This is a genomic window from Ruegeria aquimaris (genome assembly GCF_025751555.1).
Classification (GTDB): Bacteria; Pseudomonadota; Alphaproteobacteria; order Rhodobacterales; family Rhodobacteraceae; genus Ruegeria_B; species Ruegeria_B aquimaris.
The window spans coordinates 1-56,121 of the sequence record NZ_JAOWLB010000026.1; the positions used below are offsets into that span (position 1 = coordinate 1).

At 63.0% G+C, this 56,121-nt stretch carries 46 protein-coding genes, 2 tRNA genes and 1 pseudogene; 17 read left to right on the forward strand and 32 right to left on the reverse strand.

Annotated elements, in window-relative coordinates:
• Window positions 1-137: 137 nt before the first annotated feature.
• From OE747_RS24690 to OE747_RS22010, 3 genes and pseudogenes are all read left to right on the forward strand, one after another.
• Window positions 138-194: pseudogene (locus tag OE747_RS24690) on the forward strand (hypothetical protein); the annotation flags it as partial.
• Window positions 195-773, forward strand: a complete 579-nt coding sequence (locus OE747_RS22005) for a calcium-binding protein (protein ID WP_404818351.1) — start codon at window positions 195-197, stop codon at window positions 771-773.
• A gap of 849 nt (window positions 774-1,622) precedes the next feature.
• Window positions 1,623-2,297, forward strand: a complete 675-nt coding sequence (locus tag OE747_RS22010; protein WP_263830615.1) for an ankyrin repeat domain-containing protein — start codon at window positions 1,623-1,625, stop codon at window positions 2,295-2,297.
• A gap of 16 nt (window positions 2,298-2,313) precedes the next feature.
• Here the strand turns inward: OE747_RS22010 and OE747_RS22015 are convergent, their stop codons facing one another.
• The 8 genes from OE747_RS22015 to pdxR form a co-directional block, all read right to left on the reverse strand.
• Window positions 2,314-3,951, reverse strand: a complete 1,638-nt coding sequence (locus OE747_RS22015) for a GMC family oxidoreductase (RefSeq protein WP_263830616.1) — start codon at window positions 3,949-3,951, stop codon at window positions 2,314-2,316.
• A gap of 7 nt (window positions 3,952-3,958) precedes the next feature.
• Complete coding sequence (locus tag OE747_RS22020) at window positions 3,959-5,251, reverse strand: NAD(P)/FAD-dependent oxidoreductase (RefSeq protein WP_263830617.1); 1,293 nt, start codon at window positions 5,249-5,251, stop codon at window positions 3,959-3,961.
• 107 nt (window positions 5,252-5,358) lie between these two features.
• Complete coding sequence (locus OE747_RS22025; protein ID WP_263830618.1) at window positions 5,359-6,186, reverse strand: ABC transporter permease; 828 nt, start codon at window positions 6,184-6,186, stop codon at window positions 5,359-5,361.
• Window positions 6,186-7,070, reverse strand: a complete 885-nt coding sequence (locus OE747_RS22030) for an ABC transporter permease (RefSeq protein WP_263830619.1) — start codon at window positions 7,068-7,070, stop codon at window positions 6,186-6,188. The genes OE747_RS22025 and OE747_RS22030 overlap by 1 nt, the downstream gene beginning before the upstream one ends.
• A 1-nt stretch (window position 7,071) precedes the next feature.
• Complete coding sequence (locus OE747_RS22035; RefSeq protein WP_263830620.1) at window positions 7,072-8,160, reverse strand: ABC transporter ATP-binding protein; 1,089 nt, start codon at window positions 8,158-8,160, stop codon at window positions 7,072-7,074.
• Between the two features lie 76 nt (window positions 8,161-8,236).
• Entirely contained in the window at window positions 8,237-9,277 is a 1,041-nt protein-coding gene (locus OE747_RS22040; protein WP_263830621.1) for an ABC transporter substrate-binding protein, read from the reverse strand.
• Window positions 9,278-9,476: 199 nt separating this feature from the next.
• Window positions 9,477-10,784, reverse strand: a complete 1,308-nt coding sequence (locus OE747_RS22045) for an NAD(P)/FAD-dependent oxidoreductase (protein ID WP_263830622.1) — start codon at window positions 10,782-10,784, stop codon at window positions 9,477-9,479.
• Window positions 10,785-10,909: 125 nt separating this feature from the next.
• Window positions 10,910-12,385, reverse strand: coding sequence for a MocR-like pyridoxine biosynthesis transcription factor PdxR (gene pdxR, locus OE747_RS22050; protein ID WP_263830623.1), 1,476 nt, complete (start codon window positions 12,383-12,385; stop codon window positions 10,910-10,912).
• 119 nt (window positions 12,386-12,504) lie between these two features.
• On the opposite strand from pdxR, the gene OE747_RS22055 reads away from it, so the two are divergent.
• The gene (locus OE747_RS22055) at window positions 12,505-13,608 is read left to right on the forward strand and encodes a mandelate racemase/muconate lactonizing enzyme family protein (protein ID WP_263830624.1); all 1,104 of its coding nucleotides are present in this window, start codon (window positions 12,505-12,507) and stop codon (window positions 13,606-13,608) included.
• Window positions 13,609-13,614: 6 nt separating this feature from the next.
• Here OE747_RS22055 and OE747_RS22060 read toward each other — a convergent pair whose 3' ends face one another.
• From OE747_RS22060 to OE747_RS22090, 7 genes are all read right to left on the reverse strand, one after another.
• Window positions 13,615-15,045 carry a C69 family dipeptidase gene (locus OE747_RS22060; RefSeq protein ID WP_263830625.1) on the reverse strand — a complete coding sequence of 477 codons (1,431 nt, stop codon included), beginning with the start codon at window positions 15,043-15,045 and terminating at the stop codon, window positions 13,615-13,617.
• Window positions 15,042-16,652: an amidohydrolase gene (locus OE747_RS22065; RefSeq protein ID WP_263830626.1), complete on the reverse strand. Its 1,611-nt coding sequence runs from the start codon at window positions 16,650-16,652 to the stop codon at window positions 15,042-15,044. The genes OE747_RS22060 and OE747_RS22065 overlap by 4 nt, the downstream gene beginning before the upstream one ends.
• The gene (locus tag OE747_RS22070; protein WP_263830627.1) at window positions 16,649-17,632 is read right to left on the reverse strand and encodes an oligopeptide/dipeptide ABC transporter ATP-binding protein; all 984 of its coding nucleotides are present in this window, start codon (window positions 17,630-17,632) and stop codon (window positions 16,649-16,651) included. The genes OE747_RS22065 and OE747_RS22070 overlap by 4 nt, the downstream gene beginning before the upstream one ends.
• Complete coding sequence (locus OE747_RS22075) at window positions 17,629-18,600, reverse strand: ABC transporter ATP-binding protein (RefSeq protein WP_263830628.1); 972 nt, start codon at window positions 18,598-18,600, stop codon at window positions 17,629-17,631. The genes OE747_RS22070 and OE747_RS22075 overlap by 4 nt, the downstream gene beginning before the upstream one ends.
• On the reverse strand, window positions 18,600-19,478 hold the full coding sequence (locus OE747_RS22080; protein WP_263830629.1) for an ABC transporter permease: 879 nt from the start codon (window positions 19,476-19,478) through the stop codon (window positions 18,600-18,602). Before OE747_RS22080 ends, OE747_RS22075 begins: the two co-directional genes overlap by 1 nt.
• Before the next feature lie 10 nt (window positions 19,479-19,488).
• Complete coding sequence (locus OE747_RS22085; RefSeq protein WP_263830630.1) at window positions 19,489-20,433, reverse strand: ABC transporter permease; 945 nt, start codon at window positions 20,431-20,433, stop codon at window positions 19,489-19,491.
• 75 nt (window positions 20,434-20,508) lie between these two features.
• Window positions 20,509-22,077, reverse strand: a complete 1,569-nt coding sequence (locus OE747_RS22090; protein WP_263830631.1) for an ABC transporter substrate-binding protein — start codon at window positions 22,075-22,077, stop codon at window positions 20,509-20,511.
• Between the two features lie 177 nt (window positions 22,078-22,254).
• On the opposite strand from OE747_RS22090, the gene OE747_RS22095 reads away from it, so the two are divergent.
• Window positions 22,255-23,034: a helix-turn-helix domain-containing protein gene (locus OE747_RS22095; protein ID WP_263830632.1), complete on the forward strand. Its 780-nt coding sequence runs from the start codon at window positions 22,255-22,257 to the stop codon at window positions 23,032-23,034.
• Window positions 23,035-23,138: 104 nt separating this feature from the next.
• On the opposite strand, the gene ribD is transcribed toward OE747_RS22095, so the two are convergent.
• From ribD to OE747_RS22160, 13 genes are all read right to left on the reverse strand, one after another.
• The gene (gene ribD / locus OE747_RS22100; RefSeq protein WP_263830633.1) at window positions 23,139-24,233 is read right to left on the reverse strand and encodes a bifunctional diaminohydroxyphosphoribosylaminopyrimidine deaminase/5-amino-6-(5-phosphoribosylamino)uracil reductase RibD; all 1,095 of its coding nucleotides are present in this window, start codon (window positions 24,231-24,233) and stop codon (window positions 23,139-23,141) included.
• On the reverse strand, window positions 24,230-24,700 hold the full coding sequence (gene nrdR / locus OE747_RS22105) for a transcriptional regulator NrdR (RefSeq protein ID WP_263388054.1): 471 nt from the start codon (window positions 24,698-24,700) through the stop codon (window positions 24,230-24,232). The genes ribD and nrdR overlap by 4 nt, the downstream gene beginning before the upstream one ends.
• Before the next feature lie 163 nt (window positions 24,701-24,863).
• A complete protein-coding gene (locus tag OE747_RS22110) occupies window positions 24,864-25,274 on the reverse strand; it encodes a secondary thiamine-phosphate synthase enzyme YjbQ (RefSeq protein ID WP_263830634.1) in 411 nt (136 codons plus the stop codon).
• Window positions 25,275-25,289: 15 nt separating this feature from the next.
• A complete protein-coding gene (locus tag OE747_RS22115) occupies window positions 25,290-25,703 on the reverse strand; it encodes a hypothetical protein (protein WP_263830635.1) in 414 nt (137 codons plus the stop codon).
• Window positions 25,704-25,868: 165 nt separating this feature from the next.
• Window positions 25,869-27,854: an RNA polymerase sigma factor RpoD gene (rpoD, locus tag OE747_RS22120; protein WP_263830636.1), complete on the reverse strand. Its 1,986-nt coding sequence runs from the start codon at window positions 27,852-27,854 to the stop codon at window positions 25,869-25,871.
• Between the two features lie 110 nt (window positions 27,855-27,964).
• On the reverse strand, window positions 27,965-29,914 hold the full coding sequence (gene dnaG, locus OE747_RS22125; RefSeq protein WP_263830637.1) for a DNA primase: 1,950 nt from the start codon (window positions 29,912-29,914) through the stop codon (window positions 27,965-27,967).
• A gap of 82 nt (window positions 29,915-29,996) precedes the next feature.
• The gene (locus OE747_RS22130; protein ID WP_263830638.1) at window positions 29,997-30,293 is read right to left on the reverse strand and encodes a hypothetical protein; all 297 of its coding nucleotides are present in this window, start codon (window positions 30,291-30,293) and stop codon (window positions 29,997-29,999) included.
• A 35-nt stretch (window positions 30,294-30,328) separates the two neighbouring features.
• A complete protein-coding gene (locus OE747_RS22135) occupies window positions 30,329-30,874 on the reverse strand; it encodes a sarcosine oxidase subunit gamma (RefSeq protein ID WP_263830639.1) in 546 nt (181 codons plus the stop codon).
• Window positions 30,867-33,800, reverse strand: coding sequence for a sarcosine oxidase subunit alpha family protein (locus OE747_RS22140; protein ID WP_263830640.1), 2,934 nt, complete (start codon window positions 33,798-33,800; stop codon window positions 30,867-30,869). The genes OE747_RS22135 and OE747_RS22140 overlap by 8 nt, the downstream gene beginning before the upstream one ends.
• The gene (locus OE747_RS22145; RefSeq protein ID WP_263830641.1) at window positions 33,797-34,060 is read right to left on the reverse strand and encodes a sarcosine oxidase subunit delta; all 264 of its coding nucleotides are present in this window, start codon (window positions 34,058-34,060) and stop codon (window positions 33,797-33,799) included. The genes OE747_RS22140 and OE747_RS22145 overlap by 4 nt, the downstream gene beginning before the upstream one ends.
• Window positions 34,061-34,114: 54 nt before the next feature.
• Window positions 34,115-35,368: a sarcosine oxidase subunit beta family protein gene (locus tag OE747_RS22150; protein ID WP_263830642.1), complete on the reverse strand. Its 1,254-nt coding sequence runs from the start codon at window positions 35,366-35,368 to the stop codon at window positions 34,115-34,117.
• A gap of 246 nt (window positions 35,369-35,614) precedes the next feature.
• Entirely contained in the window at window positions 35,615-36,514 is a 900-nt protein-coding gene (locus OE747_RS22155) for a hypothetical protein (protein WP_263830643.1), read from the reverse strand.
• A 121-nt stretch (window positions 36,515-36,635) separates the two neighbouring features.
• Window positions 36,636-38,066 (reverse strand): Glu/Leu/Phe/Val family dehydrogenase, encoded by a 1,431-nt coding sequence (locus OE747_RS22160; RefSeq protein WP_263830644.1) that lies wholly within the window; start codon window positions 38,064-38,066, stop codon window positions 36,636-36,638.
• Window positions 38,067-38,408: 342 nt separating this feature from the next.
• On the opposite strand from OE747_RS22160, the gene OE747_RS22165 reads away from it, so the two are divergent.
• From OE747_RS22165 to OE747_RS22175, 3 genes are read left to right on the forward strand one after another with little or no spacing between them, the layout of a single operon-like run.
• On the forward strand, window positions 38,409-40,052 hold the full coding sequence (locus tag OE747_RS22165) for a TadE/TadG family type IV pilus assembly protein (RefSeq protein ID WP_263830645.1): 1,644 nt from the start codon (window positions 38,409-38,411) through the stop codon (window positions 40,050-40,052).
• Window positions 40,049-40,582 (forward strand): TadE/TadG family type IV pilus assembly protein, encoded by a 534-nt coding sequence (locus OE747_RS22170; RefSeq protein WP_263830646.1) that lies wholly within the window; start codon window positions 40,049-40,051, stop codon window positions 40,580-40,582. Before OE747_RS22165 ends, OE747_RS22170 begins: the two co-directional genes overlap by 4 nt.
• A gap of 4 nt (window positions 40,583-40,586) precedes the next feature.
• Entirely contained in the window at window positions 40,587-41,138 is a 552-nt protein-coding gene (locus OE747_RS22175; protein WP_263830647.1) for a TadE/TadG family type IV pilus assembly protein, read from the forward strand.
• Between the two features lie 3 nt (window positions 41,139-41,141).
• Here the strand turns inward: OE747_RS22175 and OE747_RS22180 are convergent, their stop codons facing one another.
• A complete protein-coding gene (locus tag OE747_RS22180) occupies window positions 41,142-41,627 on the reverse strand; it encodes a hypothetical protein (RefSeq protein WP_263830648.1) in 486 nt (161 codons plus the stop codon).
• 97 nt (window positions 41,628-41,724) lie between these two features.
• Here OE747_RS22180 and OE747_RS22185 point away from each other — a divergent pair, with 97 nt between their 5' ends.
• Window positions 41,725-42,900, forward strand: coding sequence for a 4Fe-4S double cluster binding domain-containing protein (locus OE747_RS22185; RefSeq protein WP_263830649.1), 1,176 nt, complete (start codon window positions 41,725-41,727; stop codon window positions 42,898-42,900).
• Here the strand turns inward: OE747_RS22185 and OE747_RS22190 are convergent.
• Both OE747_RS22190 and OE747_RS22195 read right to left on the reverse strand, forming a co-directional pair.
• A complete protein-coding gene (locus tag OE747_RS22190; RefSeq protein ID WP_263830650.1) occupies window positions 42,897-44,318 on the reverse strand; it encodes a GMC oxidoreductase in 1,422 nt (473 codons plus the stop codon). The two genes, OE747_RS22185 and OE747_RS22190, sit on opposite strands and share 4 nt — an antisense overlap.
• Window positions 44,318-44,443, reverse strand: a complete 126-nt coding sequence (locus OE747_RS22195; protein WP_263830651.1) for a hypothetical protein — start codon at window positions 44,441-44,443, stop codon at window positions 44,318-44,320. The genes OE747_RS22190 and OE747_RS22195 overlap by 1 nt, the downstream gene beginning before the upstream one ends.
• 250 nt (window positions 44,444-44,693) lie before the next feature.
• Here OE747_RS22195 and OE747_RS22200 point away from each other — a divergent pair, with 250 nt between their 5' ends.
• Complete coding sequence (locus tag OE747_RS22200; protein ID WP_263830652.1) at window positions 44,694-45,605, forward strand: pirin family protein; 912 nt, start codon at window positions 44,694-44,696, stop codon at window positions 45,603-45,605.
• Window positions 45,606-45,629: 24 nt separating this feature from the next.
• Here the strand turns inward: OE747_RS22200 and OE747_RS22205 are convergent, their stop codons facing one another.
• Entirely contained in the window at window positions 45,630-46,214 is a 585-nt protein-coding gene (locus OE747_RS22205) for a TetR/AcrR family transcriptional regulator (protein ID WP_263830653.1), read from the reverse strand.
• 102 nt (window positions 46,215-46,316) lie between these two features.
• Here OE747_RS22205 and OE747_RS22210 point away from each other — a divergent pair, with 102 nt between their 5' ends.
• The 7 genes from OE747_RS22210 to OE747_RS22240 form a co-directional block, all read left to right on the forward strand.
• On the forward strand, window positions 46,317-46,580 hold the full coding sequence (locus tag OE747_RS22210; RefSeq protein WP_263830654.1) for a hypothetical protein: 264 nt from the start codon (window positions 46,317-46,319) through the stop codon (window positions 46,578-46,580).
• A 123-nt stretch (window positions 46,581-46,703) separates the two neighbouring features.
• A complete protein-coding gene (locus OE747_RS22215) occupies window positions 46,704-47,990 on the forward strand; it encodes a homoserine dehydrogenase (RefSeq protein WP_263830655.1) in 1,287 nt (428 codons plus the stop codon).
• A gap of 90 nt (window positions 47,991-48,080) precedes the next feature.
• On the forward strand, window positions 48,081-49,043 hold the full coding sequence (gene glpX, locus OE747_RS22220) for a class II fructose-bisphosphatase (protein ID WP_263830656.1): 963 nt from the start codon (window positions 48,081-48,083) through the stop codon (window positions 49,041-49,043).
• Window positions 49,044-49,151: 108 nt separating this feature from the next.
• A complete protein-coding gene (recJ, locus tag OE747_RS22225; protein ID WP_263830657.1) occupies window positions 49,152-50,891 on the forward strand; it encodes a single-stranded-DNA-specific exonuclease RecJ in 1,740 nt (579 codons plus the stop codon).
• A 111-nt stretch (window positions 50,892-51,002) separates the two neighbouring features.
• Window positions 51,003-51,077 (forward strand) — tRNA-Glu (locus tag OE747_RS22230).
• Window positions 51,078-51,222: 145 nt separating this feature from the next.
• Window positions 51,223-51,297 (forward strand) — tRNA-Glu (locus OE747_RS22235).
• Between the two features lie 1,737 nt (window positions 51,298-53,034).
• On the forward strand, window positions 53,035-56,121 hold a 3,087-nt coding region (locus OE747_RS22240; RefSeq protein WP_263830658.1), incomplete at its 3' end, for a DUF11 domain-containing protein.

The following is a 56,121-nucleotide window of genomic DNA, read 5'->3' on the forward strand; positions in this document are numbered from 1 at the left end:
AGGCGGATGTCGGCGCACAGATTTCGGTGGTGTTCACCTACACCGACAATTTCGGCACCAGTGAAAGCGTCACCAGCGCAGCCACCAGGCCGGTCACCGGCGGGTCGCTGACCTTGGTCGGGGGCATCTGACCCGACACGCTGGAAGGGGGCGAAGGCGATGATGACCTCTCGGGCCTGGGCGACAATGACGTTCTGCGCGGCTTTGGCGGCAACGACACGCTGCGCGGCGGTGATGGCGCCGACACGCTCAATGGCGGCGACGGTGACGACCTCATCCTCGGTGGCGACACGGCCTCGGATCTACGTGACGTGATCTTTGGCGGCGAAGGAAACGACAGCGTCGACGCAGGCTCTGGCAATGACCTGATCTTCGGTCAGGGCGGCAATGACACCATCGCCGGTGGCTTCGGCGTGGACGAAATCCAGGGCCAGGACGGCGATGACGTGATCACCGGCTCGGCCTTCTCTGACCTGGTGTTCGGCGGTGCGGGCAATGACTTCGTCAATGGTGGCTTCGGTCATGACCGGATAAATGGCGGCAGTGGTGCGGACAAGTTCTATCACCTGGGCATCTTCGATCATGGTTCTGACTGGGTGCAGGACTATAACGCCGCCGAGGGCGACGTGCTTTTCTTCGGCATCACCACTGCCTTCAGAGACGACTTCCTGGTTCAATTTGCCCACACCGCGAACGCCGAGGGCGAACGCTCCGGTGACGATGCGGTCGAGGAAGCCTTCATAACCTACCGGCCCACCGGACAGATCATGTGAGCGCTGGTCGATGGCGCCGGGCAATCCTCGGTCAACCTGCAAATCGGTTTAGAGGTGTTTAACCTTCTGGGCTTGTTGAGCCCGGACGACGTGGGCCTCTGATCCGCGCTACCAAACAGGCGTTTCGGCATTCGTGTCAAAACGCTCGCGCTGAAAACTGAGATCGTTTCAATATGATCGCGGCGGCTTACCCGGCGCCGCCGCGATCATAGCCAGTCGGATTAAAGGAGAAAGACGGCAGGCTTTTCAGATGTGGTAACCGGCGGGTCAGGCAGCTGCTTCGTCAACGGCGGCAGCGAGAGGATTTCTCGCAACTTGCGATACACCCACGATATCCGTTGATGGGCATCAGGTAACTTGTCCCTTTCGCTTCTCGACCGACCGTGGATGCAAGGTTTTTGACTCAGCGGCGGTCAATGTCTTTAGGCGGTGAGCGCGACTACACACTGACTGCACATGATTCTCACTAATATATTGTTATATATAGTTAATCTCAATCATCCATCATCGGGGCCACGCTCAAACGCGCTGCATCTTGTGCTTTATGTTTCAAAGCGTTAGCCTCGTTCTGCTTGCAAACCGACCGGGCGTGTTGTCCCCGAATTCCCGATGAATAAGCCGCACCTGCGACGGTTTGCGATTCTGGTTTCGCCCCATGTAGCACAACCGCACCGACAGAACACCGCCCCGGCCGTCCCGGCAATTCATGGCCGGGACAGCACGTGCTGCGAGGATCAACGGGCAACCTGTGTTATTCTCGGGGTCCGGATGCGACTGCAATGAACCCCGGAGGCATACGCGCCTCAACCGATCCGGCCAACCGCAAAGCAAAGACGAAAGGTCTCCATCATGTGCCGCCTTACCCTGATCGCCCTTCTTGCCTGCCTTGCCGGATCGCTATCGGCCCAAACTGCGCCTTCGGCGACCGAGGTGGCGGCCTATGACGGCTTGTTCCGCGCCGCACACAGGGGCGATGTTGCCGAGGTCAGGCGGTTGATCGCGGCTGGCGCCGATGTCGGCGCGCGCGACGGCAAAGGCCGGACACCGGCGCATGTGGCGGCGTTTGCGTCCCAAGACGACGCCCTCCGCGCCCTGGCCGAAGCGGGGGCGGACATGAACGCGCTGGAATATCAGGCCTATGACGTCGTGACCATCGCTGCGGTCGCCGACGACCCCGAGCTGATGTCGCTTGCGATAAGGCTTGGCAATGATCCGGGGCTGACGACCAGCCCCTATGACGGCACCGCCCTGATCGCGGCCGCGCATCTGGGGCATGTCGAGGTGGTGCAACGCCTGATCGCAGCGGGTGCGCCGCTTGACCATGTCAACAACCTGCACTGGACCGCCGTGATCGAAGCGGTGATCCTGGGCGATGGTGGCCCCGATCACCAGGCCGTGCTCGATGCGCTCTTGTCCGCTGGCGCCGACCGCACTCTGGCCGATCGCGACGGGGTCACACCTCTGGAACATGCCCGCGCACGCGGCATCGCCGAGATGGTTGAGCGTCTGCAACAGGAAGACTGAACGCACCCCGGCCCAATCAGGCAGGGGTCACACGCCCTGCCCCGCAATCCTCCAGGATCATGTCGGCGCCCTTTTCGCCGACCATGATCGCCGGGGCGTTAGTGTTGCCCGAGGTCAGCGTGGGAAAGATCGAGGCATCGACCACCCGCAGACCGCCGATACCGTGCACCCGCAACCGCGCATCCACCACGTCACGCGCCGCATCCGGCCCCATCCGGCAGGTGCTGACCGGGTGGAACACGGTTCCGGCCCGGTTACGGCAATCGGCGATCAGCTCCTCGTCCGAGCGGACATCCGGGCCGGGCAGCATCTCGGCCTCGATCAGGCGGGCCAGCGCCAGGGTCTCGGCCAGCCTCCGCAACAAATGCGCGCCCTCCAGCATCTCCTGGACGTCGATCTCGGTCGACAGGTAATTGGGATGGATCGCGGGATGTTCGGAAGGATCAGCCGAGCGGATTTCCAGATGCCCCCGGCTGGTGGGTCGGGTCGGCTGGGCGCTGAGCAGGAAGCCGGGGAACGGGTCGGGGTTCATCAGCGGCCGCTTGCCCGGCGGCGCCTTGGTATAGCTGACCGGGGAGAAGAACAGCTGCATGTTCGGACGATCCAGACCGGGACGCGAGCGCACAAAGCCACCCGCCTGGTTGACGCCCAGCGACAGTGGCCCGCGCCGGGTCAGAACATAGCGCAGCCCGTGCCACAGCTTGCCATACCACGGATGCAACTGGGTGTTCAGCGTCGGCACGCGGGAGCGGTAGAGATGGTCGATACACAGATGGTCCTGCAAGTTCCGCCCCACCCCGTCCAGCGCATGCACAACCTCGACCCCCTTGTCCTGCAACAGGCGGGCGGGGCCGACGCCCGACAGTTGCAGCAATTGCGGCGAGTTGATCGCGCCCCCGGACAGGATCACCTCGCGCCGGGCCCGCACGGTCTTGACCTGCCCATTCTGGCGATAGGATACACCCACCGCCTGCCTGCCCTCGAACAGCACCCGTTCGGCCAGCGCCCCCGTCTCGACACGCAGGTTCGCGCGTCGCAATACGGGGCGCAGATAGGCCCGCGCCGCCGACATCCGCATGCCCCCCTTGGCGGTGTTCTGATAGGTGCCGACCCCCTCTTGCGTGGCGCCGTTGAAATCGGGGTTGTGCGGAAATTGAAGCTCCCCGCCCGCCGCGATGAAATCCCGGCAGAGTGGGTGCAGATCCCGGTCCATGCTCGCCACATGCAGCGGGCCATTGTCGCCGCGAAAGGCGTCTCCACCCCGGTCATTGGTCTCGGACCGCCGGAAATAGGGTAGCACATCGTCCCAGCCCCAGCCCGGATTGCCCATCGCCTGCCACGCGTCGAAATCCTGCGCCTGTCCCCGGACATAGACCATCGCGTTGATCGAGCTTGACCCGCCCAGCACCTTGCCGCGCGGCCAATAGCTGACCCGCCCGTTCAGCGCCGGATCGGGTTCGGTATGGTACATCCAGTTGACGCTGGGCCGGTAAAAGGTCTTGCCATAGCCGATCGGCATCCAGATCCAGAAGTTCAGATCGCTGCCCCCCGCCTCGAGCAACAGCACCGTGAACCGGCCGTTCTCGCTCAGGCGGTTGGCCAGCACGCAGCCAGCCGACCCCGCACCCACGATGATGAAATCATAGTCCGACATGTTGCCCCTACCGGTTGACCCTGTCCAACAGGCGATAGGCCCCAATGGTCAGTGCCACGCCTGCGCTTCTGAGTGAATGAAACGGAATGGGCCGCACCGGCGTGACCGGGAAATCCAGCGCATCCTCGGGCACGCCCAGCACCCAATCCGCCAGAATGGTGCCCATCACCGTGGCATTGGCCACGCCCCGGCCATTAAAGCCCAGCCCCGCCATCACGTTCGGGCTCAACCGGTGCAGCCCGGGCAGGCTGTCGATCGTCATCGCCACGTCACCGCCCCAGGCATGCACCCAATCCGCCGCGCGCAGCTGGGGAAATAGCGCCTCCGCCGCCAGCCTCAACTCTTGCTGCCTGCGCCGCGTGCCCGCCTCGCCCCGCGCGCCGCGCCCGCCCATGACAAACCGCCCATCCGCCGTCTTGCGGTAATACTGGATCAGCCGCCGCGTATCGGTCGGCGCGTGGTCTTCGGGCAGGATCCCCCGGATCACATTGTCCGACAATGGCGCCGTGGCAACCTGGACCGAGGTTACCGGCACCACCGACCGGCCCAGCGCTCCACCTAAGGGGCCGGTATAGGCATTGGTGCAGACCAGCGCGCGGCGCGCCTTTACCTGGCCCCGTGCGGTGCGCACCGTCACCCCCGCACCTTCGTCCTCGAACCCGATGGCCCGGCTATGACCATGGAGCACCGCGCCGGCGCGGATTGCCGCATGCGCCAGTCCCAGCGCATAGTTTAAAGGATGGATATTGCCGCCGCGCCGGTCGATCACCCCGCCCAGATAAGCCTTGGCCCCGATCAGCCGCGCGGTTTCAGCCGCATCCAGATCGTCATAGTCGGCTCCGTGCGCCCGCCACTGGCGCGCGATCTCACGCAGCATGGCCAGTCCGCGCGTGTTGGTCGCCGTGCGCAGAAACCCGACCGGCCGCGCATCGCAGTGGATCCCGTGCCGCGCGATCAGGTCGAAGACCAGCCGCCCGCCATCGCCCCAGCGTGCCACCATGCGCCGCCCAAGGTCATCACCAAACCGCGCGACAAGGTCGTCCGGGTCGGGCTTCAGCGCTGGGTTCACCTGACCGCCATTGCGCCCCGATGCGCCCCAGCCCGGCGTCTCGGCCTCCAGTAGGACAACCTGCTGCCCCGCCTCGGCCAGATGCAACGCCGCCGACAGCCCGGTGAACCCGCCGCCGACAATCACCACATCCGCCTCCGTCTCGCTCGCCAGTGGCGGACAGTCCGGCGCGGCATCCGCGGTTGCGGTCCACAGACTGTCGGCCAGCGCCGCGCGTTCATTTTCGATCATTGCGTCATCCTGCACGAAGAGTGGCCACATCCGCCCTGACAAATCGACTCGCCAGCCGGGACCGGATCATGGATCGACCTTGCCACGAACCATCACCAACTGACCCATCATTTCGATTTCGTCTTCTGCTGTCCAAACACCTGCGCCAGCACCATCATCCCCGTCGTCACCAGGATCATGATGGTCGAGATCGACGCGATGGTCGGGTCGATCTGGTCGCGCAACGCGTTGAACATGTTGCGCGTCAGTGTCGGGTTGTCGCCGCCCGAGACGAACATCGCCACCACCACCTCGTCGAACGAAGTGAGAAAGGACAAGAGCGCACTCGTCACCACGGCAAAGCGGATCTGCGGCAGGGTCACGGTCAGAAACGCCTTCCACCGCGGCGCGCCCAGGCTGCGGGCGGCCGCCTCCTGGCTCATGTCGAAACTCTTCAGCGCCGAACCGGTGACGATCACCACCAGCGGCAGTGCCAGCACCGTATGCGCCAGCACCAGCCCGGTGATCGTATAGAGGATCTGAAGCTGCACATAGGCGTAGAAGGCCCCGATCGCGACCAGCACCACCGGCACCATCATCGGCGTGATCATCAGAACAAAGGCCGCGCGGACAAACCGGATTTTCGAGCAATGCAGGCCATAAGCCGCCAGAACGCCAATCGGTGTCGCCACCAGCATCGTCAGGAACGCCGCCTTGAACGAGGTCCGCGTTGCCAACATCCATTCCGGCGAGCCGAAGTAATGGTCGTACCAGCGCGTCGACCAGGTCTCGGGCGGAAACTCCAGATACTGGCTGTCCGAGAATGACATCGGCACGACGATCAGCGTGGGTGTCACCAGCAGCACCATGGTGATCACCGCAATGACGTAGAGCCACAGGCGCTGGCCGTGGGTGATCTGGGTTTCGGTCGCGGGGTTTCGGAACCAGCGCAGCATCAGTGCCCTCCCCCGGTCATCTTCTCGAGGTTCAGAAAACGCGATGCGATCCACAGGATCACCATCGTCGATACCAGGAGCACAACTCCCAACGCGCTGGCGGCCCCCCAGTTCACGAAAAGCTCGATGTTGGACACGATCTTCATCGACACCATGATCACCTTGCCGCCGCCCAGCACCGCCGGGGTGACAAAGAAGCCAAGGCAGAGGATGAACACCATCAGCGACCCGGCAAACAGACCCGGCAGGGTCAGCGGAAAGAACACCGTCCAGAAGGCCCGGCGCGGGCTGGCACCCAGGTTCGAGGCCGCCTTCATCAGGTCGCGGTCAATCGCCTTCATCGCGCCATAGACCGGCAGGATCAGGAAGGGCAGCATGATATGCACCATGCCAATCAGGGTACCGGTCATGTTGTGCACCATCTTGATCGGCTCGTCCCACAGACCCAGCGAGATCGCCCATTCGTTAACCAGCCCGCGTTTTTGCAGCAGCACCAGCCAGGCATAGGTGCGCACCAGAAGCGAGGTCCAGAACGGCAGCAGCACCGTGATCAGGCACAGGTTGGCGATCCGGTTCGGCAGGCCCGCGATGAAATAGGCCAGCGGATAGCCGATCAGGATACACAGGCCGGTGGTCAGGAAACTGACCTCGAACGTGGTCTGAAAGATGCGGGCATAAGATTTCCGCTTCAGCATCCGCTCGTAGTTTTCCAGCGAGAACGTGCCATCCGCCCCGATGAACGAGACATAGAACAGCCAGCCCACCGGAATGACCAGAATGACAAGGATGAGCAGGATCGCGGGCGAGCCGAGGCCAAAGAGCTTGAGCCGCTCCAGCCACTCGTCCCGCCTCAGCCCGGCCTCGTTGGTGCGTACCGCCTCCATCCTAGGCCTCGCCTCCGTCGATCAGCACCGTATCTTCGGGTGCCAGGCACAGGGTCAGCGCCTCGCCCACCGCTGGCAGGGCTGTGACGTTGGCGCCCCGCATGGCGCCCCGCAGCACAATCTGTGCGCCATCGGCCAGCGCCGCATGCAGCAGGAAACTGTCGCCCTGATAGACCACCTCGGTCGCGGTGGCGGCAAAGTTGTTGACCCCCTCGCGCGGCCCCTCGCGCGACAGCACCACCCGCTCGGGGCGGATCATCAACAGCAGGCTGGCGGCCTCGGGCGGCGGGCTGTCATGCATCAGAGGCGTGCCGTCGAACACTACCGTGTCGCCCTGGCGCGACACCGGAAGAAAGGTGGATTCACCGATAAAATCGGCCACGAAGCGGTTGGCGGGCCGCTCGTACAGGTCGCGCGGCGTGGCCAGCTGCATGATGCGGCCATGGTTCACCACGGCAATTCGGTCGGACATGGTCAGCGCTTCGCGCTGGTCATGGGTGACATAGACCGTGGTCATGCCCAGTTTCTCATGCAGGTGGCGCAGCTCGATCTGCATCTGGTCGCGCAGCTTCTTGTCCAACGCCGACAGCGGCTCGTCCATCAGCAGGATGCGCGGTTCGAACACGATGGCGCGGGCAACAGCCACGCGCTGGCGCTGGCCGCCCGACAACTGGTCGATACGGCGGGCTCCAAAGCCCCCCAATTGCACGGTATCCAGCGCCGCCTCGACGCGGGCGGCGATCTCGGCCTTGGGCACCTTGCGCAGCTTCAGCGGATAGCCCACATTGCCCGCCACCGTCATATGCGGAAACAGCGCATAGCTCTGAAACGTCATCCCCACATCACGTAAATGCGGCGGCGTGCGGATCACCTCGCGGTCGCCGAATTTCAGACTGCCGCAATCGGGCCGGGTGAACCCCGCCAGCACCATCAACAGTGTCGTCTTGCCCGATCCCGACGGGCCCAGCAGCGTCAGGAACTCGCCGCTGCGCACCTCGAGCGAGACGTCGTTCAGCGCATGCACCGGACCATAGGTCTTGGTCACGTTGCGGACCGAGATCGGCAGGGCTTCGTTGGTTCTGGAGGTCAAGACAAACCCTCGCAATCTTCGTTCGAGAAACAAGCGGGCGCCGCAGCGCCCGCCCTTGAATGGCAGGAAACCCGCCTCACTCGGTCAGCATTTCCTGATACATCTCGGCCGCGATGGTCTCCCACTTGGCGTACCAGTCCAGCGAGACCGGCAGCTGCATCGCCGCGTTATCCGGCGACGAGGGTAGACCCGCCGCCACATCCGCAGTTATCTCACCGGTTTCATAAGCCGCCTTGTTGGTCGGCCCATAGGTGATGTATTTCGGCAGATCGTCCTGGTACTCGGGTTTTGAGATCTCGTTGAGGAACATCATCGCCGTATCCCGGTTCGGCGCGCCCTTGGGCACCGCGAAACAGTCATAGTCGAGCAGCGCCTGGTTAAAGCTATAGGCCACCTTGGCGCCGTCCTTGGCAGCATTGTCGAACCGCCCGTTCCAGCCGGTGGTCATATCGACCTCGCCATCCTTCATCAGCTGCGCATGCTGTGCGCCAGAGGTCCAGAACACCGAGATATGCGGCTTCAGCTCGCGGATCTTGTCGATCGCGCGTTCGATCCCCTCTTCACTGTCAAGCACCGAATAGACATCGGCAGGCGCCACGCCATCGGCCATCAGCGCGCCCTCCAGTGCGCCCGCCACCTTGCCACGATAGGCGCGGCTGCCGGGGAATTTCTCGACATCCCAGAAATCGGCCCAGCTCTGTGGTCCGTTCTCGCCATAGGTATTGGTGTTCCAGGCATAGACGGTCGAGAACACGTCACCGCCGATGCAATAATCGGTGTAAAGACCGGGATAGAAGGTCGAGACGTCGATCACGTTGTAGTCGAGCTTCTCCAGCAGCCCTTCGGCCGCCGCCCGCGCCGCAGAACCCGAACCGCTGGCCACGATATCCAGCGTCACCTGCCCCGAGCTGACCTGAAGCCGCACATCGGACATGCCGCCATAGGTCTCCTGCTTGACCTCGATACCGGTATTGGCGGCGGCGGGTTCGAACAGGGCCTTGCTCTGCGCCTCCTGATACGAGCCGCCCCAGGACGCGATGGTCACGCTCTTGTCCTGCGCAAACGCGCCCGTCGCCATGACTGCGGCAGAGATCGTCAGAATTGTTCTCGTTTTCATTGGTTTCCTCCCTTTGGTGGTTTTCCGGGTCCTGCCCCGTCCAGATCGGCAGGCAGCGGGCAAGGCGCCCAAGTCGTCTTCCACCTGTCGCGATAGTGCGGGCACCAGCGGGACAAATGAAATTTCGAATCCTAAACCTTGGTTTCGATCCGTTAATACCGGGGCCAGTGCGGCACAGGCGCCGCCCTGCCCGGCCCGTTCAGGTCATGCGCAAAGCCTTTCGAAACTGTCGTTGATCCTTCCAGCGATACCAGGCCACCGCCGCAGGCAGGAACCAGGGCTTGCCGCGATAGAGGGGCCGGGTGGGAAAGGGCAGACCGTCGAGCGCGGTTTGTCCCTCGGCCAGGCCCAACACCTTTTGCCCCGCGCGCATGCCCAGATAGGGCGCCATCGACACGCCCGATCCGCAATAGCCCATGGCGAAATGAATACCGTCCTGCACCCCGGTATGGGCCAATTCGTCGAAGCTGTAGGCGACCGTACCGCTCCAGGCATGGCTCAGCGCGACGTTTTCCAACTGGGGAAAGATACGGCACATGTCCTGCCGCAGCCGGGCCGCCCCGGCCAGCGCCGTGGTTTCCGAGGCCGAGACACGCCCCCCGAACAGCACCCGCCGCCGGTCGGGCGAGGCGCGATAATAATAGACCACCTTGCAGGTGTCGCTGGCGATCCGGTCGCCGGGGAACAGTTCGTCAATGGTCGCTTCGGGCAGCTCCTCGGTGGCGATGATATAGCTGCCGATCGGGATCACCCGGCGCTGCAACCATGGCGTCAGCGCGGTGGTGTAACCATTGGTGGCGACGATCACATCGCGCGCCTCGACCACACCCTTGACGGTCTCGACCCGGAACCCTGTTCCGGAACGGGTGATCGCGCCAACCCGACACTGGCCCACCACCTCCACCCCGGCCCCGATAGCAAGGCGCAGCAATTCGCGGTGAAACTTGCCCGGATGCAGCGAGCAATGCGCAGAAAACACCACGCCGCCGAAATAGGCATCGGTGCCCAATTGGCGGCGCTGCTCGGATCGCGGCACGGCAAAGCTTTCGATGCCTTCCTGCTGGCGCAGCTTCTCGGCATCGCGCGCCAAATCCTCGTAATGGCCCGGCGTATGCGCCGCATGAAACCGCCCGACCCGGCGGAAATCGCAGTCGAGTCCCTCGCGGGAAACAAACTCGCCGATCCAGCGCAGCGCATTGGCACCCTCGGCCCGGATGCCCCGCGCCCGCTCCAACCCGAATTTCGCGGTCAGCTTTTCCAGCGAAGGTTTCACGCTTGTGCTGATCTGGCCGCCATTGCGGCTGCTGCACCCATAGCCCGGATCCTCGGCATCCACGACCAGCGTCGAGCGACCGCCGCGCGCCGTGGTCAGCGCCGCGCTCAGCCCGGTATAGCCCGCGCCGACGATCAGCACATCGACCTTGGCCGATGGCCGGTCCGGCAAGGTCGGCATGGCGCCGACCTGATCGTGCCAGAATGGCGTCTGCCTGATGCTCGAAAGTGGCATTTGCTCGACCGCGATGCTCCCTTCAGCCGCGGCAGGACATGCCCCACCCGCTGGCCTCGACGGAAACGCTAGGGCAGTATTGGCACACAATTCATATCCAATATCACAAAAACGTCATACCAATTCTAACGCAGGGCCGGCAACTCGCGCAGGATGCTCATGCCGCGCACGATATCCTCGGGCGCAGCACAGCCAAAGCCAAAGACAAGACCGGATTGCAAAATTGGCGACAGACAATAGCGCCCCAGCGGCGCCAGGGTCACCCCCTGCTCGGCCGCCTGCGCAACCACCTCTGCCTCGTCCACGCCTGCGCTCAGAAAAGCGGGCGTGTGAAACCCGCTGGTCGTTTCTTGCAGGCGGATGCTGTCGGGCAGGTCGCGCGCGGCCTCCAGCAAGGCCTCGTAACGCGCCTTGTAAAGCTGCCGCATCAGCCGGATATGGGTGGCGAAATGCCCCTCGTCCATGAACTCGGCCACGATCGCCTGTGTCGCAGTCGACGGCCCGCTGGCCCAGGTATTGAAAATGCCATCAAAGGCCGCGACCATCCGCTCGGGCACCAGCACAAACCCCAGCCGCAGCGACGGGAATAGCGATTTCGAGAAGGTGCCGACATAGAGAACCCGCCCATTGGCGTCGATACTGTGCAGCGCCGGGCGCGGCGCGTTACCAAAGTAGAACTCGCCGTCATAGTCATCCTCGATGATCAGCGCCTGCGCCTGTTCGGCGGCCTGCAACAGCTCCAGCCGCCGGGGCAGCGACATGACATGACCCAGCGGCTGCTGGTGCGAGGGCGTGACAAAGGCCAGCCGGAAATGCGGCGCCTTGGCCAACCCGTCAGACACCACCATGCCCTGCGCATCCACATCCACAGGCACCAGTTCGGCCCCTTCGGACAACAGCGCATTGCGCGCGCCCGAGGCGCCGGGGTTCTCCATCCAGACCCGGTCACCCGGATTGAGCAAGAGCCGCCCGATCAGCGAAAACGCATGTTGCGCGCCCGAGGTGATGAACACCTGCTCGGGGTCACAGCGGATGCCCTTGAGCGCGCTCAGATGGGTGGCAATCGCCCGGCGCAGTGCGGCCAGTCCCTTGGGCTGACCATAGCCCATGACGTCGCCGCGCCCGCCCCGCAGGTGCCGCGCCGACAGCCGTGCCCAATGCGCCATCGGAAAGGCATCGAGCGCCGGCAGCGCGGTGACAAAGGCGCGCGGCTTGTGCGGCAACCACGCGCGCTGGGCATAGGCGCCCTGCGCGTGGCTGATGACATAAGACAGCCTGGGCTCGCGACCGGCACTGACCGCCCCCTGACTGGGGGCGGTTACGCTCTGGTCCTCCAGTGTTTCGCTGACATATGTCCCCGCCCCGATGCGCGACACCAGCATGCCTTCGGCCACCAGCCGGTCGATGGCGTCGATCACCGTTGTGCGCGACACGCCCACCTCCTTGGCCAGCGTCCGGGTCGCCGGCAGCCGCTCACCCGCGCGCAGGGCGCCCGACAGGATCATGTCGCGCAGCGCCATGTAGAGCTGAACGCTGACACTGCGCCTGAGCGTCCGGTCCAGCCGGATCGAGGACAGCAAGGCGCCTGCGGCATGTTTCACGGGCAGCCCCCTTAATTGGTCTGGCGAAAATGTCGAAATGGATATACCTGCCAGCCCGATTTTTCTCCAGCCTTTTTACAACACCCGTCCGCCCCGGTCGGCCAAACCCGGAAAATCACATGAAGCTTGCCAAACTCGAAACCTTCTCCACCCCATATGTCTGCTTCGTCCGGGCCACCGCCGAGGACGGCGCGCAGGGCTGGGGGCAAGTGGCGCCCTACTACGCCGACATCACCGCGCAGGTGCTGCACCGGCAGGTCGCGCCCTACGCGCTGGGGATGGACTGCACAGAGATCGACGCCATGCTCGACATCGTGCGCGACCGCGAGCACAAGTTCCCGGGCTCGTACCTGCGCCGGGCGATGGGCGGGGTCGACACCGCGCTCTGGGACATGCACGGGCGGCGCGCGGGCAAACCGGTCTGCGAACTGATCGGCGGCACGCCCGGACCGGTGCGCGCCTATGGCTCGTCGATGAAACGCGACATCACGCCGGTGGACGAGGCCGCGCGGCTTGCGCGCCTCCGCGACGAACTGGGCTTTGACGCCTTCAAATTCCGTATCGGCGCCGAGGTCGGCCGCGACCAGGATGAATGGCCCGGCCGCACCGAAGAGATCGTGCCGACCATGCGCCGCGCCATGGGCGACGATGTGGCGCTGCTCGTCGATGCCAATTCCTGCTACTCCCCCCCCCGCGCCATCGAGGTCGGGCGGATGCTGGAACAGCACGGCATCTCGCATTACGAGGAACCCTGCCCCTATTGGGAGTTTGAGCAGACCCGCGAAGTGACCGAGGCGCTCGACATCGACGTCACCGGCGGCGAGCAGGACTGCATGATGGAGCGCTGGCAGACGATGATCCGCGACCGTGTGGTCGACGTACTCCAGCCCGACATCTGCTACATCGGCGGCATTGCGCGCACCCTGCGCGTGGCCCGCATGGCCGAGGCTTCCGGGATGCCGATTACGCCGCACGCGGCCAACCTGTCGATGGTGACGCTTTTCACCATGCACCTCTTGCGCGCGATCCCCAATGCCGGGAAATACCTGGAGTTTTCGATCGAGGGACTGGATTACTATCCCTGGCAACAGGGGCTGTTCCTGTCCGATCCCTATGTCATCACCGATGGTCAGGCCACGGTCACCAACGCCCCCGGCTGGGGGGTCGAGATCAACCCCGACTGGCTGGACCGTTCTGCCTATCAGGTCAGCGAAATGCCCTGACCGCGGTCACCAGATCTGCCCGAACCCCGCCGGACGGTCGGGCGCCGGGTGCGGCCCCACGTCCGTCAGTTGTGCCGCCAGCCCCGCCGCCAGATCGCGCACCAGCGCCAGCGCGGCGCTCAGTTCATTGTTGGCAAAGCTCTCAAGGACCTTCATAACCTCTGCCGCGCAACCGCCCTCCACAGCCAGTTCCGCCACCTTCAGATGCGCCGCGACCAACGCGTCTAGACGCGCCTCGCGGCGGGCAAAGGCGCCGTGCACCGGCGCCAGCGCACCTTCACCTGTCAACTGCATCAGGTACATCAACCGCTTGCAGTCCTGGAACGCCCCGACCGTGGTCTCATGCCGCTGCGGCACCAGCGATACCGTGTCCCTGCCGCCGCTCACCGCCTTGCGCAGGTCCATGAACCGATGCGACTCGCCCGTGGTCAGATAGCGGTGCGGCCCGAATTCCGCCGGGATACTTTCCTGCCCCAGGAACACCGGCGAAAACGGCGCCGCCAGCGCGCCGCAGGCAGCGTGCCACATAGGCACCAGCCCGGGGTTTGCTGTACGCACCAGCGGCACCACCTGGCCGTATCCCGCCGTGTCCCCGGTCAATCTCTCGGTGCGGACGGCCCAGATCATATCCTCCAGCCCGATCTTCTCGGGCCGGACGGCGCGTGCCTGCATCTCCGCCTCGATCCAGCGGATACCCTCCCAACGCCCCTTGCCGTCGCCATAGATCGCATTTGCATCAAACGGCCCCTGGTCGTACCAACCCTGCTCACGCGCAAAGCTGACAAAATTCGGCGACCACAGGAAATCTGGGTGAGCGGGTTCATGCACCGGCACCTCCAACACATAACCCGGGCGCGAGGCGCGTATGCTGTCGGGCCCCAGCCGCTCGGCCACCCACAGCCCCTGCCCGCCCGCGAACTGGATCATCACCCAGGCCTCGTCGGCATCGGCAAAGAGATGCGAGTTGCCGCCATAGCTGGCCTCGCCATGTTCCGCGATCAGCGCCGCACAGAGTTCTACCGCCCCACGCGCGCTGGTGGCGCGCTCCAGCACCGTGCGCGCCAGATCGCTATAGGTGAACCCGCGCTGGTCCCGGGGCGTCATCTCGCGCAGTTCGGCCCGCGAGGTCGACCAGACATCGCGCACCGCAACGCCCGCTGCGTTAACCCCGCCATTGGTGATTGGCGCCGGAACGCCCAGGTAATAGGAATAGCTCACCCGCATATGGCGCAGCGTTTGCGCCGCCTGCGGCACCGCGATGCGCTGCCCCGGCATGTCGGCGCCCGGCCCGACGCCCACCTCGATGGTCGCGCCCTCCGGGTGATCGGCGGCCGGCACGATCTCCAGCCAGTGCGACGATGGTTCATCGCCATAGCCTGCCAGCCAGGCATGCCCCGTCCGGCTGTGGTTCCGTCCCACATAGATTGCATAGCTCACGCCGGTTCTCCAACCTTTGGCCGGTGGCACAGGTACACCCGCTCCCCCCGCCGCCATGTTTCGCTGACCCCGATCGCACCAATGGTTTCGGGCCGTTCCAACGGGTTATCGTCCAGAATGACCAGATCCGCCAGCTTGCCCACCTCGATCGAGCCGCGCTCGTGCTCGCGGAACACCTGCCAGGCGGCGTCGATCGTGTGGGCCCGCAGCGCGGTCATCACATCCACCCGCTGTTCCGGCCCCAGCACCCGGCCCGACCGGCTGCGCCGATTGACCGTCGTCTCGACCAGCCGCAAGGGCCGCGTCGGCGTCACCGAAGCGTCGTTATGGATGGTGAACCGCACCCCTTCCGCCTTGGCCCACCCGGTGGGAGAGATATGCACTGCCCGCGCGGGCCCTAGGATCTCGTCGTGATGCTGGTCGCCCCAGACCTCGACATGCGCCGGAAAGAAGCTCACCGTCACACCCAGCGCGACACAGCGCGCCAGCTGGTCGCGCCGCATCACCTGGCCGTGGATGATCGTGTGCCGGTGATCGGCGCGCGGATGCTCGGCCAGCGCCGCCGCCACCGCATCCAGGAACATGTCCGAGGCCGCATCGCCATTGCAATGGGTATGGATCTGGAACCCCAGCCGGTGCAGCCTGCACACCTCGGCCATCAGGGCATCGCGGTCGATATAGGCCAGCCCGTACTCGTCGCTGCCCAGATACGGCTCGGTCAAAAGCGCGGTGCGCATCAGGAAAGACCCATCCGCCAGCAGCTTGCGCGGCCCCAGCGCAATCGCCCCGTTGCCCGGCCACTGCGCGCCCAGCCCTTCACGCGAAAACGCGGGCTCGATCTCGGCCACCGGCAGCAGGATCAGGTCGATCCCCGGATCGCCGCCCGCAGCCACACCGGCAAAAAGCTCCAAGAGCGGTAAAGCCGTCCAGGCATTCTGCGCCAGCGTCACCCCCTGCGCCAGGTACTCCGCCCGCGCCGCCGCGAAACTGCGCGCGAAGGCATCCGCATCCAGCAGGAAATGCGTATCCCCCATCTCGCCCATCGCCGACAGGCCCTCGATCCCGCCGGTCAGACGCCCGGACCCGTCGCGCAGGTACCGCCCGCCCTCGGGGTCGGGTGTGCCCTCGCCGATCCCCTGCCGCATCAGCGCCGCCGAATTGGCCGCCCCGCAATGGCCCGAGGCATGGATGACCCAGATCGGGTGGTCGCGCGACACCGTGTCCAGCTCGTCGCGCGTCGGCAACCGCCGCTCGGCCAGCCGGCTTTCGTCCAGCGCCGCGCCCATCACCCAGTCGCCCACCGGTGTCCGCGCCACCCGGGCCGCGAGCCGGTGAAACACCTCCGCCAGATCGACGCTTTCGGACAAATCGGCCCGCAACAGGCGCACCATCGCCGAATCCGGGAAATGCCCGTGCGGATCGATGAACGCCGGCAGCAACGTGCGCCCGGCCAGATCGTGTTGCACCGCCTCGGGCAGGCTGCGGCGCAGCGCCTCCAGCGACCCGGTGGCAACGATCCGGTCGCCCCGGATCGCCACCGCTTCGGGCCGGGTATCGCTGGCATCCATGCTCAGGATCGGGCCACCGGCAAAGATCACCCCGGTCATGACGCGGCCGCCGCTGTGTCCCAGCCCGCCGGGAAATGGCACCGATGCGCCCCGCCCTTCGCCGCCTGCCAGCGCGGCACCTCGGTCGCGCAGCGCGGCTGCGCAAACGGGCAACGGGTGTGAAACTCGCAGCCCTTCGGCCGCCGCAGGATGCTCGGCGGCTCGCCCTGCAACTCGACCCGCATCAGCTGCGCGTCGGGGTCCGGTTCCGGGTTCGCCGCCAACAACGCGAGCGTATAGGGGTGCTGCGGCTTGGCGAATACCGCCTCGGTCTCGCCCTCCTCAACCAGCTTGCCCAGGTACATGATCCCCACCCGGTCGGTGATATGGCGCACCACGTTCAGGTTGTGGGTGATGATCATGATCGCCAGCCCCAGCTCGTCCTGAAGCCGGGCCAGCAGGTTCAGCATCTCGCCCTGGATCGACACATCGAGTCCCGCCGTCGGCTCGTCCGCGATCAGCAGTTTCGGGCTCAGCGCCAGCGCCCGCGCCACGCCCACGCGACGTGCCTGCCCGCCCGAGATCTGATAGGGATAGCGCGCCGCAAACTCCGGCGGCAGGCCGACCATGGCCAACAATCGCCGCGCCTCCGCATCCAGATCGCGCTCGCGCATCCCCTGGATACGGAACGGCTCGGTGATCAGAGACTTGACCGACAATCGCGGCGACAGCGAGCCGATCGGATCCTGGAACATCATCACGATCTCGCGCCGCAGCGGCCGGAACGCGCCCTCGGCCAGCCCGCGCAACTCCTGCCCGCGATAGAGGATCGAGCCTTCGCTGGCATGGTGCAGCCCCGCCACCGCGCGCGCCAGCGTGGTCTTACCCGAGCCGCTCTCGCCAACGATGCCATAGGTCTTGCCCTCCTCGACATTCAGGCTGACGCCCGACACAGCATCAATGCTCCCGGCCGAGGAGAACACAGCGCCCCTGACCCGGAACCGCACCACGACATCGCGGATCTCAAGCAGCGCGTTCATGCGGTTTCCCTTTCCGTGATCAGGTGACAGGCGGCGCGGTGGCCGTCTCCAGCCAGGGCCATCGTCGGGCGCGCGGCACAGGCCGCATGGCGCCTCTCGCAGCGGTCGGCAAAGATGCAGCCGCCCGGCAGGTTGACCAGATCGGGGATGTTGCCGGGAATGGTCGGCAACGCCCGGGTCTTCACCTTGATATGGCCCGGATCGCACTCCAGCAGCGCCCGCGTATAGGGATGCGCCGGGGCATGGAACACATCGCGCACCGAACCGGTCTCCACCACCTCGCCCGCATACATCACCACCACCTCGTCACAAAGCTCGGCAATCACCCCCAGATGGTGCGAGATGAACAGAACGCCGCATCCGATCTCGTCCTGCAACTCCCGCAGCCGCTTGATGATTTGCACCTCCAGCGTCGCATCCAGTGCCGTGGTCGGCTCATCCGCGATCAACAGTGCCGGTTTCGCCATCAGCGCCATAGCAATGGCGATCCGCTGCCGCATCCCGCCCGAAAACTCGAACGGATACTGGTTCAGCCGCGCCTCAGGGTCAGGAATGCCCACCAGCGCCAGCATCCGTTCGGCGCGCTGCCGCTTCTCGGCCCGGCTCAGCCGCTCGCGGTACTGGATGTCCATCATCTGCCGCCCCACGGTCAGAACAGGGTTGTGGGTCTGCATCGGATCCTGAAACACCATCGAGATCTGCGTCCCCCGCAGCGCGCGCATCTGCGCCTCGGTCTCGGCCAGCAGGTCACGCCCCTGAAACCGCACCTCGCCCGCACCGACCCGCGCATTGGGTGCCATCAGCCGGATGATCGCCGAGATCAGCGTGGACTTGCCACAGCCCGACTCCCCCACGATCCCCACGATCTTGCCCTCGGGCACCATCATCGACACGTCGCGCAAGGCCCGCAACTCGCCGCGCGGCGTGCTGTATCCAACCGACAGGCCACGAATGTCCAGAACCGCCATCACTTGCCCCCCTTGCCGCGCAGTTTCGGATCGACCACATCCCGCAACGCCTCGCCCAGAAAGGTGAAGCCGACCGTGGTCAGAATGAGCGGGATGCCCCCCGCGATGATCAGCCAGGGTGTGTTGCGGATCAGGTTGTAGCCATCGTTCAAGAGCGAACCCCAGGACGGCGTCGGCGGCTTCACCCCCATGCCGAGAAAGGACAGACCCGCCTCCAGCCCCACCACCGTGGGGATATCCATCGCCGCCAGCACCGCCAGCGGGCCCAGCACGTTGGGCAGCAGATGCACGCCCATGATCCGCGCGGTCGAGGCGCCCAGCGCCCGCTCGGCGGTGATGAACTCGGCCTCGCGCAGCGATTGCGTCAGCGTCCGTACCACCCGGCCATAGGTCGGGATCGAGGTCACCATGATCACCAGAATGACGGTATTCAGGCTCGGCCCCACCAGCGCCACCACCGCCAGCGCGAACATCACGGTTGGAAATGACCGGATGGTGTCGAACAAAAGCACGATCAGGTTGTCCAGCCATCGCGGCCCATAGCCCGCGATCATCCCCAGGAGCAGTCCAAAGAATATCGCCCCGCCGATGGTCGGCAGCGCCACCTGCAAGGCCACGCGTCCGCCCCAGATTACTCGCGAGAACGTATCGCGCCCCAGCTGGTCGGTGCCCATCAGATGCGCCGCACTCGGCCCCTGCAACCGGTCGGGTACGTTGAGCGCGACAGGGTCATAAGGCGCGATCCAGGGCGCCAGCACCGCCGAGGCCAGGATCGCCAGCACGATGATCAACCCGGCCAGCCCCAGCGGATCGCGCACCAGATGATACAGGATCTCTCCCAATTCGGACCGGGGTTTGGGCAAACTTGCGTCGGTCATGTCCGTTCCCTCATTTCCCGGCCCGGATCCGCGGATCCAGGATTGCGTTGACGATATCGGCCAGCGTGGTCGAGGCGACAAAGATCAGGGTCGAGAACAGGACCGATCCCATCACCACCGGGTAGTTGCGGGTTGTGATGCTGTCGATCACCAGCTTGCCCAGCCCGGGGCGCGAGAACACGATCTCGGTGAACACCGCCGCCGACAGCAGAAACCCCATGCCGACCCCGATCACCGTGACCGTGGGCAGGATCGCCAGCCGCAGCGCATAGCCAAAGACGATCTGCCGCTCGGGCAGGCCAAAGGCGCGCGCGGTGCGAATATGCCCCTCGCCCATCACTTCCAGCATCGAGGCCCGCACCAGACGCGCGATATAGCCGACCCAGCTCAGCCCGATGGCAAGGCTCGGCAGCACCAGGTGATGCAACTGGTCGCCCCAATTCCCCGCATCCCCCGCACCGATGGCCGGAAACCATTGCAGCTTCACCGCGAAGATCAGCAGCGAGTAGAGCGACACCACAAAGGCGGGCACCGCGATCACCGAGACCGACAGGATCCCGGTCAACCGGTCGCCCAGCGAATTCCGATGGATGGCCGAGTAAGAGCCCAGCGCGATCCCCAACACCGCCGACCAGGTGATCGAAACGAGGATCAGCACCAGCGTATAAGGCACCTGCCCCAGCACGATTTCGCTCACCGGCCGGTTGGAAAACACATCCATCCCCAGATCGCCGCGCAGCATGTTTGCAAAGAACAGCCCGATCTGCGCGATCAGCGGCTTGTCCAGCCCCATCCGCGCCTCAAGTGCCGCGCGCATCTCGGGCGTGGCGCGCGGCCCTAGCATGGTGGACACCGGATCGCCCGGGATCATGTGCACGATCAGGAACAGCGAGGACACGGCCAGAATCGTGATCACCGCCGCCAGCCCGATCCGTTTGAAGATGAAGGACAGCATGGGGTACCCCGTCTTTCAGGGAAAAGGAGGGGGCACAGATCAGACCTGCGCCCCCAAAGGCCTCAGGGAGAGGTCTCAGGCCGTACCGAAATAGCGGTAAAGCGGCAGCCCATCGGGACGCAGCGCCGGGGTGACACTGTTGCGATAGATCACCGGCGTTGCCTCGTGGGTCAGGAACTTGTAGGCGCCGCTTTCCTCCATCAGGTCCTGGGCGCGGGCATACATCGCCGCGCGCGCGGCCGGGTCGCCCTCGGACTGCGCCGCCAGATGCAGCTTGTCGAACTCTTCCGAGCGGAACCGCTCCCAGTTCCACACACCCGCCTGCTCGGTGATGAACCACGAGGTCGCGTAATACGGGTCCGGGGTCATCGAATAGCGGTTCAGCACCAGCTCCAGATCCTCGTTCGAGCCCAGCTCCCAGAAGGTCGCGCCCTCGTGCAGGCGGATTTCCAGCGTGATGCCGATGGCCGCCAGATTGGCCTGGATGATCTGCGCCGCCGTCACGTTGGCCGATTTGTTCAGCACGTCGATGGCCAGCGAAACCCCGGCCTCGCCGGACTCGGCCATCAGCGCCTGCGCCTTGTCCAGATCCGCTGCCACACCGGTCAGCGGCGCATCGCGATGCCCCGCCAGACCCGGCGCGATGATCCCTGTCGACGGTTCCGCCGCCCCGAAATAGGCCGCCGCCATGATCGTCGGCACGTCGATCGCATGCTGGATCGCCTGACGCAGTTTCAGGTTGCCCAGTTTGGGATTATCGAGGTTCATGCCGACCCAGACATAGTAGAGCGATGGAAACTCCTCCAACGTCGCCCCCGCGATCGGGTTCGATTTCAGCCGCTCGACACTGTCCAGGCTGACGCGGGTAAAGTCGATCTCGCCCGCCTCGAACGCGATCTCGGCGGCCTTCTCATCGTCGATGTGATAGATCTGGATTTCGTCAAAGGCTGCCGCCTCACCTTTCCAGTCCGGGTTGCGGCGCAGTGTGGTCTTTTGCTTCGGCTCCCAGCCCGCATGCAGATAGGGACCCGAGGTCGCCACCGGCTGGGTGTCGATCTTGCCGCCGACACTGTCAAACGCGGCCTTGGACACGATATTTCCCGCGATATAGGGCAGCGTGATCGACCACAGCGGCTGGAACGCGTTCTTCAGCACGATGGTGCCGGTCCGCTCGCCCGTCACCTCGACATGGCTGAGCGGCCCCCAGTCGGGCTTGTTGGTCGATTCCAGCGCGTCGTCGATGATCCGCTCGAACGAGAATTTCACGTCCTCGGCGGTCATCGCGCCAAACCCATTGGTGAACCCGATATCGTCGCGCAGGGCAAAGTTGATATGGGTGTCGTCCGCCTGTTCGATCATCGCGGCGGCATCCAGCTGCCAGCCCCATTCGCGGCCCGGCTTGTACTGGATCAGCTTATTGTAGATCGCGGCGTGGATCTCTTCGTCCACCACCCCCTGGCTAAATGCCGGGTCCATCGAACGGATATCGGCATAGGTGCGGGTTCTGAGCGTCCCGCCCGCCGCCTGCGCCCAACGCGCGGGCAACAGCCCCGCCGCCGCCAGGCCACCCAGCGCGCTTGCGCCCCTCAGAAAGGACCGGCGGGGCAAACCCACACGTGTCCACGAAATATTGGCTCCGTTCATTTCTCGTCTCCCTGTCAAGAAATCGCGCCGGACAGGCGCCCCTATTGACAGAAAGCAAAGGCCATGCCGGCCGCCCGCGCAATTGAGCAGACTGGCGCGACATGAAGCAATTTTAAGCTACCTGAACTCAATACAGCGCCATAATCTGGCGCAAACTTCATGTTGGAGACTCCCTTTATGGACACGGGCGACTTTTCGGCGAATCTCAAACTCTTGTGTTCGACCCAGGCTTCGGTCTCGGCACTCTGCCGCCAGATCGGCGTGAACCGGCAACAGTTCAACAAATACCTCAGCGGCGTGGCCCACCCCTCGCCCGCAAACATGCGAAAGATCGCGGTGCATTTCGGCGTCCGTCCCGCCGAGTTCCTGTTGCCCGCAACCGAGTTCGAAGCCCACCCTTCGGTCGCGGGCAAGCTGGCCGGGGTTCGGCAGCTGCAACCGGGCCGGCCCAGTTTCGAATCCGCCTTTCGCGGCCAGACCCTGACACTGCGCCGCTACCTCGGGTTCTATCTCAGCTACTTCCTGACCGAGAGCTGGGAGAATTCCATCATCTGCGCGCTGGTCCGGCTGGACGAGTTCGATGGCATGGTCCGCAGCCGTTCGCTGGAGCGGTCGGTCGACCCCGAGGACGGCACCATCTACCTGTCGAAATACGATGGCCGGGCCGCGACCCTCGGCAACCGGATCTTTGTGATGGAATACCAGACGCTGGCGCGCGACGCGCTGGTCGAAACGGTTCTCTACCCGGTCGGGCGCGGCCAGCTGCAATATCTGCGCGGCACCACCTTTGGCATCACCAGCCGCCAGCGCACCCCCTTCACCTCACCGGTCGTCTGGCGTTACCTCAGCGAGACGCCGCCACTGATGGAGGCGATGCGCAAGGTCGGCCGCTACGACATCAACTCGCCAAAGCTGGACCAGCGCGCCAGGTCCATCCTGATGGGCAGCCGGGCCTAGCCGCAGGCCGCGCGGGCCCTGAAAACGGGCCGGAATACCCTGTACAAAACGGTCAATCGCCCCTTTCGGGGCGGTACAAAACGGTCAAAACAAAGGACAAACCGTCAGGCGCGGCCCCACCGGTGCAGAACGTCGCCGCCGACATTTTCCATCTCTATCAGCCGGAACCGGGGCGCCTCCGCCAGGCGTTCAAGCCCCATGGCGCCAATCGCAGGCAGGCCCTCGGCACCAATCGCCACCCCGGCGGTGAACCCGACCAGCTCATCCACCAGATCCTCGGCCAGAAGCGACGCGGCCAGCGCCGATCCACCCTCGCAGAACACCCGCGTCAAACCGCGCGCACCCAGTTGCTGAACAAGATCTAACCCACTGATTTGCATACCGGAAACTGCACATGGGATCAGCTCGGCGCCGGTGCTCTCCCAGGCTTTGCCGCGGTCGGGATCGACCCCCGGACCATGGCACAGCCAGACCGGCACCTGCCTCGCGGTGCGGGCAAGCTGACTCATCAATGGCAGGTCCAGATAGCGCGATACGACGATCCGCACCGGCTGCCGCGCGATACCCAGGTCGCGTACCGTCAGCGAGGGATCATCCGCCCGCGCGGTTCCCGCGCCCACCATAACCGCGTCGTGCCGCGCCCGCATAGCATGCACGAGCTTTCGCGCATAAGACCCTGTTATCCATTTACTTTCTCCGGTCGCAGTGGCGCTGCGCCCATCGAAACTCGACGCCATTTTCAGGGTGATCCAGGGCCGTCCCTGTTCGGTTTTCAGAAAGAACCCGGCCAGATCCCGCGCCGCCGCATCGGCCAGAACGCCAGTCGTGACCTCGATACCGGCCTCGCGCAACAGCGCAAAGCCCTTGCCAGCAACCCGCGGGTCGCTGTCCTCGATGGCCGAGACCACCCGCGCCACCCCCGCCGCGATCAGCGCCTCGGCACAAGGCGGCGTCTTGCCATGATGGGCGCAAGGCTCCAGCGTCACAAATGCCGTCGCCCCCCGCGCCGCCGCCCCCGCCTGCGCCAGCGCTACGGTCTCCGCATGGGGTCTGCCGCCCTGTTGAGTCCAGCCGCGCCCCACGATCCGGCCGTCGGACACGATGACACAGCCCACCGCCGGGTTCGGCCAGCAAGCGCCTTGCTCTCGCCGTCCAAGAGACAGGGCGAGAGCCATGTAGCGTTCGTCAGATCCTGTCACTCTTCGGCGGGCGGGTTTGGCGGACGCAGTTCGTGGACAAATTCCTCGAAATCATCTGCGGCCTGGAAGTTCTTGTAAACGCTGGCAAAACGCACATAGGCCACGGTGTCGATCCGGGCCAGGGCCTCCATCACGATCTCGCCGATCTTCTTCGACGGGATGTCGGTTTCGCCCATGCTCTCCAGCCGCCGCACGATGCCCGAGATCATCTGGTCGATCCGCTCGGGGTCGATCGGACGCTTCTGCATCGAGATGCGGATCGAGCGTTCCAGCTTGTCGCGGTCGAAATCCTCGCGTTTGCCGCTGGTCTTGATCACCACCAGATCGCGCAACTGCACCCGCTCATAAGTGGTGAAGCGTCCGCCGCATGCCGGGCAAAACCGCCGCCTGCGAATGGAAACGTGATCTTCCGCCGGACGCGAGTCCTTGACCTGTGTGTCGATATTTCCGCAAAACGGGCAGCGCATCCGCCGTCTCCTCGTCCCTTGTTCCGCCTCTCGCATGAGCGCTTCGGCTCACTTATCCACAACTATAGGGCCAATGCTAGGATTTGGGTAGCACTGATTTTGGAACGCTAGATGCTGGTTGGATAACGATATCTAGCTCGCGCTGGATCTGGCAGCCTCAGGCTCAGGCGAAATGCGCCGCGATCTTGCGGTCATGCGGCGCGCGCCGATGTTCAACCAGGTAGATGCCCTGCCAGGTGCCCAGCATCGGCGCCCCGGCCCGCACCGGAATACTCAATGAAACCGGCATGATAGCGGACTTGATATGGGCCGGCATGTCGTCCGGCCCCTCATAGGTATGGCGCAGATAGGACATCGAGGGATGATCGGAGGGTGGCACCAGCCGGTCAAAAAACGCGGTCAGATCGGTCTGTACCTCGGGGTCGGCATTCTCCTGAATCAGCAAAGAGCAGGAGGTATGCCGCACCATCAGCGTCAGCAAACCATCACCCTGTCCGGTGAGCCAGCGCCTTACCTCCCGAGTGACCTCGTAAAGGCCCGGCCCCCGGGTCGGCACAGAGAATTCGGTCAGCATGCCATGCCCAACGCGTCAGGGCCGCACCGGACCGAACTCGCAATAACTGTTGCCCTGGTTGACGGTCATGTTGTCGCCGACCTTGAGCCCAGTGCGGATAGTGGTCAGCTCGTTTTCCAGCGGCGTCACGCCCACCGCCTCAGGCGTCAACGAAAATTGTACAGCCGTCTTGCGCCCGGTGGTCACACTCGGCCCCCGCCCCCGCACCAGATAAATCCGGTCGTTCCAGCCCGCCCCCAGCGCGCGCCGCGCGTATTCCGAGGCCGCGCACCAGAAGTCGCCCACCCGCTGCTTTCCGCGCGGGATCACCTCGAACACCGCGTCGTTGACCGGCAGCACCCGGTCCCCCATGCGCGTGGTCAAGGCATCCGCCTGGGTAGAAAGGCCGGTCAGAGTCAGGGCAGTCAGAAAGCAGGCGTGGCGGAGCATCTGGGAAATCCTTGTCTTACCAGAGAGAACTTAGTGCGCCCAAGCGGCGATCAACAGGGCAATTCACGGATTTCTGGCAGCTTTGGCGGTTCGTCGCTCAACCCGGAGCCATTCGCGGGACAATCACGCACCAAGAAAAAAGACGCCCCGAAGGGCGTCTTTCGATCATTCGTCCAGAAAACTGCGCAGCTTGCGCGAGCGACTGGGATGTTTCAGCTTTCTCAGCGCCTTGGCCTCGATCTGGCGGATCCGTTCGCGGGTGACGCTGAACTGTTGCCCCACCTCTTCCAGCGTGTGATCCGTGTTCATGCCGATGCCAAAGCGCATCCGCAGCACGCGTTCCTCGCGCGGGGTGAGGCTGGCCAGAACCCGCGTCGTGGTCTCCTTCAGGTTTTCCTGAATGGCGCTGTCGAGCGGCAGGATGGCGTTCTTGTCCTCGATGAAATCGCCCAATTGGCTGTCTTCCTCGTCGCCAATCGGGGTTTCGAGGCTGATCGGCTCCTTGGCGATTTTCATCACCTTGCGAACCTTCTCCAGCGGCATTTGCAGCTTTTCGGCCAGTTCCTCGGGCGTCGGTTCGCGGCCGATCTCGTGCAGCATCTGGCGGCTGGTCCGCACCAGCTTGTTGATCGTTTCGATCATGTGCACCGGGATACGGATGGTGCGCGCCTGATCCGCGATGGACCGGGTGATTGCCTGACGGATCCACCATGTCGCATAGGTCGAGAACTTGTAACCGCGGCGATACTCGAACTTGTCCACGGCCTTCATCAGGCCGATATTGCCTTCTTGAATAAGATCAAGGAATTGCAGGCCACGGTTGGTGTATTTCTTGGCAATCGAAATCACCAGGCGCAGGTTGGCCTCGACCATTTCCTTCTTGGCCTGACGGGCCTCTTTCTCGCCCTTCTGGACCTGCTGCACGATGCGGCGGAACTCAGAGATATCCAGGCCCACATACTGGCCCACCTGGGCCATGTCCGCGCGCAACTCCTCCACCTTGTCCGAGGAGCGTTCGATGAACATCTGCCAGCCGCGCCCCGGCTTTTCGGCCATTTCGGCCAGCCAGTTCGGGTCCAGCTCGCGCCCGCGATAGGCGTCGATGAACTCGCGGCGGTTGATGCGGGCCTGGTCGGCCAGCTTCACCATCGAACTGTCGATCGACATCACCCGCTTGTTGATGCCGTAGAGCTGGTCGATCAGCGCCTCGATCCGGTTGTTATGCAGATGCAATTCGTTGACGAGCTTTACGATTTCCGAGCGCAGCGCCTGATAGGTATCCTCGTCCCCGGCCGAAAACGAACCGTCCTCGTTCAGGGTCGCCGAAATCCGGCTGTCCTGCATTTCGGACAGTTGCGCATAGTCGGACGAAATCCGCTCGAGCGTGGTCAGAACCTTGTCCTTGAGCGCGGCTTCCATCGCGGCGAGCGACATGTTGGCCTGCTCGTCGTCCTCGTCGTCATCCTCGCGCGAGATCGGATTGCCGTCGGCATCATATTCCGGGTTCTCGTCGCGCTGCGGTTTCGAGGTCTGCACAGCCGACGCATCGACAACCGGCTCTTCATCCTCTTCTTCGTCCATCTGGTTGCCGAACGTCGCCTCCAGGTCGATGACGTCGCGCAGCAGGATGTCCTCGGACAGAAGTTCGTCATGCCAGATGGTGATGGCCTGGAACGTCAGCGGGCTTTCGCAAAGCCCAGCGATCATGGTGTTGCGGCCGGCCTCGATCCGCTTGGCGATGGCAATCTCGCCCTCGCGGCTCAGCAGTTCGACCGAGCCCATCTCGCGCAGGTACATGCGCACCGGATCATCGGTACGGTCGAGCTTTTCGGTCTGGGCACCCGCCAGAGTAACCTCGCGGTTGCTCTCGGTGGTGACCAGTTCGGTCGAACCCTTCTGCTCTTCCTCTTCGGCCTCTTCGTCCTCGATGATGTTGATGCCCATTTCGCTGAGCATCGACATCACATCTTCGATCTGTTCCGAGTTCACCTGGTCCGGAGGCAGCACCTGGTTCAGCTGATCGTAGGTGATGTACCCGCGTTCACGGGCCTCGGCGATCATCTTCTTGACTTGCGCCTGGCTCATGTCGAGCGAGACTTCGTCTTCCTGATCTTCGGTCTTCTGGTCTTCGGCGGTGTCCTTGGCGGCCATTCAGTGCTCCTGCAGGGATGGGCGATTCGTTAAGCCGAATCATTAGTGCTCAGAATTGATTCGGCCACCCGTTTACCTGTTTTATTTTGCCACTTCCTTAGGAAAACGCCTTATCGGCGTTTCCGGTCAAAGTTGATCCCCGCCATGATGGCGGCAAAAGCCTCGCGTTCGTCGCGCTTGATTCGGGCGCCGTTATCCGCCACTTCGAAGATCGCCTTGTCCTCGTTCTGGCTGCGGCTGGCGCGGTTGCGCGCTTCGGCGGCCTTGGCCAAACGGTATGTCAGCGCCTCGTCCTCGGTCTCGGCAATATCCTCGCGCGCTTCGTCAACTTCGGCTTCGTATCCCCGGAGCGCTTTGATTTTTGCGAATTCCTCGGCCAGAGTCATCTGGGCCTTTTCGACATCGCCGGGTTTGTGCACACAGGGAATGACCGCGACATGGCGAAGGTTGAGCAGGTTTTCAAGGGCCTCGCCTCCCAAAACCCGCTCGATATGATCGCGAAGACCGTCGGGATCGTCGACCGCGTGGCGCAGCACCACCTGCCGCAGCATTGCGTGATCCGGGTCCTGGCACTCCATATCCTCAAGCTGATGCTCGAACTGCACCACCACCTGGGGGTTAAGGATGGCAATGGCCAGGATGGCCGCCTCGCGCAGCTGAATTTCCGCATTCTTGGTCGAGGCCAGGAACGAGCTGCGCGCACTGGAACTCGCGGGGGCGTTTTCGGTTCGCTTTTGGCCGCGAGGTTGCCAGCCTGCCGCGCGCGGCGCGCGCTGGGGGCGAAACAACTGCCAGCGCAGGTCCTTGATCTCTTGTCCGTAATGCGCCCGGATCGAAGGGTCGCGGATCAGCTTGATCTTCTCGCGCAGGCTCTTGTCCAGAGCGGCCTTGCGCTCGGGGCTATCGAATACCCTGCCTTCGGTCTCGCGCTGCCACAGAAGCTGCACCATGGGCCGGGCCTGATCCAGCACGCTTTGCATCGCTGCGGGTCCTTCGGCGCGGATCAGGTCGTCTGGGTCTTTACCCTCGGGCATAATCGCAAAGCGCAGCGATTTTCCGGCCTCGAGCAGCGGCAAGGCGAGGTCGATCACCCGCATCGCCGCGCGCAGACCCGCGGTATCGCCATCCAGCGCGATGATCGGCTCGTCGGCAATGCGCCACAGCATATGCAGCTGCTCTTCGGTCACCGCCGTGCCCAAGGGCGCAACCGCCGCGCCAAAGCCCGCCTCGGAGAGCGCGATCACGTCCATGTAACCCTCGGCCACGACGAGCGGCTGCCCCTGCCCCGCCGCCGTACGGGCGGGGCCATGGTTGAACAGGCTGCGCCCCTTGTCGAAGAGCAGCGTTTCGGGCGAGTTCAGGTATTTGGCATTGTCCTTGGGATCCATTGCGCGGCCACCAAAGGCGATGCAGCGCCCGCGCGCGTCGCGGATCGGGAACATGATCCGGTTCCGGAACGTGTCATAGGGTTTGCCGCCCTTGGTCGAGGGTTTGGCCAAGCCTGCACCGATGATCAGCTCCTCTGCCACGCCCTTGCCACGCAGGTGATCCCACAACCCCTGCCAGCCGTCAGGGGCATAGCCGATCTCCCAACGCTCGAGCGCCTGCGCGCCAAGGCCCCGCCGGGTCAGGTAGTCGCGCGCAGCACCGCCGCCACCGGCATTCAGGTTCAGCCGGAAGAACTGCGCCGCCTGTTCCATCACCTCGGCCAGTTGGCTGCGGTGGTCCTGCTTCTCCTGCGCCTTGGGATCACGCGCGGGCATCGGCATGCCCGCCTCGCGCGCCAGAATCTCGACCGCCTCCATGAAACCGACATTCTCGGTTTCCTGAACGAACTTCAGCGCGTCGCCTTTGGCATGGCAGCCAAAGCAGTAATAGAACCCCTTGCGGTCATCCACGTGGAACGAGGCGGTCTTTTCATGGTGGAACGGGCAAGGTGCCCACATGTCGCCTTTGCCCTGGTTCGACTTGCGCATGTCCCACATGACCTTGCGCCCGACAACCTGGGTCAGGCTCAGGCGGCTGCGCAGCTCGTCCAGAAATCCGGGGGGTAGTGACATGGGGGCAGGATGGCAGAAACGAGGCGGCGCGCCAAGCGGGCGGCGCGCCTTATCCACAGAGAAGAGCGTTGTTGGCGCGGGCTTACTGCTTGAGGCAGAGTTCCAGCCACGCCGCCGACAGGTCCTTGTTGCGAATATCGCCCATCTTTTGCTGATAGACCCAAGGCGCGATCAGCGGGATTGCGTTGTTGTAGTTCGCGGGCCATGTCGGATTGGTCGCGGCCACCGCTGCGGGCACGTCCCGTTCCTTGACCCGGTCCAGCCGCGCCTGCTGGATCGACGCCACCACGTCGGCCTGATACTGGCAGCTCTGCTGCTTGGTCTCGGCCGCCGCCAGCGGCGAAGCCGCCAGCGCGGCGACAAGGGCATAGCGATACATCGGCGATCTCCCGGATTCGATAGTGTCGACCGAGTTTAACCCCGTGCCGCGACCGCTTCCATGGCCGATTTGAGGTCATGCACCAGCGTTTCAGCCATTGAGCGGAAAACCATCAACCAAAAGGCATCCTCGCCGACCCGCGTGACCGATCCCGACATATGCCCGATCTTGCTGCGCACGGTGGCGCCCACCGGGAACGATACCAGACGGAGATCGATCGGCACCAGACGGGCCAGCACATCCTCAGCCCCTGCCCCTTCGAGGCGCACCACCGCCCAGGCATCGGATTGATCGACCAGAGCCGCAGCCTCGCGCACTCCGTCGGCCGGCTCCGTTCCGATCAGCAAGGCGCTCGAATGGCCAAACCAGATCGCCCGCACTTCACCCGCAGTCCCGGCGCTGTTTGGTGCAGGAAAGCCCAACCCGTGCGCCGACTGCATCGCCTTGCCCAAAGCCTCGGCATGCCCCTTGCGCGGCGAGACCATCGTCATCTTGCCCGCATCGACCTCGGTCGCGGTGCTCCGGCCAACCGTCAACGGCAACAGCCCCGCACAGGGCGATTTCGCAACCAAATTATCCACGCATCCGCCCTCCGTCTGCGTCAAAGAAGATCGGGTTCACCACCTCGCACAGCGTGGTGACCCCGCGCAACCCGTCGACCATCTTGACGATCTCGCCATACCGCGCCGGACCGTCAGCCAGGAAGGCAAGCCCGATCATATGACCCAGAGTCGGCGAATGGCAGACCGAGGTTATGTAGCCCTGATCGTTGGTCCGTTTCGGCTCTGCTTCTTCGCGGTAGATATGCGCGCCTGCCAGCAAGCGCCCGTCTTGCCCAACCGGCTTCAACCCGACCAGACACTCGCGACCCGGCTCTTCCAGCCCCGGACGTTGAGACATGGTCTTGCCGATGCAATCCTTCTTGGCCGAGACCATGCCCCCCATGCCGATGTCATAGGCGGTGGTGCGCCCGTGGATTTCGGAATGGGTGATGAACCCTTTCTCGATCCGCAAGACGTTAAGCGCCTCCATACCGTAGGGGCCGCCGCCCAGCGCCTCTGCCCGTTTGACCAGGATATCGAACAGGCTGGCACCATAGCGCGCCGGCACCGCGACCTCGTAACCCTGCTCGCCCGAGAACGAGATTCGGAACAGCCGGGCCACAACCCCCAGAACCGAGACCGCGCCACAGGACATGAACGGCCACTCCGTGGGATCAAGTGGCGTATCCAGCACCCCGTTCAGCACCTCACGCGCCTTGGGACCGGCCACCGCGAACTGCGCCCATTGCTCGGTCACCGAGGTCAGCGACACATCCCATTCCGGGTGGAGACCTTGAGCGACGAACTCCAGATGCTTCATCACCTCGCCCGCCGCAGCGGTGGTCGTGGTCATGACAAAGTGATCCTCGCCCAGCCTTGCGGTGGTGCCGTCATCCATCACATGGCCGTCTTCACGCAGCATCAGACCGTAGCGGACCCTGCCCACCTTCAGCGTCGAGAACATGTTGGTATAGACGAAATCCAAGAGCTTCGCTGCATCCGCCCCCTGAATATCGATCTTGCCAAGGGTCGAGACGTCGGCCACCCCCACCGCGTTGCGCACATAGCCCACCTCGCGGTCACAGCTTTGCCGCCAGTCGGTTTCGCCGGGCTTGGGGAAATAGCTGGGGCGATACCACAGCCCCGCCTCGATCATCGGTGCGCCCCGCGCAACTGTCGCCGCGTGCGAGGTGGTGAAGCGTTGCGGCTGAAATCCCTTGCCCTCGGCCCCGGCGCCCAGCGCCGCGATGGCAATCGGGCTATAGGGCGGGCGGAAGGTAGTGGTGCCGGTTTCGGGAATACCCCGCCCGGTCGCATCCGCCAGCACCGCCAGCGCGGCCACGTTCGAGTTCTTGCCCTGGTCGGTCGCCATGCCTTGCGTGGTATAGCGCTTCATATGTTCGACCGAGCGGAAGTTTTCGACCGCCGCCTGCTTGACGTCCTTGACCGTCACGTCGTTCTGGAAATCGAGCCAGGCCCGCCCCTTGCCCGGCACCGCCCAGAGCGGCTCCAACGCATAAGGCGTATCCTCGGCGTCGGGCGTCGCGACCTGCGGCACCTTGATCCCCAGATCTTCCAGCGCCGCAGCGGCCATGGCGGCGCCTTCGCGCAGGCAGGCCGCGGTCGAAAACGCGCCATTACAGGCCCCCGCCGCGCGCAGGCCAGGAACAGCCCCCGGCACCGGAACAAAGGACGCGATGTCGCGCCGCCATTCCGGCCGCCCATTCATGTGGCAGGTCAGGTGCACGCTGGGGTTCCAGCCGCCCGACATCGCCAGACAATCGGTCTGAATGCGTTCCTCGCCACTGGTGCGGCGTACGGTAATCGCCTCCAGCCCCCGACCGCCCATGCTGCCACAGACCTGGCCGCCCCGGATCATCTGCACGCCATCGACCTCGGGCGCGTCATGGCGGCTGTCGATCAGCGCCGCCACATGCACGCCTGCGGCCATCAGATCACGCACGGTGCGATGGGCATCGTCATTGTTGCCGAATACGGTGACGGCCTTGCCCGGCGCCACGCCCCAGCGGTTGAGATAGGCGCGCACCGCACCTGCGGTCATGATCCCCGGACGGTCGTTGTCACGAAAAGCTACGGGTCGCTCCAGCGCGCCAGCCGCCAGCACGCTGCGCCTGGCCACGATCCGCCAATAACATTCCAGCGGCGCGCCCGCGCCCCGGTCGGCGCGATGATGCGACACCCGCTCCAGCGCGGCAAAGGTGCCATGGTCATAGGCGCCCGCCACGGTGGTCCGCGTCATCAGTCGCACATTGTCCATTGCGCGCAGTTCGGCCAACACCTCCTCGACCCAGACGTGGCCCGGCTTGCCGTCGACCTCATAGGTTTCCGCCAATAGACGCCCACCCATCCGCGCGTCCTCGTCGGCCAAGATCACATCGGCGCCTGCCCGACCCGCGACCAGCGCCGCCATCAGCCCCGCAGGCCCCGCCCCGATCACCAAAAGATCGCAAAAGGCAAAGGCGCGCTCATAGCAGTCGGCGTTGTCCTGACCCGACAGCGCCCCCAGACCAGCGGCCTTGCGGATCATCGGCTCGTAAAGCTTCTCCCAGAAGGCGCGCGGCCACATGAAGGTCTTGTAATAGAACCCGGCGCCAAAGAAGGGCGCCGCCAGGTTGTTGACCGACAACAGGTCGAATTCGAGCGACGGCCAGCGATTCTGGCTACGTGCCTCCAACCCGTCGTAGAGTTCCTGCACCGTGGCCCGCACGTTGGGATCCTGCCGCCCGCCTGACCCGATGGTCACCAGCGCGTTCGGCTCCTCGCTGCCCGCGGTCAGGATGCCGCGCGGCCGGTGATACTTGAACGAGCGTGCCACCAGCCGCACGTCATTGGCCAACAGCGCCGAGGCCAGCGTATCGCCCTCGAACCCCGAATAGCGCACCCCGTCAAAGGTGAAAGACACCCGGTGATCGCGCGCGATCAGCCCCTTGCCCTCGATCCTCATGCCCGCGCCTCCGATGCCGGTTCGGTGCTCAGCACCTCATGCGTCAGGGTGCTGCGGGTCACCACGACCCAGGCACCGCAGCCGCCCTCGTGATACCATAGGTCGCGGGTCACCCCGGCCGGGTTCTCGCGCAGGTACACGTAGTCGTCCCAGGCCGCTTCGCCCGCATCCGCCGCCGGTCGCTCCAGCGCCAGCGCATGACCCTTGTAATAGAATTCGCGGTGATCCCGCTCGCCGCAATGCGGACAGGTGATCCTCATGACCGCGCCCTCATCTTCATTTCGCCAGAAATACTCATGCCAACCCCTCCACCTTCAGTGCAGGTTGTGTTGAGAGCCTTTGCCCTCTTCGTCGATGATGCCGCGCCCGGTGCGGAACCGGTCGAGCCTGTGCCGGGTCGAGGCCGGGTGATAGTTGCCGGTGGCGATCAGATGCGCAAAGACGCTGCCCGAACCCGGAACCGCCTTGAACCCGCCGTAGTTCCAGCCGCAGTTCACATAGAGCCCGTCGATATGTGTCTTGTCGATGATGGGCGAGCCATCCGGCGACATGTCCATGATCCCGCCCCAGCTGCGCAGCACCTTGGCCTTGCCGATCATCGGCATCAGCGCCATGCCCGCCTCCATCACATGTTCCACTGTCGGCAGGTTGCCCCGCGCTGCATAAGAGGCGTAGAAATCCAGGTCGCCGCCAAAGACCAGCCCGCCCTTGTCGGATTGGCTGATGTAGAAATGCCCCATGCCAAAGGTGATCACATTGTCGATCACCGGCTTCAGCCCCTCGGTGACAAAAGCCTGGAGGATATGGCTTTCGATCGGCAGGCGCATGCCTGCCATCGCCGCCACCTGGCTGGACCGGCCGGCCGCCACCATCGCCACCTTTTTCGCCCGGATTGGCCCACGCACTGTCTGCACGCCCTTGACCTTGCCGTTCTCGATGTCGATGCCGGTGACCTCGCAGTTCTGGATCAGATCCACGCCGCGCTGGTCGGCCCCTCGGGCATAGCCCCAGGCGACCGCATCATGCCGGGCGGTGCCGCCGCGCGGATGATAAAGGCCGCCATATAAGGGAAACCGCAGGTCGTCGAAGTTGAGGTAGGGCACCATCTTGCGCAGTTCTTCACGACCCAAGAGGATCGCATCGTCACCCTGGCTGATCATCATGTTGCCGCGCCGCGCCGCCGCATCGCGCTGCCCGTCGGAGTGGAACAGGTTGATGATACCGCGCTGCGAATGCATCACGTTGTAGTTCAGGTCCTCTTCCAGCCCCTCCCAAAGTTTCAGGGAATGCGAATAGAACTCGGAATTGCCTTGCAGGAAGTAGTTGGCGCGCACGATGGTCGTGTTCCGGCCAATGTTGCCGCCGCCGATATAGCCGCGCTCGAGCACCGCGATATTCTTCAGCCCGTGGTCGCGCGCCAGATAATATGCGGTGCTCAGCCCATGCCCACCACCGCCGATGATCACGATGTCATATTCGGGCTTCGGTTCTGGGTCGCGCCAATGCGGCCGCCACCCCTTGTTGCCGGTCAGTCCTTCCTTCAACACACGCAGACCCGAAAACCGCATCCTTGTCTCCCCTGTTCGGGCAACGGCCCGCTGCTTCAACGACTACCATCCGACCGGCCAGGCTCTTGGCCGTAATCGACAACGAATGTCCCATGCGCGACTAACTGTGTCGCTCTGACGACAAGCGTACAACTACCCGTTCGTACAATGGCGGTCATAACCTGTTGCGCAAGCAACAGGCACAAAGAAATCAGGGCCCAGCCGCCGATTTTCCGAGGGAGTGGGGCGCGCTACGCGGCCTGGTCATCAATACCGGATCCGGAAGGCGAAACCAGCGACCGGTGCGGCACCATAGCTTTGCCGGCTGATCTCGGCTCCGACAGCGTTCTCAAGCACCAACTGCCCGTCCAGTTCCGCTCCTGCAAACACCGTCAGCCTGGTGCCGGGGTTCGGCGCGTACTCCAGCGATAGAACGACGGGAATGCTGGTTTCCTCCCCCACACCACCCGGGGCAGGACCGGTTCCATCAAGGCGGAACCGCACGCTTTCTGATCGGGCCCCCAGCGAAAGCTTGACCACGTCGGACAGCGCGTAGCTCAGCGACAGCCCCGGCCCCTGCGTCGCGCCAAGGCCGGTACCGGTGCTCAAAGACCAACGGTCGTCGATCTGCCAATCGACCAGCAATGCCGGGAACACCTGCGCATCGCCGTTCCCCAGTTCCGAAAAAGCGCCGAACGCGGGACCGATCCGCAAGCGGTCATTCACCTGCCAGGCCAGCCCGGCGAACAACCCCCATGTGCGCCCGTCCGACGCACTGGCCCCGGCTTCGTAGTTCCAGCGCAGTTGAGGTGAAAGGAACAGGCTGGCACGCTCCCCGACCGGAAACCGTAACGGCGCGGACACCCGGATGTCGCGGATGTCGCCCCAGGGGCGCGCGGCAACGCCACCCGAGAAATCGTAGTCCACCTGTCCATAGCTGATCAGCACACCGGCCGAGGCGCCGTTCTCTGCCCTGTACAAGGCTCCGGCCCTCAGGAAACTGCGTGTCGCCGAAACCTCGCCTCCACCGGACAGGTCTGCCGCGCCCTGGTACAGAAGCAGACCGTCCACAACCGGTGTCCAACCCAGCCGGGGCTGCGCCTGAACGGTACCGGACGCGACGGCCATCAGGCCGGCAATTGAAAACGCACGAAGATTTCCGGTCATGGCTCGCCCTTTTGACACGTATCCGCCAAGAATAGTGTCGCGCAGCGCCTCGCCAACTCTCACTTGTCCAAAAATGGTAAAAGGCGCGCCGAAGCGCGCCCTTCCATCGCTCATGTCACGATCAAAGTCCCTTGGCGCGATAGCTCTTGGCGACCCGGTCAATGGACACCAGATAGGCCGCCGTCCGCAGATCCACCGCATCCGCGCGCTCGTGCCAGATCGACGCCATCGACTGATAGGCCGCCCGCATCGTGTCATCCAGACCCGAGCGCACCAGTTCCAGCTCGTCCGCCCCGCGCAGGTAGTTCTGCTTGAACCCCGGGCTCAGCGTCCACCCCAGTTCCTTGTCGGCCGACAGCCGCTCCAACTCGTCCACCAGCATCTGCGTGCGGGTCTCTTCGGCCCGGCGCTGCATGCGGCCGAACCGGATATGGCTGAGATTCTTGACCCATTCGAAATAGGACACGGTCACGCCACCGGCGTTGGCATACATGTCAGGAATGATCACGGTTCCCTTGTCGCGCAGCACTTCGTCTGCGCCAGAGGTGATCGGGCCGTTGGCCGCCTCGATGATCAAAGGCGCCTTGATCTTCTTGGCGTTGCCAAGATGGATCACGCCTTCCATCGCGGCCGGGATCAGGATGTCGCAGGACTCTTCCAGCACTTTGGCGCCGTCGGCCACATAGGTGCCATCCGGATAACCTGTCACCCCGCCATGCTTGGCGATCCAGTTACGTACTCCATCGACATCCAGCCCGTCCTTGCTGACCAGAGCGCCATCGCGTTCGATGATGCCGGTGATCATCGCGCCGTCCTCTTCGCTCAGGAACTTGGCGGCGTGATATCCCACATTGCCAAGGCCCTGGACGATCACCCGCTTGCCGTCGAGCTTGCCGGTCAGACCCGACTTGGCGACACCCTGGCTGTCGCGGAAGAACTCGCGCAGCGCATATTGCACGCCGCGTCCCGTCGCCTCGACCCGGCCGGCGATACCACCAGCGTTCAGCGGTTTGCCGGTGACGCAGGCCCGCGCGTTGATGTCGGTGGTGTTCATCCGCGCATACTGGTCCGCGATCCAGGCCATCTCGCGTTCGCCGGTGCCCATGTCGGGCGCGGGCACGTTCTGGGACGGGTTGATCAGGTCGCGCTTGGCCAGCTCATAGGCAAACCGGCGGGTGATCTGCTCCAGCTCATATTCCTCGTACTGGCGCGGGTCGATGCACAGCCCACCTTTTGAGCCGCCGAACGGGGCCTCGACGAGCGCGCATTTATAGGTCATCAGCGCCGCCAGCGCCTCGACCTCGTCCTGGTTCACCGACATCGCGTAGCGGATACCGCCCTTGACCGGTTCCATATGTTCGGAATGCACGGAACGATAACCGACAAAGGTCTGAATCTGGCCTCTGAGCCGGACGCCGAAGCGCACCGTGTAGGTGGCGTTGCATACGCGGATCTTCTCTTCCAGCCCCGGCGGCAGATCCATCAGGGCGGCTGCCCTGTTGAACATCATGTCCACACTTTCGCGGAAACTGGGTTCGTTCTTGCGGGCCATTAACAAAAAACCTCCATGACCTTTCCTGACTCGGCTCATGACACCTTGTCGCAGGCCCCTTATGACGTAACGTTCGCAAAGTGCCAATTTTTTAATCACCTGAAACCGCCGGAAATGACCCAAAGCGCGATTCGCCGGTGATTGTAGAGACCCCGGAAACAAACCGGAGCAAAACCCCCGAGTGTTCTTAACCAACGGTTAACGTTCACTGTTTGGCACCGTTAGCGCCCCAATCCTGCCATCTTTGCGGTGCACTACTTCGCATTGAACTTTGATCTCCGGCTGGGGTTCTGCCGGAAAGGTAGGTGTATGATGATCATGCCGATTGGCTGTCGCGCTGCCGTGACACGCAACATTCTGGGTCGTGTGAAACGCACGGGCGAAACCTTCGCAAAGGCCGAAGACGGAGCGATGACCATTCTCGCACTTTTTCTGTTCCTTGCAATGGTCGGGGCCGCGGGTATCGGTGTCGATCTCATGCGGTTCGAGCAGAAGCGCGCCGCGCTCCAGTACACGCTGGATCGCGCGGTTCTGGCCGCCGCCGACCTCGACCAGTCGGTTCCGCCGGAGACTGTCGTCCGGTCCTATCTGGAGAAGGCAGGCCTGCTGGAATACCTGTCCAGTGTCGTCGTCGACGAGGGGCTGGGGTACCGCAAGGTGTCGGCCACCGCCACCGCCGAGCTTCCAACCCATTTCATGAAACTCTCGGGTTATGACAGCCTGACCATCCCGGCAACCAGCACCGCCGAGGAAAGCATCGGCAATGTCGAGATTTCGCTTGTTCTAGATGTCTCGGGCTCGATGAACAGCAACAGCCGACTTTACAACCTGAAGATCGCCGCCAAGGAATTCGTGGACCACATGCTGTCGGCGACCGAAGACGGTGCGGTTTCGATCTCGGTTATCCCCTATGCCAGCCAGGTCAATGCAGGCCCGGATTTGCTCCAGTTCTACAACGTCAGCACAGAACACAACTACTCGTATTGCGTGAACTTCATCGATGACGAATTTAGCCAGCCCGGCCTGTCGCGCACGACGCCGCTGGAGCGCACTATGCATTTCGACCCGTTTACCTATTCCAAGGATCCGATCCAGACTCCGGTATGTCCGATACGGGCCAGCACTGCGATCCTGCCGTTTACGAATGATCAGACCGTCCTGGATACCTACATCGACGGAATGACCGCACGCGGCAACACGTCGATCGATATTGGCGCCAAATGGGGCATCGTCATGCTCGACCCGAGTACCCGCAGCGTGATTGATGGCCTGATTACACAAAGCAAGGTTGATGTTTCCTTCTCGGGTCGCCCGTCGGCCTATGACTCTGGCGATGTGCTCAAGGTTCTGATCGTGATGTCAGATGGTGAGAACACCGACCAGTATATGCTGAACCCGTCTCTGCGCACTGGCAATTCAAACGTCTGGTACAATGCGTCGGAAGACGCGATCAGCGGCTCTCCGGACACCAACACCAAAAACGCCTTCAGCATCTACCATGACAACGGTGGGCACAACTATTACTGGCCGGACCAGAACAAGTGGTCTGACCACCCTTATGGCAATGGAACCAGCCCGGTCTGCGGATACGACTCTGGCGGCATTTACTCCTGCGCAGACAAGGACGAACCCGGCACTGCCGTGCGGCTGACCTATCCCGAGCTGCTCAACAAGGTGTCTCTGGCCTATAACGCCTATTACAACTACGAGTTTTCCAGCAGCGCCTGGGCCGACTGGTACAGCTCTGCCCTGACCCGCAAGGAAGCCTCGGCCAAGGATCAGCGTACCAAGCACGTCTGCGACGCGGCCAAGGACCAAGGCGTCATTGTCTACTCCGTCGGTTTTGAGGCACCGGCAAACGGGCGTCGTGTCCTTCAGGACTGTGCGAGCTCGGACAGCCATTACTACGACGCCACCGGACTGGAAATCAGTGACGCCTTCACCTCGATCGCATCGTCGATCCGTAAACTGAGGCTGACCCAATGACACGCAAGCTGGCCAAGTTTCTACGCCGGTTCCGCAAGTGCGAGGACGGCAACGCCACGGTCGAATTCGTCATCGTCTTTCCGGCCGTTGTCGGCGTGATGCTGGCGGCGGTCGAACTGACCTTCATGACGCTCAACCATGCCATGCTGGAACGCGCGGTCGATATTGTGGTGCGCGACCTGCGCCTGAACACCGGAACCAACCCGGCGCATGACGTGCTGAAAGAACGGATTTGCGAAAAGGCGGTGTTCATCCGCAATTGCAGCACCAATCTCAAGCTGGAGATGGTCCGCCAGGATCCGTACGCAGGCATCACCTTGCCTGCCGTGCCGGATTGCACTGACCTTTCCGAAGAAGTCAAACCTGTGCGCCAATTCGAAAATGGTCAGGCGAACGAGCTGATGGTTCTGCGCGCCTGCGCAAAGATCAATCCGATCTTTCCCTCGTCGACCCTGGGTGCGACCCTGGCAAACGACGAAGGCCAATACGCCCTGACAGCCATGTCCGTCTTCGTGCAGGAGCCCTTGTAAAGCCATGTTGATAGATCGCATCAAGAAAAAACTGGCACAATTTCGGTCGAACGAAGAGGGATCCATCGCTGTCGAAGCGCTGTTGACGGTGCCGATCCTGTTCTGGACATTGATGATCGGCTACACATATTTCGACGGCTATCGCGATGCAGCCTCGAACGTGAAGGCCGCCTATACAATTGGTGACCTCATCTCGCGCGAAACCCGCACGATTGACGATGCCTATATCGACTCGATGGTTCAGCTTTACGCTCGCATGGTCGGCACGCCCAACAATCTGCAAATGCGGGTCTCGTTGCTGCGATATGACAAGAAGCGTGACCGGCACCGGGTACGCTGGTCTGCGAACCGCGGGTTCCCGACCAGCCTCAGCAACGCAAATGTCGCCGAGATCAGCCCAAAACTGCCGCCGATGTCCGATCAGGATACTTTGATCCTTGTCGAGACCCGCAACACCTATCAGGCGCCCTTCAACGTCGGCCTGGACGATACGGTGATGGAGAGCTTCATCTTCACGCGACCGCGTTTTACCAACGAGATCGCCGGTAGCGTCTGACGCTCAGCGCGGCAGGGTTCCGTCCCGTTCCGCCAGCATGGCCGAGATCATCTCGGCCATGAATTTTGTCTGGGATCCGGGTGTGACCCCGCCAACCCCGATGCGACGGCCAAGCCGCCACCACAGACCGGGCCGCCAGGCGCGGAGTGCGGGCGCCCGCGTGCGGATCAGAAACCCGTTGGACGGTTTGAACGCAAAAGCCCCGCGCTCGACCTGTTCGATATCTTCGATGCGGGCGATCACTTCGCCAGTGCCGGTGCGCAGTTCGCTGTCGGTAAGCTCGACCCGCCCTGCTGTCGCGGCATACATGCTTTGCGCCATCCACAGCGAGCCCGCGCCAAGCGCGATCAGGAAAACCTGCCACATCAGCGGCGGCGGCGTCATCAGCGCCACATAGATCAGCAGCACCCCCAGTGCGACAAGCATCACCAGAGCCAGCCACCGCCGCGGCGCCGAAGCCTCTACTACCGCCAGTACCTCGTCCTGCATGTTCCGATCCTTTGCTGTTCCGCCTCCCATATCCGATCACGGGCCGCCGGAACAGACCCATTGCCCTACCCACAAACCCCGAGTTAGCGTGCCGGTCATGAGTTACCCAGCCAACCGCCCCAACCCCAGACTCGATAGCGATGCCCAGGCGGGCATCGACGTGACCGAGGACTTCGAACGTTTCTCGCAGCGCAATGATGTATTCACCCGCGCCATGTGGGACGATGGGGTGAAGTCGAAACAGACCCAGTCTTTCTTCGCCTCCTACCGGATGGAAGCGATCCCGCGCCGGGGCGACGGGTTCACCCAGCGCGATTTCGCGCTGCGCAACGCGTCCTGGCTGATCTCGGATGTCGTGACCAACCGGCACGCCGCCGAAGGCCGACGCGAAGGCTTTCAGGCCCCGATCAGCAATGACACGCCGGTTGCGCCGCAACGGGTCGACATAGACGAGCCGGCCCGCATGAGCACCGAAATCAAGCGTATCGCTCGGTTCTTCGGCGCCGACCTGTGCGGCATCACCGGCATGGACGAGCGCTGGCTCTATACCGCGCGTGTCGATGTGCGGGACATGACCGAGGCGCCCCTCGGTCTGCCCGAGGGCATGACCTCGGTCATCGTGCTGGGTCACGAGATGGAGGCCGATCTTGTCGCCACCTACCCCTCGGCTCTGGCCGGGGCCGCGACGGGACGCGAATACAGCCATGAGGCGGCCGTGGTGATGCAACTGGCCGCCTATATCCGCAACCTGGGCTACGAGGCGACCGCCTCGATGAACGACACCGGATTGGTCATTCCTTATGCGATCCAGGCCGGGCTGGGCGAGTACGCCCGCAACCAGATGGTGATCACGCCGGAATTCGGGCCGCGGCTGAGATTTTCCAAGATCTTCACCAATCTGCCGCTGGCCCATGACGTAGCCCGCCCGCTAGGCGTGCGCGCCTTTTGCGACATCTGTACGAAATGTGCCGATGCCTGCCCGGTCAAGGCCCTGCCCTATGGCCCGCCCTCGACCGAGACCGCCAATGTCTCGGCCATACGGGGCGTACGCAAATGGACCTCTGACGCCGAGAAATGCTTCTCCTTCTGGGCCAAACTGTCATCGGATTGCGCCATCTGCATGCGAGTCTGCCCGTTCAACCGCGATTACTCCCGACGCCGACACCGGCTGTGGCTGAAACTGGCGCTGTCGCCGCTGCGCAAACTGGCCTTGCGACTCGCGACGAGTCACGGGGCACGCGCAAAACCGGCGGATTGGTGGGCGGGCGTCTAGACGACCTTGACCAGATGATCTGCAAGCCGCAGCGCGAATTGAACAATCGCCAAGGTCGGATTGTTGTAACCTGCCGTGGTGTACAGGGAGGATCCGGCCACATAGAGGTTCTCGGCTCCGAACACCTTGCAGTTGCCGTCAACCACGCCATACCGTGGTGAGTACGACATCCGCGTTCCCCCCATGTGGTGATACCCGGCCAGAATGTCGTCGTCGGGGTACTCGTCCCCCTGATAGACCCAATCGCGCAACTGGAGCCGGCCCAGGTTCTCCCTCAGAATGAAGGCGTTGAATTGCTGGGTCGAGGCCAGCATGGTTTCCCGGTCGATGCTCGCCTTGCGCCAATGCAGTTCCGACTGCGGAACTCCGAAACGGTCCACCGCGCGGTCGGACAGGGCCACCCTGTTTTCACGATTTGGCGCCTGCTCCCAGGCGGCCTGAAACCGATAGGAGCAAATCAGCTTCTTGCCCGCCAGATCCGCCGCCCAGGCGCCGACACCCGGGGCCACACACAGCAGATCCTTGATCAACCGCTTGGTCGTGCTGTCGCCTTGTTCTTCGACGACCACGCCACAGCCCATGATCCCCAGGGCCTTTTGCATTTTTTCGGTCAGCGCAAAGTACAGGTTGGCCTGGTCCCAGGATTTGATCAACGCTTCGCCGATTATGAAATGAGGATGTTCCATCCAGTACCGGCCGATCGGCAGATCGCGGTCAAAGAAGCTGCCGCCATGCAAACGCTCCATCCACAAGAGCTGCCGGGAATTGTCTATCCCGCCCATGGCGAACACCACGGAATTGGCGCGGATCTCAAGGTCCTGATCAGCATAATTCCTGAGCTTGACCGAGCGCACCCGCCTGTCCGCGCCGGTCAGATCGGTGAAATTGCAGTTCAGGAACAGGTCGATGTTTTTCGAGCTTTCGATCTCGGCCTGAAACTTCTCCCCGAACCGGACGGGGGGCGAATATTTGAAATCCACCTGGCGCAGACCAAGCTCTTCGTCCACCAGCCGGTCCCGGTAGTCGGAACTGATCTCGACGATCTCGCAGGCCTCGGCCAGATAGGGCAGGATATCGTCATGCGAGATGGGCCAGCGAAAATCATCGCCCAGATACCCTCGATTGAAATCCGTCGGCTCAAACGAACGGCAATACCCGCCCCAATGGTTGGTTGAGCCGCCAAAATACCGCAGCCGCGCGATATCCAGGTCGAAGTAAGGGTCGCCAATTGTCTGCCCGGCATAGATCTCTTGCGAATCGTCCTCATAGTCCAGCCCGCCGCCTTCGCACAACGCCACGCGCTTGCCTGCGCGCCCCAGGCGTATGGCAAGCGTAATTCCGGCAGCCCCCGCCCCCAAAATACAGACGTCATACTGCTGTTCTGGCGTCAGCGGACCCTTGGCGAAATCGAAAAGCATCAGACGTCCTCATCCCTGAGGAGCCAACCACTCTTGATCCGCTGCGGAAAATAGCGCCGGAACAATGGAACATGGCCTAGCGAAAGCGCCAGCAGGCTCGCGATGGAAAAAGTGCGTCGATTCATAAATCGTTCTCCTTAAGCACCTCAATCCATAACAGATTATCGCAAAACAAGCATGTCCTGCCCCACTTCGGAACGCGCAGAGCGACAATGACCTGTCCTGATCCTGATTGTAACCTGATCCACAAATGCGACCGACGGCGCCAACCCGGCTGTGTTCATTCTTGCACAGGCACCGTGTCGTTTGACTCGTTTGTTCGACGGCAACCGCGTCCTATGTTTGCTGAAACACCAACCTGACAGAGGTTTGACCATGTCCATCCGACCGATCCTTGAAACCCGCCGCGCGACGCCAGCACTCGAAGGCGCGGGCGTCAAGCTGCACCGGGCCTTCGGTTTCCAGGACCCCACGGAACTGGATCCGTTCCTGCTGTTTGACGATTTCCGCAACGAGTATCCGCAGGACTATCTGCGCGGCTTCCCCTGGCACCCGCATCGCGGCATCGAGACCATCACCTATGTGCTGTCAGGCACCGTCGATCACGGCGACTCTCTGGGCAATACCGGCACATTGGGCGCAGGCGACGTGCAATGGATGACCGCCGGATCGGGCATCCTGCATCAGGAGATGCCCAAGGGGAACGCGCAGGGTCAGATGCATGGCTTCCAGCTCTGGGGCAACCTTCCGGCGGCGCAGAAGATGACTGCCCCCCGCTATCAGGATGTGCGCGGCACCGAGATTCCCGAGATCATCGACGACGACGGCACAAGGGTGAAAGTGATCGTGGGCACGTTCTGGGGCAAGACCGGCCCGGTGGACGGCATAGCCGCCGATCCGCAATACCTCGACATCTTCGTTCCGGCGGGGGTCCGGAAGACGTTCCGGATCGACACCTACCGCCGCGCCTTTGCCTATGTGTTCGAAGGCGCCGGAGCCTTTGCCGATGCCTCGACCCCCACCGGCGTGCTGTTGGAAAAGGAGGTTGCGGGGCAAGAGGTCAACATTCGTGACCTGTCCGGCAACCGCACCCTGATCCGCTTCGGGACCGGCGACGAGGTGACGGTTCAGGCCGGGCCCGACGGGGTGCGCTTTTTGCTGATCTCGGGCGCGCCGATTGCCGAACCCGTCGCCTGGCACGGACCAATCGTGATGAACACGCAGGAAGAGCTGATGCAGGCGATGCGCGATCTGCGCAACGGCACATTCATCCGCCCCGCACACTGAGACCCGCGCCGCGTGACCTGTTGGTTACGCGGCAACCGCCTTGCGCACCATGTCCCAGTAGATGCCCTCGACCTGATCCAGCGACAGGCGCCCGCCCGCGCGGTACCAGGTATTGACCCCGTTCAGCATCGCGATCACCGCCAGGGTCGCGATCTTGGTATCCGGGACCTCGAAAAGCCTCTCAGACACCCCTGCGCGCAGAATCGCTTCCAGATCATCCTCGTAGCGCTTGCGCAGCGCCTCGATGGTGGCAAAATTTTCGGGCGTCAGATTGCGCAGCTCCATATAGGCGATGAACACCTCGTCGGGCCGGTCCAGATGGAACCGGATGTGAAAGCCGACGAAATCGCGCAACCGGGTCATCGCGTCGCCGCTTGCCCGATCCGCCCGGGCTCCCAGCAACTCGTCCATGTGGCGGAGCATCAGACCAAAAAGCAGGCTCTGCTTGTCCGGCGTATAGTTATAGAGCGCACCCGCCTGTACCCCCACCTCGCCAGCAATCTGGCGCATCGACACGGCCGCAAATCCGTGCCGCGCAAACAGCCTGAGCGCCGCGTCCTGGATGCGCGGGCCGGTGATGTCGGAATGAGAGCCTTGGGTACGTGCCATATCCCCACGCTATCTGAACATACGTTCAGATAAAAGCCCCACTTGCGCCAAACCCCTGAAAGCGCGACAAGGGCTTGGAAATCAGCAACTCCCGTCAACCGCATGCTCCGCTTTTGCCTCATCTCGCTCGTCCTGATCACGGCCTGCACCCAGGTTCCGGAACTGGATGAACATATCGGGCCAGAGTTGCAGGGAAAACCCTTTCCCAAGCTGGTTTCGCTGGATCAGACGCTAGGTCCGCCCGCCGATCCCGAGGACGAGGCGCAAAAGCTGGCCGAAAGCCTCGACGGTCGGCGCGCGGCGCTGCAGGCCAAGGCGCAGCGCCTGCGGCAAGCCGTGCCCGACGAGGGCGAAGACACGGAGTGACCAAAACCATCACCGAATAGCGGTGCCACACGTTGCACGGACCCGCCGATCCGGCTAAGGCACGCAATCAGGGTGGCGGTCGGACAAGGTCCGCGCCGAGGGTGAGCAGAAAGGACTGATAAGATGAAACCGGCATTGCGGCTCGGAATTGCGGGATTGGGAACCGTTGGCGTCGGCGTCGTTCGCATCATCCGTCGGCATGCCGATCTGTTGCAGGCGCGCACCGGCCGCCGTATCGAGATCGTTGCCGTGTCGGCCCGCGATGCGGCCAAGGACCGGGGCGTGAACCTGAAATCCTACGCCTGGGAAACCGATCCGGTGGCGCTGGCCCGCCGCGACGACATCGACGTCTATGTCGAACTGATGGGCGGCGAGAACGGGGCCGCCAAGGCCTCGATCGAGGCCGCGCTGGAAACCGGCAAGGATGTGGTCACCGCCAACAAGGCGCTGTTGGCGATCCACGGCCAGACGCTGGCTGAACAGGCCGAGGCAGCAGGCCGCGTGATCCGGTTCGAGGCCGCCGTCGCCGGCGGCATCCCGGTGATCAAGGCGCTGACCGAGGGCTTGGCCGGAAACCAGATCACCCGCGTCATGGGCGTGATGAACGGCACCTGCAACTATATCCTGACCCGCATGGAATCGCAGCGCAAAGGCTATAACGCGCTGTTCGAGGAATGCGCTCAGCTGGGATATCTGGAGGCCGACCCGAACCTTGACGTGGGCGGCATAGACGCGGCGCACAAACTCGCGCTCCTGGCCTCCATCGCCTTTGGCACCCGGCCGCATTTCGAAGGAATCGACATCGAAGGCATCCAGCGGATCAACCTCGAAGACATCACCTATGCCGCCGACATGGGGTATCGCATCAAGCTGTTGGGCGTGGCCCAGCGCACCGGACGTGGGCTGGAACAGCGCATGCGTCCCTGCCTGGTCCCGGCGGATTCGCCCTTGGGCCAGCTCGAAGGCGGCACCAACATGGTGGTGATCGAAGGCGACGCAGTGGAACAGGTGGTTCTGCGTGGCCCCGGCGCGGGTGAAGGGCCAACCGCCAGCGCCGTGCTGGGCGACATCTGCGATATCGCGCGCGGTTTCCGCCTGCCTGTCTTTGGCCAACCGGCGACGACGCTGGCAGATGCCGACAGCGCCCAGTCGAACTCACCCGCGCCCTATTATCTGCGTCTCCTGCTGCCTGACCGGCCCGGCGCGCTGGCCAAGGTCGCGGCCGCCCTGGGCGACGCGGGCGTAAGCATCAACCGGATGCGCCAGACCGACCACGACAGCGCCGAGGCGCCGGTGGTGATCGTCACCCACAAGACCCAACGGGCGGCGATCGACGCGGCGGTCGAGGCCATGGTCGACAGCGGCGTTCTGGCCGCCGAACCGGTCGCCCTGCGGATCGAGGCGGTCTGATCCGCCGACACATCGTTTTCGCAAACATGCTTGTGGACCCCCGCCGCCCTGCGGTAGAGGGTCACTAAGCCCATCTGCAAGGAATTATTCATGTCCTCCAAGCCCGAATTTCATGACCGCATGCTTTCCCTGGGCCTCGCCCGCGTGGCTGAACAGGCGGCGCTGGCCTCGGCCTCTCTGATCGGTCGTGGCGATGAGAAGGCCGCTGATCAGGCCGCCGTGAACGCCATGCGCGAACAGCTGAACCTGCTGGACATCGCCGGTGTCGTGGTGATCGGCGAAGGCGAACGCGACGAGGCGCCGATGCTTTATATCGGCGAGGAAGTGGGCACCGGCAACGGACCGGGTGTCGATATCGCGCTGGATCCGCTGGAAGGCACCACGCTGACCGCCAAAGACATGCCCAACGCGCTGACCGTGATCGCCATGGGCCCACGCGGCTCGATGCTGCATGCGCCCGACGTCTACATGGAAAAACTGGCCATCGGCCCGGGCTATGCAGACGGCGTGGTCTCGCTCGACATGTCGCCGCGCGAACGCGTTGAGGCGCTGGCCAAGGCCAAGGGCTGCAAGCCATCGGATATCACCGTCTGTATTCTGGAGCGTCCGCGCCACGAGGCGATGATCGCCGAAGTGCGCGAGACCGGCGCCTCGATCCGGCTGATCACCGACGGCGACGTCGCGGGCGTGATGCATTGCGCCGAGGCCGAGACCACCGGCATCGACATGTACATGGGCTCGGGCGGCGCGCCCGAGGGGGTACTGGCGGCGGCGGCGCTGAAATGCATGGGCGGCCAGATCTTTGGCCGGCTCCTTTTCCGCAACGACGACGAGCGCGGCCGCGCCGCCAAGGCAGGCATCACCGATCTTGACCGCGTCTATACCCGCGACGAGATGGTGACGCAGGACGTGATCTTTGCCGCCACCGGCGTGACCGGCGGATCGCTCTTGCCGCGCATCAAGCGCGAACCGGGCTGGGTGGAAACAACCACCTTGCTGATGCGGTCCAAGACCGGCTCGGTACGGCGGATGAGCTATCGCACCCCGGTCTGAGCCTTTGGCGGGGGATGCGGCTGGCGCCGCAGCCTCCGGCGGGAGTATTTGGGGCGAAATGAAGGGCCGGATCCGCGCAGGGTCCGGCCTTTGTGCATGAGGTGACGGGTGGCATATCTGGGAGTGGACAGTTCGCTGAGTGGTCGCCGCTGGGTCGGTCCGGATATCGAGACCGAACGCGCGGCCGAGATGATGCGGCAACAGAGCGACCTGCCGCAGGCGGTCTGCCAGGTGCTGGCACGGCGGGGCGTGCCGCTTATGGAGGCGCGCGGCTTTCTCGACCCCAAGCTGAAGGAGTTGCTGCCTGATCCCCGAGGCATGAAGGATATGGAGATCGCGGCTGCGCGGTTCCTGGAGGCCGTGCGCAAGCGGCAACGGATCGCGGTGTTTGCAGACTATGATGTCGATGGCGGCAGTTCGGCAGCGCTGCTGATCCGGTGGTTGCGCGAGATGGGGCTGACGGCGACGCTCTATGTGCCCGACCGGATCGACGAGGGCTATGGCCCCAACGTGCCAGCGATGCGCGATCTGGCGGCCAACCACGAACTGATCGTCTGTGTCGATTGCGGCACGCTGAGCCACGAGCCGATCGCCGCTGCGCGCGGCGCCGATGTCATCGTGCTGGACCACCATCTGGGGGCCGAGACCCTGCCCGACTGCGTCGCGGTGGTGAACCCAAATCGGCAGGATGAAAGCGGCGATCTGGGCTATCTCTGCGCCGCAGGCGTGGTGTTCCTGATGCTGGTCGAGGCGGGCCGCCAGATACGCGAGGCCGGTGCAACCGGTCCCGACCTGATGGGCATGCTCGACCTGGTGGCACTGGCGACGGTGGCCGATGTCGCGCCCCTGATAGGCGCCAACCGGGCGCTGGTACGACAGGGGTTGAAGGTCATGGCGCAACGGCGGCATCCCGGATTGGTGGCGCTTGCAGACGTTGCCAGGATGGATACCGCCCCCAACACCTATCACCTCGGCTTCCTTTTGGGTCCCCGGGTGAATGCCGGCGGCCGGATCGGACAGGCCGATCTGGGCGCGCGGCTGCTGAGCACCGACAACCCGTCCGAGGCCCAGGCGCTGGCCGCACGGCTGGACCAGCTGAACTCGGAACGCCGCGAAATCGAGGAGGCGGTGCGCGCCGCCGCATTGGAACAGGCCGAAGCGCGCGGGCTCGACGGCCCGCTGGCCTGGGCCGCTGGCGAGGGCTGGCATCCGGGCGTGGTGGGCATCGTCGCTTCGCGCCTGAAGGAGGCGGCCAATCGCCCCGCCATCGTCATCGGGTTCGATGGCGAAGAGGGCAAGGGCTCGGGCCGCTCGGTCTCGGGCCTCGACCTGGGCGCCGCGATCCAGCGGCTGGCGTCCGAGGGGCTGCTGGTCAAGGGCGGTGGCCACAAGATGGCCGCGGGCCTGACGGTGATGCGCGACAAGCTGGAGGCGGCGATGGATCGCCTGTCCGACCTGTTGGCGAAACAGGGCGCGGGTGACGGCGGACCTGCGGATCTGAAACTGGACGGCACCCTGATGCCGGGCGCGGCGACCGTCGATCTGTTGGAACAGATCGAGCAGGCAGGTCCCTTTGGGGCCGGTGCCCCTGCCCCGCGGTATGCCCTGCCCGACCTCCAGATCCGGTTTGCCAAGCGGGTCGGCGCCTCGCATCTGAAACTGTCCCTGGCCGATGGCATGGGCGGCGGTCTGGACGCGATCCTGTTCGGCGCCTTCGACGGCCCGCTCGGGCCCCGGCTGGAAAACCACGGCGGCGCGCGCTTTCACTTCGCCGGGCGGCTCGAGGTCAATTCCTGGGGCGGAAGGCAGAGCGTGCAACTAAGGATCGAGGACGCGGCAGAGGCTTGAGGCTTTGAAAACAAGAGGTTTTTCACCCCTCACAAAAAAGTTCTCCGAAGCGTGTTTTTCTGCTTGCGAGGGTCAGTGGGACACCGTAAAAGGCCCTCCACAAGCCAGCGTGGCCCGTTCGTCTATCGGTTAGGACGCCAGGTTTTCAACCTGGAAAGAGGGGTTCGATTCCCCTACGGGCTGCCATATCCCCCCTGAATCGCGACCGTGTCAGACCCGAGAAGAGTAGATCAGGGTTTTGATTCAAAACGTTTTCCGTGCAGAGAAAAATCGTCTTCCCCCACTTGCGCCTGCGCGCGACTCTCCGTAAAAGCCGCTTCACGCCAAGCACGGCCCGTTCGTCTATCGGTTAGGACGCCAGGTTTTCAACCTGGAAAGAGGGGTTCGATTCCCCTACGGGCTGCCATTCTTTGTGGAGTTCCCATTAAATAACAAGGACTTGGGTTGGCAGCGAGAATAGCGGCCCCAAAATCAGCCCCCAAAATCACTTTTTGACCCATCATTTACGATTCCTTTGGTGTAGGCGTCTGAGGATAGGCGAACTCAGTGATTCAGTGGTGACCGCGTTGGCCGTGGTTTCGTGCATGGCAATCGAGTCATCCACAGCCAAGGTACCCACGCCCCGAGAAATACATAAAAGCGTTGTGTCGCAAAATCGAAGTAGTGCGCTCGTCCTTCGAAGGGAGGTGAGCAGTATCAACGACAACCTTTATCGTCTCATAGCCCTGCTGTTAAAGGTCGCGACACTTCCAGCGACCATCTGGACCAAGAGAAAACAGAGCAGACATAAGCCCCGACATGCGGCATCACGCCAAGGCTACGTGTCAGAGCGAGTAGTAACAAGGCCCGTCTATCGTGGGCACGCTACGCCCTGGCCCTAAGAAACCAACAAAAAAATATTGGCAGACTGGACCTATGCGGCGGGTCTGGTGGTCTGCGTACATCTCATTCTCCGCTGAATCCAGCGCCCTCATGGTCGGGCGATCTGGAACCGTGTTACCTTTGGATTCCCGGATGACCTCCGCAACCTTATCAAGTACTTGCGAAAGGTGCCCTTCAACCGGCACCCTGCCAGTCGGCCGCAACGATCTCTTTCAAGGCAATGCATTTTTAACGCAACCGGTACGCGACCCGAACCTCCCCAAAGCCATACTTACGCGTTGATTTCTCAACGAATTATCAACGCAGCCCTCTTGCCTCGCGCCTACGTTACAATGCTCTCCGGGACCCCGTATTCATGTTTAACTGCCCACCAAAGATAGAGCCTCTCGCAGTTGATCTGCACGAACATAGGCCCAAACCTTTGCCACCAAAATCAACCGGCTTCGCGGCTCGCGTCGATGCTGTGCTAGTGAAACAAATCTTCTACGTTTCGCAGCAACAGCGGAGACCGGTCGCACTTCATAACTGTCTGGCAGATAATCTCAGGGCTCGTCTTGCGATCGCGAAACGAGGATCTTTTGGTCGTGAAGGAAAGCCATTGAATGGCCCTGCCCGTCTCGAGCTGGTTTCCTTTTCCAGCACCTCTGAGATAAGTCCGCCCGGTGAAAGGATAACGCCAGCTTTTTGCCGATATGTGCATCAGGGCCACGTCGATTGACTATCGAGAAAACCCATGTCGAAAACTCCAATAACGCAGACAAAGGCAAGGATCCACGCACCAGTTCTTACTGACATCCAACAATCTCTTGACAAACATCTTTTTTTCAGCATATTTTGGCTCATTGAGGTAATAAGACAGCTTGATCTTATCTTGCGGCTCTGAAGCTCTGTGGGGGAATTTTTGCGCGCATCTATGAATGAAGGATCGCATTTGAGTCGCGGTTGCCGACTGTAGGGAATTGGTCAGTTACCGTTAATGCAATCTGGATTTTCAATCGCGTGTTAACGAAAGGTGGACGTTGTACACGTTGGTGGTCAAATGGTGACGAATACAATATCGTATCTGGATATCCTTGATGGAAAGTCTGTCAGGTATCTGGACGAAATGTGTGCGCCAATCAATTTTCAACCAAGCGTCTAGTAAATTTCGAAGTCTTGCGGTCGCCATTTGATCTGGACCGCATCCTCCAAGCAGAACGTAAACGGTCTTTCGCATCGCGTCTCCTGACGCGTTCGTTGAGGTTCATAGGGGGAACCAAGTATGACTTTCGATCTAAATGATTTCACCAATGGTATCTTCTTGGTGTCCACACATAAGGACGACTACCTGCCCGGTGAAACGGCGACGATTACTGCTTGGAATGTCGAAGAAGGCGGAACCGTAGCGTTCCAGGTTCAGCATCTGGATCCGGGCGACGATGGCATCTTGGGAACCGATGACGATGTACTGGATGCCGGTCCCACGGACAGTCCGGACGACGACGGAACAGGCCCTCTAGGCACCGTCGAAGACCATTCGGTGTTCTTCGTAACTGATGGCGGACCCGGCGATCTGGATGGCGAAGTTAATGGAACCATCGTCGCTGAATGGTACGTCAACCCCGATGACTCTCTCAACGAACTCTTCCTTGTTACCGCCGAAGAGGTCGATCCAGGACAGGACGGCGTTTTTGGAACCGAAGACGACGTCAAAACCGGAAGTAGCGACACGACCACCTTCTGGGATTCCGGTGGTGATTTTTCGATCGACTTTGTTGCTGCGGCGCCGGAAAGCTATAATCACCTGACCGGTGGCGGCGCCTATGATGATCGCACAATTGGCGTCGATAGCGATGTGGTCGAGTCCCTCGAGGGAGGTGATTTCGCATGTGGTGATATCGTCACTTACTTTGCCTATATCACGGTTGCAGATACCCCCGATGACGAAAACCAGACTATCGAGCTTGATTTCTCGTTCCTGATGGACACGACCGGCCAGTCCGGTCTTGCCATCGGCGATATTGTCTCGGTCAGCATCAATTACGGTGCGATCGAGGATCTGATCGCTGGCGAAGACGCTATCGACAATGGAATCAACGATGATGGTGGCAGCGTCGCAACCTTGGTTTCGGAAACGATGACAGGGCCAATGTTCCAGGCCGGTTCCGAGTTGCATGGTACTGTCAGTGTCACCGATCTTGAGGCGGGTGAAACCGTCGTCGTGCGTATCGACACCCAACTGTACTGTGACCCGGGGTCGAACCCGACCGGGAACCTTCAGGCTCAATTGACCTCTGCGCGCACCGTTGACGGCGACGGCAGTGAAGTGGGTAACGAACTGGACGTGATTCCAGGTGGCGCACAAACGATACCGTTCAAGCAAGTGGGGAGTATCGGCATCCCCGAAATCTTCATTGCCAAAACAGTCGATGCCAATGACGATGGTGTATTCAATGACAGCGAAACCGCGACTCTGAACGGAGATACTGCAACCGCGGTCTATCAATACGAAATTTTCAATATCGGCAATGCAAGCCTTTACAACATTGGGTTCGTCGACGATGGCGGCACCATCGGTGATACATCGGATGATCTGATCATTTACAGTGACGAAACCGGCCTTCAAGTCCAACAATTGCCGGCCGGAACGACGATGTCCTCAATCACCGGCCTGACCGATTTGGACGGCGATGGATATGCAGACGATCTCGCCGCCGATTCCTACGCGACGTTTACCTGGGAAGTCACTTATGACGCTCCTGGCTTTGGCCAACCCAGCGCGGTGATCACCAACACCGCAACCGCGACTGGCGATGACGCGATCATTTCACCAACGACGCTCTCAGACACCGACACAGCGACGGTAACAATTCCGGCAATCCCGGCGCCACAATTCGATTTGGACATCGAAGAGAACACCTACTCCAACGGCCAGGACAGTCTGGCGGGCGACTACCCGACGGACCCGATCATCATTCTTGCCGAAAGCCCGGACGATCCTTCGTTCACCTCATCGGATGTCGTCTGGCAGTTCGAAGTCTCCTTGACCGGAGACTCGGTGCATATCTCTGACATCGACCTGACCAATGATAACGGGACACCGGGAGACCCAGGCGACGACTATAGTCCCAGCTTCGTGTACTCAGGCAATTTTGTCGTCGGTGATACCGACATGGACAACATGCTGGACGAAGGCGAAACTTGGATAGCCGAACAGTCAGGGACAGCGGAAACCGGTTTGTTCCAGGATTTGGGAACGGTGACGGTCACTGTCGGCCCGACTTCGGATTCGGCCTTTGACCCGTCCAGCTACTTAGGCGTCATAGCAGATATCGGCATCACCAAAACGATAACAGACATAGACGGTGATGGCACCGGAACCGGACCGGTGGACGCAGCGGGCGATGTTATCAGCTATGAAATCGTGGTCAGCAATGACGGCACCATCGATCTGACCAATGTTTCCCTCTTGGACCCGCTGATCGAAGGCATCAACGGATCTGGATTGTCCGCTGCTGTCGAGTCGATGAGTGCCGATGGCGTTCTCGAAGTTGGCGAAACCTGGACTTATACCGGAACTTATACCGCCCAACAAAGCGATCTGGACGACAATGGCGGCGGTGACGGAGACATCGACAATACGGCCACCGTTACCGCATATGCCGAGGATACATTCGGCAACAGCACCACTCCAACAGCTGATGCATCAGTTGCGGCACCGGTGGTCCAGGATCCGGCGCTCACCATCGACAAGATCGTGACGGATGTGGGCGGCGAAGGTCCGGACGCCTCGGCCGACGAGGCCGGCGACGTCATCACCTACAAGCTGGTGGTGACCAATACCGGCAACCAGACGCTGACAAATGTCACCGTGGTCGATCCGCTGACCAGCACCAACCATGTCGTGGCCAGCCTGGCGCCGGATGAGGTGATCACGCTCGAGGGCCTGACCTACGCGATCACCCAGGCCGACATCGACAACAACGGCGGCGGCGACGGCGACATCGACAACACGGCGACGGCGGACAGCGACCAGACCGATCCGGTCGATGACAGCGAGGAGGTTCCGGTCGTCCAGGATCCGGGCCTCGCGATCGACAAGCAGGTCACCGGGGTGGACACGGCCGGGGACGGCGTGCTCAACAATGCCGGCGAGATCATCAACTACGATCTCGTGGTCACCAACACCGGCAACCAGACGCTGACCAACGTGACGGTCACCGACCCGCTCACCGGCACCAGCGAGACGATCGCGAACCTCGCCGTGGGCGAGAGCACCACGATCTCGACCTCCTACGCGATCACCCAGGCCGACATCGACAACAACGGCGGCGGCGACGGCGACATCGACAACACGGCGACGGCGGAC

Excerpts from the sequence above, each read along its gene's own strand:
- OE747_RS22010 (WP_263830615.1), top strand. The coding sequence starts at position 1,623 with ATGTGCCGCCTTACCCTGATCGCCCTTCTTGCCTGCCTTGCCGGATCG.
- OE747_RS22015 (WP_263830616.1), bottom strand. The coding sequence starts at position 3,951 with ATGTCGGACTATGATTTCATCATCGTGGGTGCGGGGTCGGCTGGCTGC.
- OE747_RS22020 (WP_263830617.1), bottom strand. The coding sequence starts at position 5,251 with ATGATCGAAAATGAACGCGCGGCGCTGGCCGACAGTCTGTGGACCGCA.
- OE747_RS22025 (WP_263830618.1), bottom strand. The coding sequence starts at position 6,186 with ATGCTGCGCTGGTTCCGAAACCCCGCGACCGAAACCCAGATCACCCAC.
- OE747_RS22030 (WP_263830619.1), bottom strand. The coding sequence starts at position 7,070 with ATGGAGGCGGTACGCACCAACGAGGCCGGGCTGAGGCGGGACGAGTGG.
- OE747_RS22040 (WP_263830621.1), bottom strand. The coding sequence starts at position 9,277 with ATGAAAACGAGAACAATTCTGACGATCTCTGCCGCAGTCATGGCGACG.
- OE747_RS22045 (WP_263830622.1), bottom strand. The coding sequence starts at position 10,784 with ATGCCACTTTCGAGCATCAGGCAGACGCCATTCTGGCACGATCAGGTC.
- OE747_RS22055 (WP_263830624.1), top strand. The coding sequence starts at position 12,505 with ATGAAGCTTGCCAAACTCGAAACCTTCTCCACCCCATATGTCTGCTTC.
- OE747_RS22065 (WP_263830626.1), bottom strand. The coding sequence starts at position 16,652 with ATGACCGGGGTGATCTTTGCCGGTGGCCCGATCCTGAGCATGGATGCC.
- OE747_RS22070 (WP_263830627.1), bottom strand. The coding sequence starts at position 17,632 with ATGAACGCGCTGCTTGAGATCCGCGATGTCGTGGTGCGGTTCCGGGTC.
- OE747_RS22075 (WP_263830628.1), bottom strand. The coding sequence starts at position 18,600 with ATGGCGGTTCTGGACATTCGTGGCCTGTCGGTTGGATACAGCACGCCG.
- OE747_RS22080 (WP_263830629.1), bottom strand. The coding sequence starts at position 19,478 with ATGACCGACGCAAGTTTGCCCAAACCCCGGTCCGAATTGGGAGAGATC.
- OE747_RS22085 (WP_263830630.1), bottom strand. The coding sequence starts at position 20,433 with ATGCTGTCCTTCATCTTCAAACGGATCGGGCTGGCGGCGGTGATCACG.
- OE747_RS22090 (WP_263830631.1), bottom strand. The coding sequence starts at position 22,077 with ATGAACGGAGCCAATATTTCGTGGACACGTGTGGGTTTGCCCCGCCGG.
- OE747_RS22095 (WP_263830632.1), top strand. The coding sequence starts at position 22,255 with ATGGACACGGGCGACTTTTCGGCGAATCTCAAACTCTTGTGTTCGACC.
- nrdR (WP_263388054.1), bottom strand. The coding sequence starts at position 24,700 with ATGCGCTGCCCGTTTTGCGGAAATATCGACACACAGGTCAAGGACTCG.
- OE747_RS22110 (WP_263830634.1), bottom strand. The coding sequence starts at position 25,274 with ATGCTGACCGAATTCTCTGTGCCGACCCGGGGGCCGGGCCTTTACGAG.
- OE747_RS22115 (WP_263830635.1), bottom strand. The coding sequence starts at position 25,703 with ATGCTCCGCCACGCCTGCTTTCTGACTGCCCTGACTCTGACCGGCCTT.
- rpoD (WP_263830636.1), bottom strand. The coding sequence starts at position 27,854 with ATGGCCGCCAAGGACACCGCCGAAGACCAGAAGACCGAAGATCAGGAA.
- dnaG (WP_263830637.1), bottom strand. The coding sequence starts at position 29,914 with ATGTCACTACCCCCCGGATTTCTGGACGAGCTGCGCAGCCGCCTGAGC.
- OE747_RS22130 (WP_263830638.1), bottom strand. The coding sequence starts at position 30,293 with ATGTATCGCTATGCCCTTGTCGCCGCGCTGGCGGCTTCGCCGCTGGCG.
- OE747_RS22140 (WP_263830640.1), bottom strand. The coding sequence starts at position 33,800 with ATGAGGATCGAGGGCAAGGGGCTGATCGCGCGCGATCACCGGGTGTCT.
- OE747_RS22145 (WP_263830641.1), bottom strand. The coding sequence starts at position 34,060 with ATGAGGATCACCTGTCCGCATTGCGGCGAGCGGGATCACCGCGAATTC.
- OE747_RS22150 (WP_263830642.1), bottom strand. The coding sequence starts at position 35,368 with ATGCGGTTTTCGGGTCTGCGTGTGTTGAAGGAAGGACTGACCGGCAAC.
- OE747_RS22155 (WP_263830643.1), bottom strand. The coding sequence starts at position 36,514 with ATGACCGGAAATCTTCGTGCGTTTTCAATTGCCGGCCTGATGGCCGTC.
- OE747_RS22160 (WP_263830644.1), bottom strand. The coding sequence starts at position 38,066 with ATGGCCCGCAAGAACGAACCCAGTTTCCGCGAAAGTGTGGACATGATG.
- OE747_RS22170 (WP_263830646.1), top strand. The coding sequence starts at position 40,049 with ATGACACGCAAGCTGGCCAAGTTTCTACGCCGGTTCCGCAAGTGCGAG.
- OE747_RS22175 (WP_263830647.1), top strand. The coding sequence starts at position 40,587 with ATGTTGATAGATCGCATCAAGAAAAAACTGGCACAATTTCGGTCGAAC.
- OE747_RS22180 (WP_263830648.1), bottom strand. The coding sequence starts at position 41,627 with ATGCAGGACGAGGTACTGGCGGTAGTAGAGGCTTCGGCGCCGCGGCGG.
- OE747_RS22185 (WP_263830649.1), top strand. The coding sequence starts at position 41,725 with ATGAGTTACCCAGCCAACCGCCCCAACCCCAGACTCGATAGCGATGCC.
- OE747_RS22190 (WP_263830650.1), bottom strand. The coding sequence starts at position 44,318 with ATGCTTTTCGATTTCGCCAAGGGTCCGCTGACGCCAGAACAGCAGTAT.
- OE747_RS22195 (WP_263830651.1), bottom strand. The coding sequence starts at position 44,443 with ATGAATCGACGCACTTTTTCCATCGCGAGCCTGCTGGCGCTTTCGCTA.
- OE747_RS22200 (WP_263830652.1), top strand. The coding sequence starts at position 44,694 with ATGTCCATCCGACCGATCCTTGAAACCCGCCGCGCGACGCCAGCACTC.
- OE747_RS22205 (WP_263830653.1), bottom strand. The coding sequence starts at position 46,214 with ATGGCACGTACCCAAGGCTCTCATTCCGACATCACCGGCCCGCGCATC.
- OE747_RS22210 (WP_263830654.1), top strand. The coding sequence starts at position 46,317 with ATGCTCCGCTTTTGCCTCATCTCGCTCGTCCTGATCACGGCCTGCACC.
- OE747_RS22215 (WP_263830655.1), top strand. The coding sequence starts at position 46,704 with ATGAAACCGGCATTGCGGCTCGGAATTGCGGGATTGGGAACCGTTGGC.
- glpX (WP_263830656.1), top strand. The coding sequence starts at position 48,081 with ATGTCCTCCAAGCCCGAATTTCATGACCGCATGCTTTCCCTGGGCCTC.